The sequence below is a fragment of the Pelagibacterium sp. 26DY04 genome (genome assembly GCF_031202305.1).
Taxonomy (GTDB): Bacteria; Pseudomonadota; Alphaproteobacteria; order Rhizobiales; family Devosiaceae; genus Pelagibacterium.
This window is the reverse complement of sequence record NZ_CP101731.1, coordinates 801,438-856,703: the sequence shown is the minus strand read 5'-3', so window position 1 is coordinate 856,703 and position 55,266 is coordinate 801,438. Positions and strand designations below refer to the sequence as shown.

The window sequence follows — 55,266 nt, the reverse complement described above, 5'->3', positions numbered from 1 at the left end:
GGGCGCGCATCGCGTTGATGGCAGTGCCATGGGCGAAAAGCACATGGTGGGATGCGCGGGCGGCGGCGCGGATATCGCGGTAGCCCGGAGCGTGAGCGCCCAGCATATGCGAGAGGAAAGCGACGCACCAGGGTTCGTTGATGGTGGCGATGGTTTCGAGGCGGTCGCCGAAATGCTTGTGCACCAGGGTGGCGTAATCGGCGAACCAGTTGGCGATGTCGCGATTGAGCCAGCCGCCCTTGTCCTGCAGGGCGCTGGGCAGATCCCAATGGTAGAGGGTGGCGAAGGGCTTCAGCCCCCGCTCCAGCATGCCGTCGATCAGGCGATCATAGAAATCGAGACCCTTCTGGTTGACCGGCCCCACGCCCTCGGGAATGAGGCGCGGCCAGGCGAAAGAGAAGCGGTAGGCGTCGAAACCGCCATCGGCCAGCAGGTCCAGATCCTCCGGCCAGCGGTTGTAATGATCGCAGGCGATCTTGCCGGTTTCCCCATTGTGGACATTGCCGGGGGTGGCCGAAAAGCTGTCCCAAATGGACGGGCCACGCCCATCGGTTTGACCGCCCTCGATCTGATAGGAAGCGGTTGCGGTGCCGAAAAGGAAACCGTCGCCGAAATCGGCGCGCTTATGGCTGAACATGGGTGCTCTCCGCCCGAAGAAGTTTTTGTAATCGGTTACATTAGAGGTAGCAGGGTTTGGCGAATTTGTCACGCGGGAGGATATTTCCTATAGGAAATCTTCCGACAGGACCCGCCGGAGCTCCCCGTGACCTCGACCCTTACGTATTCAGAACTCGTCGCTCTCTTGCGGGCCATTTTTCTGCGGCATGGCACGCGCGAGGACGTCGCGGCGCTTCTGGCGGAGAACTGCGCGATGTGCGAGCGAGACGGCGCCTATAGCCATGGCATCTTCCGCATGAAGGGTTATGTCGATTCCCTCAGTTCAGGCTGGGTGAACGGGAAAGCCAACCCCGTGCTCGAGGATGTCGCTCCCGCCTTCTGCCGCGTGGACGCCGACAACGGTTTTGCCCAGACCGCCTTGGCGCTGGGGCGCGACATGGCCATCGAGAAGGCACGGGCGAACGGGGTTGCCATTCTCGCCATCCGCAATTCCCACCATCTGAGCGCCCTTTGGCCCGACGTGGAGCCGTTCGCGCAAGATGGAATCCTGGCGCTCAGCGCCGTCAACAGCTTTGCCTGTACCGTTCCCTTCGATGGCAAGAGCGCTCTGTTCGGGACCAACCCCATTGCCCTTGCCACGCCGGTCGCGGGAGCGGACGAGCCGCTGGTCTTTGATCTTGCCACCTCGGCCATGGCCAATGGCGACGTTCAGATTTCAGCCCGGACCGGCAAGAGCCTGCCGCCCAATTCGGGCGTGGACGCCCAGGGGCAGCCGACCACCGATCCGCGGGCGGTGCTCGATGGCGGCGCGCTCCTGACCTTCGGCGGGCACAAGGGCTCTTCGATTTCGATGATGGTCGAGTTGCTGAGCGCGGCGCTCACGGGCGGCCATTTTTCCTTCGAGTTCGACTGGTCGGGGCATAAGGGTGCGCAGACACCCCATACCGGGCAGTTCATCCTGCTGATCGATCCGGCCCGCGGTGGTGCCGAACGGTTCGGGCTGCGGGTCGAGACACTGATCGATCGGATGAAAGCGGCAGGGGTTTCGAGACTGCCGGGGGACCGGCGGCTCGAATATCGGCGAAGGGCCGCCTGGCACGGCATTCCCATTTCGCACGACAACCTTGCTGCGCTTGAGGCATTGGCCGCAGCGTAGAAGTCACACTTAGCTGCGCGGCGAGACCGTTTCTGTAAGCTGGCGCGCGACAGTGAGGAAAGCCTGGGCTTCCGGGCCGTCGGGGCTGGTTGCTACGGCGGGGCGGCCGGCGTCGGCGCCCTCGCGGATGGCCATCACCAGCGGGATTTCGCCAAGGAAGGGGATGCCGAGTTCGCCGGCTGCCGCCCTGGCGCCACCATGGCCGAAAATGTCGTAGCGGTTGCCGGTGTCCGGGGCGATGAAAAAGCTCATGTTTTCAACGATGCCCAGGACCGGCACATTGGTGCGCCGGAACATGTCGATGGCTTTTTGCGCATCGATCAGGGCGAGGTCCTGCGGGGTGGAGACAATCACCGCGCCGGTCAGCTCGACCTGTTGGACGAGCGAAATCTGGATGTCGCCGGTGCCCGGCGGCATGTCGACGACAAGTACGTCGAGTTCGCCCCAGGCGGTCTCCCGCAGGAGCTGGCGCAGGGCCGATGTGGCCATGGGGCCGCGCCAGACGACGGCCTGGCTGCCGGTCAGCATGGGGCCGATGGACATGGCCTTGAGGCCAAAGACCTCGAACGGCTTGAAGATGCCGTCATCGCGAACGGCAGGCTTGCCCTCAAGCCCCAGGAGCTTGGGAAGCGAAGGACCATAGAGGTCGGCATCGAGAATGCCGACTTTGAGCCCCTGCTGGGCCAGCCCGAGGGCAATGTTGACGGCGCAGGTGGATTTACCGACGCCGCCCTTGCCCGAGCCCACGGCAATGATGTGCCGGATGCCGGGAACCGGGGTCTTGGGCGGAGGCCCCGGGCGCTTGCCCGGCGTTTGCGGGGCGGCCTGGGCCGGGGCCTTGTCTCCGGTGAGCGACACCATGACCTTGCGGCCATCGGCAACGGCCTTGGCCGCTTCCTCGGCGGCGGTGCGGGCCGGGGCGAAGGCCTTTTCCATGCCCGGCGCCACCGAAATGGCAAAGGCAATGGCGCTCTTGGTGACGATGATGTCGGAAAGGCCAGGGAATTCGGCAAGCGAAGCGCCGCCGGGCACCTCAATGGTGCCCAGCGCCGCGCGGACTTTTTTCGCTACGTCTTGGTCCAACGCCGGTGTCAGATGATCGACTGACCGGTGGACTGCCAATCCTTGACGAAGGCGGCCAGACCCTTATCGGTCAGCGGGTGATCGGCCAGCTTCTTGAGGACTGCGGGCGGAATGGTCGCCACATCGGCGCCGGCCAGTGCGGCATCGGAAACGTGATTGGCCGAACGGATGGAAGCAGCCAGGATCTGGGTCGAGAAATCGTAATTGTCGTAGATCACCCGGATATCCTGGATGAGCTGCATGCCATCGAGATTGATGTCATCGAGGCGGCCCAGGAACGGCGAGATGTAGGTCGCGCCCACCTTGGCGGCGAGCAGCGCCTGGTTGGCCGAAAAGCACAGGGTGACGTTGGTCTTGATGCCGCGATCGGACAAGGTCTTGCAGGCCTTGAGGCCAGCCAGGGTCAGCGGAACCTTGATGACCACGTTGTCGGCGATTTTCGAGAGCACATCGGCCTCGGCCATCATGCCATCATAGTCGGTGGCAGCGACTTCGGCCGAGACCGGCAAGCCGGGCAGCAGGTCGCAGATTTCCTTGACCACTTCCTTGAAATCACGGCCCGACTTGGCGACCAGCGAAGGGTTGGTGGTGACGCCGTCGAGCAGGCCGGCATCGTGCAGCTCGCGGATCTCATTGATGTCGGCGGTATCGACGAAGAACTTCATTGTTTCCCCCTTCGGGATCATACTTTGGTCTAGGACCCAAGGTGTAGCACAGAGCGGCTTTGCCGCAACTGATTCAGGCCTGTCAGCGTGTCGCACCGACAATGGCATCGGCCAGGCGCTGGATGCGCTCATCGGCCAGGCCGGCGATGTTTATGCGGCTATCATCCAACATATAGACAGCATTTTCGGCTTTTAAATGGTTGACGGTTTCGACCGGCAAGCCAAGCAGCGAAAACATGCCCCGGTGCTCGGCCACGAAATCGAAATCGGTCGAATTGGACCGCGAACGGATGGCATCGGCCAGCGCCTGACGGTTGGAAATCATGCGGTTGCGCATGGCCTCCAACTCCGCCTTCCACTCGGCGCGCAGCGCATCGTCTTCCAAAATGATGCGCACGATTTCCGCACCATGGTCGGGCGGCTGGGAATAGGCGCCGCGCACGACATTGAGCATCTGCGAATTGGCGACGTCGGCCGATGAAGGATCCCTGGCGACGACGATGGAACAGCCGACACGCTCGCGGTAGATGCCGAAATTCTTCGAGCACGAGGTGGCGCAGACGAATTCATCGATCTCGCGGGCGACGGCGCGCAGGCCGTAGGCATCCTCCTCGAGCCCATCGCCGAAGCCCTGATAGGCCATGTCGACCAGCGGGAAGGCGCCGGTGCGCTTGAGGGATGCGACGACCTGATCCCATTGCTCATGGGTGAGGTTGGCGCCGGTGGGGTTGTGGCAGCAGCCGTGCAGGAGGACGATGTCGTTCTTGCCCAGCTTGTCCAGCGTCGCCAGCATCTCGTCAAAGCGGACGCCGCGAGTTTCGGGATCGAAATAGGGGTAAGACGCGACCTTGAAGCCGGCCTGTTCGGCCATGGGCTTGTGGTTGGGCCAGGAGGGGTCGGAGATCCAGACCGTCGCATCGGGGTTGGCGCGCTTCAAAAGCATCAGCAACACCCACAGCGCCCCAGTGCCGCCCGGAGCCTGGGCGGCCCGCACGCGGTCGGCGGAAACGGTATCGCCCAGCGCGAGCCTGACCATGGCGGCGGCGAAACCCTTGTTGCCGGCCACTCCGATATAGGTCTTGGTCTTGGCGGTCGCGAGAATGCGTTCCTCGGCTTTTTTCACGGCGGACATGATGGGGGTGTTGCCTTCGTCGTCCTTATAGACGCCGATGCCGAGGTCGATCTTGCCGGGCCGATCATCGGCGGCAATCTCGGCCATCAGCGCAAAAATCTTGTCCTGCGGGGCCTTGGAAAGGGTCTCGAACATTCTCGCTCTCGAAACTGGGAAGAAAGTGGCGCGCGGCCTTTATAGTTTCCCCCGGCGCTAATGCAATGGCCGGGGGAACACGGCAAGCGGAATGGTTTTGCGAAAAGCGGAGCCTATTAGAACTGGCGTCCGATCATGGCATCGACCGAGAAGCGATTGCCGCCGTGCATGACGAAATAGAACAGGATCGTCGACCACAGAATCGAGAGCTCCGCCCCCGCCCAGCCCTGATCCATGGCGATCCAGTGTGCGTAAACGGTGACGAGAAGAACGATCATGGTGGCGAAGGCGGCCGGGCGCGTGAGCAGGCCCAGGATGAGAAGAATGCCGCCGAAGAATTCGGTCATGGCCAGTAACGGCGACCAGAAGACGCCGGGAACGAACCCCAATCCCTCGACCATTCCGGCCATGCCCATAGGGTCGTTGATCTTGGGCCAGCCGTGGACGACGAGCGCCGCGCCGGCAAAGACGCGCATCAGCGTCTCGGAAATGGGCTTACCAGCCGCATAGATGCTGGCGAGCGCGGGAACGATGAAGCGGGGCTGGGGCTGGGAAATCGTTTCAGTCATGCTGGCGGTCCTTTTGCGAGGGGGTTGTCCTCCCACCGCACACGATCGCCAACCGGGAAACTAACTCAAGTTAAAAAACCGCAATCTGGCGCGCGGACCGGCTATGTTCCGGTCACGAACACGTCATAGCGCGTGGTCTTCCCCAGGATCTGGTGGCTGGGCTTGCGCAGGCCGTCGATGGGCGCGGCGCGCAGCGGCCATTTGAGCACCACGCGGCGGGTGGCGCTGGCCAAGGCCACCGCCATCAATTCCCGTGCATCGGGGTCGGCGCCTACGATATCGCGCAGATCGCGCATCTGCTTTTTGACCAGGGCCGATTTTGTGCGCTCGGGGTGCATTGGATCGACCAGAACCACTTCCGGTGCGAGTTCGGGCAGCAAGAGGCGGGAATCGCCATGGATGAGGGTCATGCGCCCGGTGATCACGGCGAGGTCTTCGCTATGGGCTGCGGCCCTAACCATAGCCTCGGCGAGTGCGGCATGGACCTCGGAGCTGCGCTCGATCAATGTCACCGAGGCGCCCAGCGAGGCGAGGAAGAACGCATCGCGCCCCATGCCGGCGGTTGCATCGACGATGCTGGGGACGACGCTGCCCTTGAAACCCACAGCGCGGGCGAGCGGCTGCCCCCTGCCTTCGCCGGCGCGGAAGCGAAAGCCCACGGCGCCGCCGATAAAGTCGATCACGAGTTTTTCGTTTTGACGTCCGGGGTCTGGCATTGCTCGATCCGAGGGGATATGTCCGGGGCATAGCCCCCGGCATCGCGACGCACAAGAGGCGTTGACGGACCTGGCCGGGGCGCAGACACTGGCCTTACCGTTTTCTCCTTTCTGGTTCCTTCATGCCCGTTCTCAACCGCGTTGCCGAATTCCACGCCGAAATCACCGCGTGGCGCCGGCAGCTCCATGCCAATCCCGAAATCCTCTACGACGTTCACGACACCGCAGCCTTCGTCGAAAGCAAGCTCCGGGAGTTCGGCGTCGACGAGGTGGTGACCGGGCTGGGGCGCACGGGCGTTGTGGGAATCATCAAGGGCAAGGGCAGTTCGGACAAGGTGATCGGACTGCGCGCGGACATGGACGCGCTGCCCATCACCGAGCAGACGGGCAAGCCCTATGCATCGGCCAATACCGGCAAGATGCATGCCTGTGGGCATGACGGACACACGGCAATGCTGTTGGGCGCGGCACGTCATCTGGCCGAAACGCGCAATTTCGACGGCACGGTGGTCGTCATCTTCCAGCCGGCCGAAGAAGGTGGCGGGGGCGGTCGCGCCATGGTCCAGGATGGGCTGATGGAACGTTTCGGAATTACCGAAGTGTTCGGCATGCACAACATGCCGGGCATCCCCTTGGGCGAATTCGCCATCCGCGAAGGCGGCATCATGGCGGGGACCGACCAGTTCGCCATCGACATCGAAGGCCATGGCGGGCACGCGGCCATGCCGCATCTGGCCACCGATCCTGTGATCGTTGCCGCCCACCTCATTACCGGGCTGCAGACGCTGGTGTCGCGCAATGTCGATCCGATCCGCTCGGCCGTGCTCTCGGTAACCACCGTCAACGCGGGAACGGCCTATAACGTCATTCCGCGCACCGCACGCCTCACCGGCACCGTGCGCACCCTGGACGAGGATGTGCGCCAACAGATGGAAGAGGGCATCAAGCGGCTCGCGCCCCAGCTTGCCCAAGCCTTCGGCGCCAAGGCGACAGTCAACTGGCTGCCGGGATATCCGGTGACCGTGAACGCGCCACGGCAGACCGACTTTGCCGCCGAAATCGCCCGCGAGGTGGCGGGCGAGGAGCGGGTCGTCGCCAATGTCGATCCCACCATGGGCGGCGAGGACTTTGCCTATATGCTCAATGCCCGGCCGGGGGCCTATATCTTCATCGGCAATGGCGACAGCTCGGACCTGCATACCGACACCTATGATTTCAACGACGAGGCCATCCCATTGGGGGTGAGCTATTGGGTGCGGCTGGCCGAGAGGGCGCTGCCGGCGCAATAGGAGCGGAGATGAAGATAGCGCTCCGCACCATTCTCACGCTGATCGTGTCCACGCTGGGCGCCTATGCCTTCGGGGCGTTGGGTATTCCGGGAGGAATGCTGATGGGCGGAGCGCTGGCGGTGATGATCGCTTCGCTTATCGGACTGCCCGCCCTCGTGCCCACGCGGCTGCGGGATGTGCTGTTCATCTGCGTCGGCCTTTCCATGGGTGCGAGCGTTGCGCCCGATACGCTGACCCTCATCGGTCAGTGGCCGATCACCCTTGGGGCGCTGGCGGCGGAATTGGTGGTTATCGTGGTTCTGTGCGGCGTAGTGCTGCGCCGGCTGTTCAAGTTCGATCCGGGAACCGCCTATCTGAGCTCGTTTCCAGGGCACCTTTCCTTCATCGTGGCCTTGGCGAGCACCGGGATCGGCAATTCGCGGCAGATCACCATCATTCAGGTGCAGCGCGTGGCGGTGCTGACGCTGTTTGCCCCGATAGGCGCGCTGTTCCTGCCGGTGGGTCAATATTCGGGCGCTTCGAGCGAACCCATGGTGCTCACCACGCTCGCCATGGTGGCGGCGGGGTGCGCGCTGGTTGGCTGGGCCTTCACCCGGTTCAAGGTGCCGGCCGCCTATGTGTTGGGGTCCATGCTGTTTGCGACGGTGATGAAGCTTACCGGCAATTTTCCCGGCGCGCTGCCACCCCTGTTCATCGACCTGACCTTTATCGGCATGGGTGCGCTGATCGGCTCGCGTTTTGCCGGCATCACGCGGTCCGAATTCATGCAGGCGGCCTGGGGCGGGACGGTGGCGACGACGATCACGGTGGCCGTGACCACCCTCTTTGCCATCGGCGTGAGCTTTTTCGTTTCCATGCCGATCGGCCAGCTTTGGCTGGGTCTTTCTCCTGGCGGGCTGGAATCGATGGGCTCGCTGGGGATCGCCCTGGGCTACGACACCGCCTTTATCGCCGCCCATCACGTGGCGCGGCTGTTGATGCTCACCTTCGCCATTCCGCTGGTAGTGATGCTCATCAAGGCCAACGAAGCCAAAGCGGCGACAGCCGCCGGGCAATAGAGGCTCACCCCTTGGCCAAGGTGAGCGAGAGAGTATCGGGATCGAACCCGGCGCCGCATTCGATAAAGGCAAACCCGTTGCCCTCGAGGGCCAGCGCATTCTCCTCGCGAACGGCGCCGCGCGAGATCGCTGCCGGCTCCAGCCCCTCGGGCAATCCCTTGATCGAGACGGCATGCGGGGTCGCCGAGAGGTTGAAGACGCACAGGATCACCCCGTCTTCCCCGATCCGGGCGTGGGCCAGGATCGGCTCGCTGATCTTGTAAAAGCTGATGTCGCCGTCGACCAGCGCCTGGTGGTCGCGACGGTAGCGGATGATGGCGCGGTAGTAATGCAGCAGCGAGCCGGGATCGGCTTCGAGCGCTTCGACATTGCGCTTGAGATGCGGGCCCTTGACCGGCAGCCAGGGTTTGACGTCGGAAAATCCACCGTACTGGGCGTCTGTCCAGGGCATGGGCGTGCGGCAGCCGTCGCGGCCCTTGTTCTCGGGCCAGAAGCGCAGGCCCGGCGGGTCGGTCAGTTCGGAATATTCGAGCTCGGCTTCGGGCAGGCCAAGTTCCTCGCCCTGATAGATGCAGATCGAGCCTTTGAGCGAGCTCAAAAGCGCAATCGCCAGGCGCCCCATGGTATCGGGATTGACCGCGTGAGATTCCCAGCGCGACATGTGGCGGTTGACGTCGTGGTTGGAAAAGCTCCAGCACGGCCAGCCATCGGGCGCACCCTTGAAGAATTTCTTGACCCGGGAGCGGAAATGCTCGGCGGAGAACGACGGCCCGAGCATCTCGAAGGAATAGCACATGTGCAAAAGATCGTCACCGGCGGTGTATTCGGCCATGATCTCGATGGCCCGGTGCGCCTCGCCGACTTCGCCTACGGTGGTGGTGCCGGGGTATTGATTGAGCAGGGCGCGGACGCGCTTGAGAAAGCCAATATTCTCCGGGCGGTTCTTGGAGAATTTATGCAATTGCATGCCATAAGGGTCGACTTCGAGCGGGGTTTCCTTTTCGCGTGGCGCCGGCGGATTGTTCCGTAGCCTGCTGTCGTGGAAATAATAGTTGACCGTATCGAAGCGGAAGCCGTCCACGCCGCGATCGAGCCAGAAGCGCATGGCCGCGAGCATGGCGTCCTGGACTTCGGGGTTGTGGAAGTTGAGATCGGGCTGGGAAATGAGGAAATTGTGCAGATAGTACTGCCGGCGGGCGCCATTCCATTCCCAGGCCGGGCCACCGAACACCGACGGCCAATTGTTGGGCGGGGTCCCGTCCTCGTTTGGATCGGCCCAGACATACCAATCGGCGCGGGGATTGTCGCGGGAGGACTTGGATTCGATGAACCAGGGGTGCTTGTCGGAGGTGTGGCTGAGGACCTGATCGATGATGACCTTGAGACCGAGGGCATGGGCCTTCTCGATCAGGGCATCGAAATCCTCGAGCGAGCCGAAAAGCGGATCGATATCGGTATAGTTGGATACGTCATACCCCATATCGTCCATGGGGGAGGGAAAGATGGGGGAGAGCCAGACGGCGTCCGCTCCGATACTGGCGACGTGTTCGAGCCGTCCCAGAATGCCGCGCAGATCGCCGACACCGTCGCCGTTACTGTCCTGGAAGGAGCGCGGATACACCTGATAGATCACTCCGCCGCGCCACCATTCAGTCATCAGCCGTTCCTCTCGTCGATGTCCAGTTGCCAAACCTTAACAGGCCCCCACACAAATGCGAGGGGGTTCGAACGGTTGCATGGCGGCATGCCAGTTCCCGAACTTGATTGGCGAACCCGGCTAGGGGCGCCGGCTCACCACGGGACGGCGCGGCAATGGACGAACAGGGCCATGCTCTCAATCCCCGGACCGTCGAAGGCGGTGATCTCCGTCTGATCGTGCTCTGGCTGTTGGGTTAGGCACGGGCGGAGCCATTGCGCGTTGACACCTGACGATGGTGCTATTTTGATCGCGTGACGACAATCAGGAGTCGGGAAACATCGATGCCTCACCACATGCTGCGCGCCGCCGACCGCCCCAAGGATGCGCCCAAGACCATCAAGTTCGAAGGCGCGCCCTATGGCGCGGCGATTTCCTTCTTCGCGGTCGTTTCCGATCCGGGCAAGCGAGTGGGACTGCACGTCCATCCCTATACGGAAACATGGATCGTGCAGGAGGGAACCGTGCGGTTCTTTGCCGGCGAGGACGTGGTCGAGGCGAGGCCTGGCGATATCATGATCGTCGAACCCGAGACGCCGCACGGGTTCGAAAATATTGGAGAAGACGTGCTCAAGATGATGTGCGTGCACGACTCCGAACGCATCATCCAGACCTTCCTCGATCCGGACGACGCTTGAACGGGCTTAGGCCGTGGTGGTCTGATCCTCGAGCCCAGCCTCAGGCACGTTCTTGCGAATCGATTCGATGGCGCTGATCGCTGAAGCCTTGGCCTTGTAGCCTTCCGACGAGAACATCGCTTCGCCATTGGACGCCCGGAAACGGAAGCGGAACTCACCGGCCTTATCTTTATAGACTTCGAATTTGTACATTGGGAAAGCCCTCGTAGGTGATCAAAACAAGGGAACAATTGCGCAAATCGCGCCGCTGGGCAACAGGGAGCGGGCCGCCTTCGTTTCGAACCTCAGGCCCCTAGAAGCAGAAGCCAACCGGTGATGGTAAAGAGCGAAAGCAATGTCGAAAGCAGGATCGTGTTGGCGGCGACGTCGGTGGCGCGGTTGTAATAGGTGGCAAAGATATAGACGTTGATGCCTGCAGGCATGGCGGCCAGCAACACGCCATAGCGCGCAATGTGCGGATCGACGCCAAGGACCGGCACCATAAGCAGCCAGGCAATCGCGGGATGGACGATCAACTGCATGCCGCTGGTCATCAAGGCCTGCGTCCAGGTCTCGCCCAACCGGTATTCATTGAGCGCCCCGCCCAGGCCGAACAGCGCCACCGGCATCACCGTCCCGGCCAGAAGCAGCGTCACTTCATCGGCGAGCCCGCCAAGCTCCAGACCCGCCGCATTGGCAGCAAGGCCCAAGGCGATGCCGATTAGGATCGGGTTGGAGAACGCCTTCCGCAAGCCCTGCCAAAGCGCGGTGGTCACCTTGCCGCCATCGCGCCGGACCAGTTCCATGACAAACATGCCCAGCGTCATCAGGATCGGCGCGTGCAGGCCGATGATGGAATAGACGATGGGCATGGCCTCGTCGCCATAAGCGCGCTGCATGACGGGGATGCCCACCAGAACAGTATTGGTGAACATGGCCGAAAAGCCCACCGCGACCGCTTCGCCCGGCCGGCGCTTGAAGAGGCGAGCAGCAAAGATCGCCCCGAGCGCGAGCACCGATACGGCGCCGGCATAATAAGGACCGATGATCGCCAGATTGAACGCCGCTCCGAAGTCCACATCGATCATGGCGCGGAACAACAGGCACGGCGTGGCGAAATTGTTCACATAGGCGATCAGCCCAGCCACGCCCGACTGTGGATAGAGCTTTAGCCGGACGGCGAAAAAGCCAAGCCCGATCAGGATGAAGACGGGGGCGATGACGTTGAGAACGGAAAGCATGCGGGCGGGGCTTTGACGCAAGGCGGGCGGGTTGGGCTAACAGATACCGATTGCGTCCCGCGCGTCAATCTTTACGGGCGGACGGCTTTCCGGCAGGTTCTGGCGGAACGGGAAAGAGGAAGGGATGGCCATGCGCAGCCACATTCTGGCGATCGACCAAGGCACGACATCAAGCCGGGCCATGGTGTTCGACAAGAACATGAGCGTGGTGGGTCAGGGTCAGAAGGAATTCAGGCAGCATTTCCCCAAAAGTGGTTGGGTGGAACACGACCCCGAAGACATCTGGGAAACGGTCGTGTGGTCGATGCGGCGGGCGCTCAGGGGTGCAGGACTTGGCGCCGATGACATCGCGGCGATCGGTATCACCAATCAGCGCGAGACCACCCTGGTCTGGGACCGGCAGACCGGCAAGCCGATCCACAACGCCATCGTCTGGCAGGATCGGCGCACGGCCGATATCTGCAACCAGCTCAAGGCCCAAGGCGCCGAGGATCTCGTCGCCCGCAAGACGGGGCTGCTGCTCGACCCCTATTTCGCGGGAACAAAGGTCAAATGGCTGCTCGACACCATGGAGGGCGCGCGCCAGCGGGCCGAGGCGGGAGAACTCGCCTTCGGAACGGTTGACACCTATCTCGTCTGGCGGCTGACTGGCGGCAAGGTGCACGCGACCGATGCCACCAATGCCAGCCGCACGCTGTTGTTCGATATCGAAAAGGGTGCGTGGGACCCCGAGTTGCTGGATCTGCTGGGCGTTCCCGAGGCGATCTTGCCTGAGGTGATCGATTGTGACGGCGATTTCGGTGAGACTGACGCAGCCGTTCTGGGCGCGGCCATCCCCATTCGCGGCGTGGCCGGCGACCAGCATGCGGCGGTGATCGGACAGGCCTGCTTTTCGCCGGGCATGATCAAATCGACCTATGGCACCGGCTGCTTTGCCGTGCTCAACACCGGGGAAACGCTGGTGCGCTCGCAGAACCGGCTGCTCTCGACCATCGCCTATTGCATCGGCGGCAAGACGGTCTACGCGCTGGAAGGCTCGATCTTTGTTGCCGGCGCCGCCGTGCAATGGCTGCGCGATGGACTCAAGATCATCGGCAAGGCCTCGGATTCCGGGCGGTTGGCCATCGATGCCGATCCCAACCAGAACGTCTATCTCGTACCCGCTTTCGTAGGCCTCGGGGCGCCCTATTGGGACGCGGAGGCGCGCGGGGCGATGTTCGGGCTGACGCGCAATACGGGGCCAGAAGAATTCGCCCGCGCTGCACTGGAAGCGGTTTGCTACCAGACGGCAGATCTGCTCGAAGCGATGTACAAGGATTGGGACGGACGCGGCACGCAAACGGTTTTGCGGGTCGATGGCGGCATGGTCGCCTCGGATTACACAATGCAGTTCCTCTCCGACATCCTCGATGCGCCGGTCGATCGGCCGCAGATGCTGGAAACAACCGTGCTCGGAGCGGCCTGGCTCGCCGGACAGGCCGTGGGCTTGTGGCCGGGGCAGGAAGAATTCGCGCGGCGCTGGGCGCTGGAGCGCCAATTTGTGCCCGAAATGGACGAATCGATCCGCGCCGCGAAGCTGGCCGGCTGGCGCGATGCGGTGAGCCGAACGCTTACAAGATAACGCTAGGCCAGGTCGTAAACCGCCAGAAGGTTAGGCAGCACGGCCAGATGCCAATTGATCGAACCGCCGACCGCCAGCGCCTTGCAGGCCGAGTTGGCGGCGTAGATCGCGGCGAAAGCGAGAATGCGCTTGCGCTTGTAGCCGAGCTTGGCGGCAAAGGCGTCGGCCATGGCATTGATGCGGACCGGATCGGCCGCCAATTCCACCTTGCCCCAGGGATGCAGGAAGCTCGCCGCAAGATCATAGGCAGGGTCGCCCAACAGCCCGAGTGGGGTGCGCGCGATCCAGCCGCGTTCGGCCAGGACGACGCGGTCGTGATGCACTTCCCCGTGCAGAGGGATTTCGGCGGCGGGCTTATCCAGGGTTGCATAAGCGATACCCACCGAGCGGGCGTAAAGATCGCGGGCCGTATCTGGCCAGACGCGCACATCGGCGGCAAAGAAGTCGGAGAGGTATTCGCGCAGCGGCACCAGGTTCTCCGGCAAGTCCGGCCGATTGACGTGCAGCATGCCGATCAGATTGGCCAGCGCGCTGGTCGCCTGGGCATCCTTGCCATCGAGCGCGGGTTCCGAGAGCATCTTGCCTTCGGCCCATTCGGTGAGGATGGCGTTCTCCGACGTGCCCAGATGCCTTATCGCACCGTCGCCGCGATACCATTCGAGCAGATCGCCCGCCCGGACGGGATCGCCGGTTTCGCCCTTGTAAATACGCAGGGCGGCGGGAGAGTTGTCGTCACGCTGAACCTTATAGGTCCATGCTTCGGCGGACTCCCCCACAAGGGTGAGTTTGGAAAGGCTCCAGCGAATGGCGGCCTTGTTGAGGACGGTGTCGTGCGGTGCGGTACCGATCGGAACCCCCTGTCGAAAGCGTGTCGGCGCGCGCCGAAAGAGAATCAGTATCTGTTCGATACCTTTGCTTTCTAGCAAATTTCGGGCGTGTCGTCTGGTTCCCTGCTTTCACGGATCAAGCCAAGGCATCATGCGAGCGCGCCGGCGGGGCCCCCGCCGCCGCGGAAGGGGCGTGACGTTGTCGTCATAGATCTTGGCATCGAGCGCATTGAGCCGGGCAAGGGCGACATCAAAGAGGTGGTCCATTTCCGGGTCGAACCACACCTCGTTGGCCAACATGGCGCGCGCCTGCTCGATGTGATCCTTGGCCAGTAAATATGCGGATGGCATCGGGCTTCTCCGTTTCGTTTCGGCGTGCCCCCATGAGTTAGAAAGCGCAGCCGAGTCGGACCAGCGCCGTTCCCTCATTGCGCACAATAGTAACGAAGCGTGGTGAAGTTCCTGCCAAGAACATGCCTGGCATTTGAATAAATTTATCTCAAGCGCTTCTTAACCCTCACGCAAGGTGGCCGCGCCATAATCGCCCCTGCTTTACGACGGCTTGGGGGAGCCGAGGTGACCGACCGCCTTCTCGAGGGCAAGAGGATACTCCTTGTCGAGGATGAATTCCTTATTGCCCTGGACATCGCCGACACGTTGACGAACGCCGGCGCCGAGGTGATCGGCCCGTGCACGTCGCTGCGGCAGGCGCTCGACCATGCGGGAATGCCCGGTCTCGACCTGGCGATGCTCGACATCGATCTCAATGGAGAGGAAGTATTTCCCGCCGCAAGCCTGCTGCGCAAGCGCGGCGTGCCGTTCCTCTTCTATACCGGCCAGCCCGAACGCGAAGTGCTGCGCACGGAATTTGCCGAAATACCGGTTTGCGTCAAACCGGTGACGCCGCAGCGGCTGATCGACACGCTCGCGCGGATGATGGCGCTCGCCGCCTGATCAATCTTCCCTGCGGTCATCGAGGAAACGCTTCTCGAACTGGCCGAGCAAAATGGTGATGACCAGGACGAGCACGGTGGCCAGCGCGGCGACCGAGAAGAAGCCGGCACCCGCCGCCACCCCGATGGCACCGGCCATCCACATCGCGGCCCCGGTGGTGAGCCCCTTGATATCGCCCCTGCCCGATCGGATGATCGCGCCGGCGGCCAGAAACGCAACGCCGGCCGTCACCGCCTCGATGACGCGGATGGGATCGAGTCGGGCGATGGCATCGGCGCTCAGATCGACCATTTCGTGGTAGATCTCGAAGGTCATGACCGTAAAGGCAGCCGCCGCGGTCGAAACAAGCATGTGGGTTCGAAGGCCCGCGGGGTGGTTCTTGATTTCGCGTTCCAGGCCAATCAGCGCCCCCAATATGGCGGCGACCAATAGCCTGACTGCAATGACGCCGAAAGACTCATGGGTGGGATTGCCGCCAAGCGCTAGAAAGTCTTCCATCCAACTGCCCTTTGTCGATTGCGTCTAAACGCCGAGCGAGCGCGCGCGGTTCCTTTCTAGAGCGGCCAGAAGACGGGGATGAGCACCATGGCAATCGCAAAGCTCACGAGGTTCAGCACGCCGCCGATGCGAAGGAAATCGAAGAATTTGTAGCCGCCCGCGCCATAGACCAGCGTGTTGGTCTGATAGCCGATGGGGGTGAGAAAACTGGCGCTGGCCGCAAACATCACGGCAACCACGAAGGGGCGCGGATCGACACCCAGGCCACTGGCGAGACCAATGGCCACCGGCGTCACGATGACGGCGACGGCGTTGTTGGTCACGACTTCTGTGAGCGCCGAGGACAGCAGATAGATGACGCCCAGAGCAAAGAGAGGAGAAAAGATCGCCAGATAGGGCGCGATGGCACGAACGATCTCTCCAACCAGGTCGACATTCTCCATGGCCACGCCGATCCCCAGCATGGCGACGATCAGGCCCAGCGTGCGCCAATCGACGGCTTGCACAGCTTCCTCGGCCTCCACGCATCGGGTGACGAGCACGGTTGCCGCGCCGATGATGGCGAGCCCTGCGATCGGCATCAACCCCAGCGCCGCGCCCACGACGACCGCAATGAGCACGCCGATGGCAATCGGAGCCTTGGAGCGGCGGAACCCGCGCTCGCTGGGCTCGGCGACATTGACCAGATCATAGTCTTCCACCAGCCGCCGCAGGTCTTCAGGCGCGCCTTCGATCAGAAGTGTGTCGCCCACTTCTATGGGCGACGTTTCGAACCGTTCGGCAAGATTGGCACCGCGCCTGTGAAGCGCCAGGGGATAGATGCCATAGCGTCGGCGCAGCCGAAGATGGCGCAGCGTCTTGTTCAAAATACCGGCGGTCGGCCCCACAAGCACTTCAACGATGGCAGAAGAGCGCGTGCCCAGCGATTGCATGTGCTCGGTCTCGGGCACCGTCAGATTGCCTTCTTCCTTCATGGAGAGAAGTTCGGCGATCGAGGTGCGCAGCACGACGACGTCGCCGGGTTGGAGCACCACATCATGCATGTGGCGGCGCAGCGAGAAATTGGCGCGCAGAACGTCGATAAGCTGGCGGTCGGGACGGTTGAAGGCAGCGACATCGCGGGCCTTCCTGCCGACATGGGGCGAGTTGTCCTCGATCACGGCTTCAAGAACGAATTTCTTGCTCGATTCCGAATGGGAGACTGCCGAGACGGTAGTCCGTTCGGGCAACAGATTGCGCAAGAGCAGCATGGTCACGATGCCGGCGGCGGCAAGCGCCGCGCCCAGCGGGGCGATTTCGAAGATGTGGAACGGCGCCATGCCGTTTTCCTGGGCCACGCTGTCGACCAGAATGTTGGTGGAGGTTCCGATCAGCGAGCAGGTGCCTCCGAGTATGGCCGAGAACGACACGGGGATCAGCAGGCGCGAGGGCGATGTTTCCATTTCCCGCGACAGGGTAAAGGCCACCGGGATCATGAGCATCACCAATGGGGTGTTGTTCATGAAGGCCGACATGGCCGCGATGGCAACCAGAAACATTGCCATGGTGCGGAGCGGATGGCTTCTCGCGCCGCTCCTGAACAGCAGGGCGAACGCCTCCAAAGCTCCGGTACGCACCAGTGCCGCCGAAATCACGAACATGCTGGCGATCGTGGCCGGCGCGGAATTGGAGAGAACGCCGAGCACGTCCTCAACCGAAACAAGCCGAAGCAGCAAAAGAACGGATAGGGCGATGCCCGCGCTGACTTCCGGCGTCCGCCACTCACGGGCAAACGCGACAAAGAGGGCCACGATGACGACGCTAACGATCAGCGCGCCATAAGGCTCGACCAGGGTTGCGATCAAGTTCGCCCTCCGCTCAGTGCGCCGGTATATTATTGATGCGGGACGGCAATGAAAATGGGCACGCGGCGCCGCAGCAAACTTTTTGCACCGAAAGGAAGAGCCGCTAGGCGTTCATTGGAAGGATGGACCGCGCCAATTCGGCTATGGCGTCGCGCATGGCCCGTTCCACGCCGGGCTCTGTCTGACCGTGGCCGGCCGAGGGCACGGGGATGATTTTGGCTTCCGTCCAGCGCTCGGCGAGGGCGTAGGCCGTCGCCGGCGGGCAGAGCAGATCGTAGCGCCCCTGGATAATGCGGCCAGGAATGCCCGCCAGTCGGCCGGCATTGGTCATCAATTGATCGGGGGCCAAGAAGCAATCGTTGGAAAAATAATGCGCTTCCATGAAGGGGGAGGCGGGCAACGGATCATTGCCCTGCAGCCGCTTTTCAAGATCGAGACGATCGGCGGGCGGGTTGACCTGGGAAAGCGTGCGCTCGACATCGTACCAACCCCAGACAGCCGGCAGGTGGATTGCCGGATCGGGATCGAGAATGCGACGCCAGTACGCTTCGAGCGGGGCGGTGCGTTCGGCCGGGTCGAGCAGGTCGAGGAAATCCTGGTAGAGCCGCGGATAGAACGTGGAGAGGGTCGTGCCGAACGCGGTTTCCAGTTCGCGGCGGGTGCCCAGGAACGTGGCGCGCAGCACGATGCCGCTCACCCGCTCGGGATGCGCCTGGGCGTAAGCCAGCGCCAGTGTCGCGCCCCACGAACCGCCAACCACAAGCCAACGCTCGATGCCGAGCGCAGCGCGGATCGTCTCCATATCGGCGACAAGGTGAGCGGTGGTGTTATCCTTGCGCGAACGGCGCGGCGTACTGCGCCCTGCCCCGCGCTGATCGAACAGCACCGCCCGGAACCACCGCGGATCGAAGAGCTGTCGATGACCGGGCTGGCAGCCGCTGCCTGGTCCGCCGTGGAGATAGACCGCCGGTAGCCCATCGTCGCGCCCGACGGTTTCGACATAGAGCCTATGCCCCTCCCCCACCGGCAGCATCTGCGTGGTCAAAGGGGAAAAGAGATCGCCCGAGGCCGCGCCCTCAGGAGGCATCGCCCGGCTCCGCCTCCAGAGTGCCGCCCGAGAAGTTGCGGTAGATGAACCGCGTCGAGCCGGTTTCGGATTCGGTCTGTGCTGTCTTGAAGATCTTTTCGTGCAGCGGAGAAAAGCCGCAGGCCGGATCGGTGTTGCTGGCGCTGCCCGTCAGCGCGAAGGCCTGGCAGCGGCAACCGCCGAAATCGATCTCCTTGAAGGCGCAGCTCTGGCAGGGTTCAGGCATCCAGCCCGTGCCGCGATAGCGGTTGAAGGCTTCGGAATTGTGCCAGATCCAGGCGATGGAATGGTTCGAGCGCACCGACATGAAATCAAGATCGGTGATCGATTCCGCCGCGTGGCAGGGCAGCACCTTGCCCGAAGGCGTGATGTTGAAGAACTGCCGCCCCCAGCCCCCCATGCACTTCTTGGGCCGCTCGGCGTAGTAGTCGGGAATGACGAAATCGATATCGAGAATGCCCTTGAGCCGCACGCGGGCGTCCTCGACGATTTCGGTCGCCCGGTCGAGCTGTTCGATGGTCGGCATCAGCGCCGCGCGATTTTTCAGCGCCCAGCCGTAATACTGGACGTTGGCGACCTCGATGCGGTCGGCGTCCATTTCGACGGCCATGGCGATGATGTCTTCGAGCTGGTCGAGATTTTGCCGGTGCATGACGGCGTTGACCGTCAGCGGCAGGTCGAGCTCGCGCGCCCATTGGGCCACCTCACGCTTTTTCACATGCCCGTTCTTGAACCCTCCGACCCTGTCGGCCTTGGCGGCATCGCTGCCCTGGAAACTGATCTGGATGTGGGACAGCCCCGCATCGGCGATTTCGGTGAGCTTTTCCTTGGAAAGCAGCACCGCCGAGGTGATGAGGTTGGAATAGAGATTGAGGTCCGTCGCGTGCTGGATGAGTTCGACGATGTCCTTGCGCGCGGTCGGCTCGCCGCCGGAAAAATGCACTTGCAGCACGCCGATTTCGGCCAGCTCGTCCAGTACGCGCTTCCACTCCTCGGTCGTCAACTCGTTGCGCGCCCGCTCCATTTCCACCGGATTGGAGCAATAGGGGCACTGGAGCGGACATCTGTGGGTGAGTTCGAGCAGCACGGCGAGCGGTATGCCATATTGCTGGGCGACCGATCTACCATCGCCTTCGAGGAGTGCCACGCCATCGAGACGTTCTTCTTCCAGCACGGGGCTGTTGCGATCCAGGGTCGGGCTCATCTCTTATCTCCTTGCTTCGATCAGGAACCCGGAATCGGCCAGGTCCTGAAGCATGTCGATCACGTCGCTGCCGATCTCTTCGGCAGGCGCCGCATATTTGGCGGCGAGCACGTCCACCATGTCCGAAACGCTGCGGTCACCATCGCAAAGCTGGAGCACTTCGACGGCGATCTCGTCGGGGGCCAGCACCCGTTCGGGCACCAGCAGCACCCAGCGTCCGCGCGTTTCGTCGAACCGCAATTTGACGCCCCGCGCCAGCTTGGGGACGCTTTCGAGCGAAACCGCCATGCGGCGGCGTGCTGCGGGCGCGCCTTCCATCACGGCTTTTCCGGAACGAACGCGCCGGGCGGGACGTGCCCGTCGACATAGGCATGATAAAGCGCGTCGAGCTGCACCCAGAGCACGTTGGTCTTGAAGATCAACGCATTGCAGACCAGCCGTCGCTCCTCGGGCGTCCTGGCGTGCTCCTTGACATAATCGAGCGCGAAGCCGGCATCGCGCGGTGCCTGTTCGAGCCGGCGGGTGAAATAGGTCATCACCGTCGGATCGATGAAGTCATAATGCTCGAGCATCCCGGCGATGCGCTCCTGATGCAGATTGGGCGCAAAGAGTTCGGTCAATGAGGAAGCAATCGCTTCGAGCGGGGAACGGTCACGCACGAAATGCACATAGGCTTCCACAGCAAAGCGGGTAGCGGGCAGGATGCCTTCGGTCGATTCCACATAGTCGGGATCGAACCCGAGACCGGTGGTCAGCTGGAGCCAGCGTTCGATGCCGCCCTCGCTGCCGATGTCGCCGTCATGGTCGGAAATGCGGTGCCGCCACTCGATGCGCGTAGCGCGATCGCGGAAGCGCGAGATCACCACCGCATCCTTAATGGGGATGGTGCTCTGGTAATAATAGCGGTTGAGCGCCCAGGCTTGCACCTGCCCCTTGTCGAGCTTGCCCCCATGCAGCAGGCGATGGAAGGGATGAAGGCTGTGGTAGCGCGTAGCGCCGATATGGCGGAGCTGGGCTTCGAGCTCTTCGGCCGTATTCAAGGGAGTGTCGGGGGCAATTGTGAGGGCCGACATGGCGTTCATAGGGTAATCTCCATCCCTTCGGCGGGAATGGTCCATCCCGCCGCCTCGATCTTTTTCCGCTCTTCCGAATCGGTTCGCCAGGCGGGGTTCGAGTTGTTGATGTGAAAGAAGAATTTCTGGCCGATCCGCATGTCGGCAAGCGTTGGGATGACGTCCTGCATGGACATATGCCCCATGCGCTGCCCGGTCTTCTTGCCCAGTCCCTGCGCTAGCAATTCGTCGTCGCGCCAGAGCGTGCCGTCGAAGAACACGGCGTCCGTGCCGTCAGTGAGGTCAAGCACATCATCGGTAAGCTGAGCGCAGGCCGGCAGGAACACCACGCTCCGTCCAGTCGAGAGATCGGTGATCTTGAGTCCGATCGTATCGCCCGGATCGCTTTCTTCCTCGTCCTCGAGAAAGAGCGCGGTCTTGCCGGGCGCGGCGAAGGGCAGGATGTCGAGACCCGCGGCCGGGCTGAAGCTTTCGCCCAAGGTCAGCGTCTCCCGCGTCACGATGCCGGGCTTGAGGGCGTTGAAAATCGAATTGGCGGCAAGGATCGAATGCACCCGAGAGTGTGCGTAAAGCGTAAAGGGCGAACCTTCGCGCAGGGTCAGCAATCCGGTGATCGCATCGATCTCGCCATTGGTGAGAATGACCCCAGCGATCGGGGAGTGCCGCAGCTCGCCGGCGCGCGGATGCAACGCGGGCGTGTTGGCGATCTGCTGGCGCAAATCGGGAGAAGCGTTGACGAGGAACCAGTGCTCGCCATCGGCGCTGATCGCAGCCGAAGCCTGATTCGCCTTCAGTTCCGGACGCCCTTCGCGGGCGTCACGGCAATTGGCGCAGCCGCAATTCCATTGCGGGACTCCGCCGCCTGCCGCGGCTCCGAGTATGATGATCTTGATCATAGGAAGATACCGCGGCAGGCGAATGGATTACTTGCGCTTGGCGCAAGCGTACATGTTGATTTCCATCGAAACCGGGATTTCGGTGAGCTTGGGCTTGTTCCAGGCCATAGCTTTTCTCCTCATAGAACACGGCGATATTGCCGTGCCGGCCATGCTGCGAAGAGAAGGGCCCGCCCGCAATCTATGGAGCCCATAGGTCCAAAGCTATGGAACCGCCTCGTCTAGAACTGGGCCTGGGGGCCGATATCGAGGAAGGGCGGAACGCCAAGGGTTTCCGGCAATGCAACCTCGCGCGCCGTCTTCTCAAGCGCCTCGATGAAACTCTTGTAGGGTTCGACCCGCTGATATTGCGAAGGGATCAGGGCGACGATCCGGCGCGCCGTGGCATTGACTCGATAAAGGCGCACACCCTTAAGCGTCTGGGTGCCATGGAGCACGGCAAGGGTGGGCACCAGGCACACCCCTGCCCCGGCGCGCACCAATTCGGTGGCCACCTCGAAGCTGCGGCATTGGGCGACCACCGCATGATCGGGAAACAGCCGCTCATACCAGTTTCGCACCCGCTTGGTATGCTGGGTGCCAAACGAGAATTGGATCGACTGGTTGAGCGTAGCGTATTGATCGGCGCTGAGCTGGCGCCGGGGATCGATAACGCCGGAGAGATCGAGCGTATCGGGAACGGCAAGCACATGCGCATCTGTCAAAAGCGGAACCTGGGAAAACCCGGCACCCGAAGCGACCATGGAATTTTCCGCCAGCAATCCCAGCGCGATGCGCCGCTCATAGAGCAGTTCGAGGATATCGGCGGGCGCCCTGTCCTGGATGTCGAAATCGATCTCGGGAAAAATCTCGCGCACCCGTTTCAGCGCGCCGGGCAACAGGATGCGCAGCACCGAGGTGATGCCGGCAAGCCGGATCGTCATGCGACGGCCCGTCGTATACTGCATCAGCCCATCCTCGAGGTCGCGCATGCCGCGCAATACATGCTCGGCCTTGGGCAGCAGGTATAGCCCCGCTTCGGTCAGCTCCATCTCACCCGGACGGCGATTGAAAAGCCGGGTGCCGACCAAGGTTTCCAGGCGCGAAAGCTGTTGCGAGAGCGATGGTTGGGCAATCCCGAGCTGCTTTGCCGCCTCGGTCAGCGTCGCCGCATGCGCGACGGCGGTGAAGATCCGGAGCTGATGCAGTGAGATTTCGGTATGCAGGCTTGTGGAGAGCTTGTTCATTGTGAGGACGCGAAGCAAGGGCAATCCCCATGTGTTGCCGATCGGGCAGGCACATTCAAGATTAAATGGTCGGCATGGGAAGGAGTGGTGGTGCCCGGGGGCGGAATCGAACCACCGACACGCGGATTTTCAATCCGCTGCTCTACCAACTGAGCTACCCGGGCTTGCCTGTTCCAGGGGCGCTGCGGCCCCGTCGTTGGTGGCCGGGTTATAGGCAGTCCCGTCGGGGCTGTCCAGCACCTCGCGACGAATTTTCCACCTTCGCGACGATTTTGTCGTCAATGCAATGCCAGGTCAGGAAAACAGCCGCTCTGACAGGCGCTTACTCCTCGTCCTCACTGTCGATCCGCGCGCTTTTGTCGGCGTCGTCGTCGCTCCGGCCGCCGGGAATGACATAGTTGCCCTTGAGCCAGCGGTTGAGATCGACATCGGCGCAGCGCGCCGAGCAGAAGGGATGGAATTGCTGGACCGAGGGTTTTCCGCAGATCGGGCACGGCTTAGGCGTCCGCAGGCGGGTGACGTTGGTGTTGGCCATCTCAGACCCCCGGAAGCGACGCCGGATTGAGCCAGTTGAACTGGACCGGGTATCCCTCGCCGGTCAGAAGCGCGGCGGTTTCGAACAGCGGAAGGCCGACGACGGCGGAGTACGAACCGCTCATCTTGACGGCAAAAGCTCCGGCAATGCCCTGGATGGCATAACCGCCCGCCTTGCCGCTCCATTCGCCGCTCGCCAGGTAGGCTTCGATTTCCTTGTTGGAAAGCCGCTTGAAGCGGATGCGCGTATCGACAAGCCGCTCGCGTGCCTGGCCGGCGGCCGAAATCACGCAAAGACCGGTGAATACGCGATGCGCACGGCCCGAAAGCAGCCGCAGGCAGCCTGCCGCCTCGTCCATGGTTTCGGCCTTTGGCAGGATGCGTCGTCCAACGGCGACCACCGTATCGGCGGCAAGGATCAGCGCATCGGACGCCAACCCGGCCTGGCGCGCTTTCTTGCGGACTTCCACGGCCTTGGCGTGAGCCAGCCGCTGAGCCAGACGGCGCGGCAGCTCACCCTTTTCGGGCGTTTCATCCACATGGGCGGGAATCAGGTGATCGGGTTCGATGCCGATCTGGTTCAAGAGCGCGAGCCGACGCGGCGAGGCCGAAGCAAGGATCAGTTCGGGGCGTCTGCTGGACAAGGCGCTGCTCTATTTGAAACGATAGGTGATGCGGCCCTTGGTGAGGTCATAGGGCGTCATTTCGACGAGCACCTTGTCCCCCGCCAGAACGCGGATGCGGTTCTTGCGCATGCGGCCCGCGGTGTGGGCGATGATCTCGTGATCGTTCTCGAGCTTGACGCGAAAGGTCGCGTTGGGGAGCAATTCAGTGACCACGCCCGGGAATTCGAGCACTTCTTCCTTTGCCATTCTTTCTCCTGATGATGCCCCGGGGCATTCTTGCGGTGCCGGCCCGTTCCTTTGCGAGGAACCGGCTCCAGCCGCTTCGGGGCGCGATTTGGCGCGCAAACTAAACGCAAACGCCGATAATTGAAAGTCCCCGCTTCAGCCAGACCTGTCTGCTCTTTCCAGCAGCGGTTCGAGGGCGGAGCGCAGCCGCTTGTCGAGGTCATCGCGCAAATCGCGGTAAGCGGCAAGCGCCACCTCGCGCGTGCCTTCGACTTCGGACGGATCGGCAACTTGCCAATGTTCGGTGACCTCGGCCTCCAGCCCGCGTTCGGCCACGGCCTTTCGGGCGTCCTCGGCCAGGGTGACGACGACATCGAAATGCGATGCCATCAATTCGTCCATGGTGTGAGGCGTATGGACCGACATATCCACCCCGATCTCCTCCATCACCTGATGGACGAAATGATCGGCCTTACCCGAACGCACGCCCGCCGAACGCGCGATAAGCCGGCCGGGGAAATGCTTGCGGGCCAAAGCTGCGGCGATGGGCGAGCGCACCGAATTCATCGAGCAGACGAAAAGGACTGTGGGCAGTTGGCTGTCCTGCTCGGGAATACGCGCAGCATAGGGCTGAACGGCGCAGATGAGGGTGAACAGCCGCCGAGCGGTTTCCAGATCCATCACCAGCTTGTTGTCGAGCCGCTCGATCAGCAGTTCGGCCGCCTGGTTGTGCAGCCCGCGCCGGCCCATGTCCACGGCCTCGATCTGGAAGGTCGAGGCCGAGCGGATGGCCTCGTAATAGCTTTCGCGAATGCGAAAATAATCCCGGATGAGGCTGCGGAACGGGGTCAGCGATAGGTAGTGCGCGGCAATCGGCGAGAAGGTTTCAGGGTGCCGCACGTCGAGCACGATGTGGTTGCCCACGATCGACAGGTGCAGCGCGTATGGCCCCTGCGCGGTAACGCGCGCCGGATAGAACCGGTTGGAATCCACCAGATCGTAGCTCGCGACGCGCCATTCATGGACCTCGTCCGGATCAACCGAAGTGATGGTGTTGGGGTCGAGCGTGACCGTGACGATCCTGTCCTTTTGCGGATCGAAGGGCCGCTTGTCCATCAGGTATTGAGCCTTATCGAAACCGACCGGCCATGGGCTTGTAACCCCTCGGTTTCCGCCAGGGTGACCGTGGCATCGGCAAGTTCGGCGAGCGCAGCGGGCGTGCAACCCAGTATCGAGGTGCGCTTCATGAAGTCGAGCACGCCGAGCCCGGACGCGAACCGCGCCGAGCGGGCCGTTGGCAAAACGTGATTGGAGCCGCCGACATAATCGCCAACGGCCTCGGGCGTGTGGTGGCCGACAAAGATCGCACCCGCATTGCGGATTTTCCCGATCAGCGGCTCGGGATCGTCGAGCGCCAGTTCCACATGTTCCGACGCTATGCGATTGGCGAGCGGAATGGCGTCCTCGAGGCTCGAAACGGTGATGATGGCGCCGAACTCGTCCCAACCGGCGCGGGCATTGTCGGGAGCGCGCAGGGTATCGAGCTGGCGTTCCACCTCGGCAGCGACGGCCTCTCCCAGGCCGGGATCGGTGGTCAAAAGGATCGACTGGGCTCCTGCCCCGTGCTCGGCCTGCGCCAAAAGGTCGGCCGCGACCCATGCGGGATTGGCCGAAGCGTCGGCGATGATCAGCACTTCGGACGGACCGGCGATCATGTCGATGCCCACGGTGCCGAACACCTGCCGCTTGGCGGCAGCGACATAGGCATTGCCCGGCCCGGTGATCTTGGCGACCGGCGCGATCGTTTCGGTGCCGAACGCCAGCGCCGCAATGGCCTGGGCGCCGCCCACCCGATAGATCTCATCGACCCCAGCGATCTTGGCCGCCGCCAGAATGGCGGGATTGACCTCGCCTCGAGGCGTGGGCACCACGATCGCCAGCCGCTCGACCCCGGCCACCTTGGCGGGGATGGCGTTCATCAGGACCGAGGATGGATAGGAGGCCAAGCCGCCGGGCACATATAGCCCCGCCGCCTCGACAGCCGTCCAGCGGCTGCCCAACGTCACCCCGATATCGTCTGTATAGGTGTGATCGGCCGGCTTTTGCTTTTCATGATGCGCAGTGATGCGCCGATGAGCCAGAACCAGCGCATCGCGGATTTCCGGCGCGACGGCCTGGTAGGCAGCGTCGATTTCAGCCTGAGAGAACCGCATGGTTTCCGGCGTCAATTCGAGCGCGTCGAACTTGCGGGTCAATTCGATCAGCGCGGCATCACCGCGCTGGCGCACATCGGAGATGATCGCAGCCACCGTGTCGCCGACCTCGACCGAGGCTTCGCGCTTGGAGGCGAGTAGAGTCTCAAAAGCCTCGGTAAAGCCGGCTTCGGCGCTCGAAAGAATGGTAGGCATGTAACCGATCGCGTCCCGGTCAGTCGACGTCGTGCTTGGGCTGGGCCTTGGCCGCCCATACCCCGCCGAGATCGCGAAGACGCGCTTCGAGACACTCGACTTCGAGCCGCACCCTGCCACCGCCGGCAAAGGTAAGCAAGACCTCGCCGCTGGGCGCATCCTTGGGCTCGAACGTCACCGCGAGCAGTTCGAGCACGCCCTCCTTGGACTTGAGGTCGAACCCCTCCGCATGGGCCACCGTGACATGATCGAAATGCAGCCCCGCCCGCTTGCGCTGGCCCCTGCCGCGAGCGTCGCCCGCTTCCCAGGCATAACGGTTCATGAGCAGAACGAAGCGCTTGTCGGACTTGGAATACCCCATGTCGCCCACCCGGACGACGGCATCCTGAAGGTGAGCCGAAACGATCTCGAGATCTTCGCTGTCGAGCGCCAGGAGCTTGAGATCGGTCATGGGAGCCTTGTGTGCGATTGCGTCAGTCATGCTTGCACATCTGGGCACTATGGCTCCAAAGTGCAAGCATATTCTGACACATGGCCAGGGCCTGCACTCATAATATTCGCACTCACGATGGAGACGAAAATGGCCAAATGGCAGGAAGAGAGCGCAGCGCGTATCGAATACGTGCAAGCTCTCTGACGCACCAGTTGGCCATTTTCGTCCCACCCCGAAGGAGCGCGCCGGATTTGCCCATCCGGTGCGTCAAGCCGCTTGCCCGTGTCCAGACACGGCCGGCACGTCTTTCCTGCCGGGCTGACCAAATCCGGCAGCGTCGTGAGCGCGAATATTATGAGTGCAGGCCCTAACCCGCGATCCGCTCGATCTGCGCTCCGCAGCGGGACAGCTTGTCCTCGAGCCGCTCGAATCCGCGATCGAGATGATAGATGCGGTTGACCACCGTCTCCCCCCGTGCCGCCAGCCCTGCAATGACCAGCGACACGGAAGCCCGCAGATCGGTCGCCATAACCTGGGCGCCCTTGAGTTCGGGCACGCCGGTGACGGTAGCCACCTGCCCGTCGACGGCGATCTTTGCTCCGAAACGGGCCAGTTCGGCCACATGCATGAAGCGGTTTTCGAAGATGGTTTCCTTGATGGCCGAAGTGCCCTCGGATCGGGTCATCAGCGCCATGAACTGGGCCTGCAGGTCGGTGGGAAAGCCGGGGAAGGGTTCGGTTTCGACGTCCACCGGCAGAATGCCGTTGCCATTGCGATAGACGCGCAGCCCGCCCTCTTCACGCGTCACTTTCGTTCCGGCCTGGGCCAGCGTATCGAGCGCTGCCTGAAGCAGTTCCGGACGTGCATTGCGCAGGAACACCTCGCCACCGGTCATCGCGGTCGCCATGGCGTAGGTGCCTGTCTCGATCCGGTCGGGCAGCACTTCATGGATCGCACCGCCGAGCTTTTCGACGCCCTCGATCACCAGCCGCTCGGTGCCGATGCCGGAAATCTTCGCGCCCATGGCAACCAGGCATTCGGCGAGATTGCCCACTTCGGGCTCACGCGCCGCATTCTCGATGATCGTCGTGCCTTCGGCCAGGGTCGCGGCCATCATCACCACATGGGTGGCGCCGACCGAAACCTTGGGGAAACGAACCGAGGCGCCCTTGAGCCGTCCGCCGGGCGCGCGGGCCACGACATAACCGCCGTCGATATCGATCTCGGCGCCAAGCTGGCGCAAGCCGTCGAGGTAGAAATCAACCGGCCGGGTGCCGATGGCGCAGCCGCCCGGCAGCGAAACGCGGGCATTGCCCTCACGCGCCAGAAGCGGACCGATGACCCAGAAGCTGGCGCGCATTGTCGAAACCAGCTCGTAAGGCGCGGTGGTATCGACGATGTCGGACGCGGTGAAGGTGATCCGCTGCCCGCCCATATCCGTGTCGCCGCGCCGGCGGCCGTGAACGGCGATATCGACGCCGTGGTTTTCCAAAATCCGCTCGAGCTGCTTGACGTCGGCCAGGCGCGGCACGTTGACGAGGACCAGCGGTTCGTCGGTGAGGAGCGAGGCGATCATCAGCGGCAGCGCCGCGTTCTTGGCGCCGGAAATCGGAATCTCGCCGTTGAGCTGGTTGCCACCCACGATGCGGATGCGGTCCATAAGGCTACTCCTTGGACAGGGTCGGTCGCGAATCGCCACGCATGGGGCGACGCGTTACAGTTGATGTGTGGTAGCGCAGCCGGCAATAGGCTGCAAGAAAGGCGCGAAAGCGCGGAAGGAACGGATCAGGCCGAGGATTTGCCGCCCGACGGTTCGCCCTTGCTGTCCCCTTCTCCTTGCGATGTCGACTCCGGTTTGGGCGCCGTGCGCGCCTTGGCCTGGGCTTTGCGGCGACGGAGATTTTCCCGCAGCTTTGCGGCCAATCTTTGATCACGATCCTGACTGGGCATGGGCTCGACCTGGAACGCCTCGAATTTCAGTGTTGTACTGACAGTTTTTTGCCCTTGCGTCCACAGATGGCCTGTGGCAGTAACGGCCCGCATTCAGCCGGCGGGTCGATCCCCGGCGTCTCAAACGCTGCTGTAGCTCAGTGGTAGAGCACTCCCTTGGTAAGGGAGAGGCCGACAGTTCAATCCTGTCCAGCAGCACCATTCTCCTTCTCCTCGTTGCTCGTGGCCGTTCAGTTCGCAGGAAACAAGCGGGCTGCCGGATCGTTAGGGGGAAAAGGAGATTTTCATGCACGTTTTCCCCGCATCGCTTTTCACCGCTTTCCTCGTCGTCCTTCCGCTTGCAGCGCAGGAGCCTGACCTGCCGGAAGCGCCCGAGGTGGTGACCCAGGATCCGCTCGTCCCTGAAAGCACGCTTGATGAAGGCGAGGCGCTGCCGGAAAATCCCTATTACGACGACCGCTCGACCGCGGCGGCGGTCGTTGAATCGCTCTATAACGCCATCAACCGGTCCGAATATCTCCGCGCCTGGTCCTATTTCGACCACGACGCTGCACTCGATGAGGAGGCCCTGGCCCAGGATTTCGAAGCCTTCGCAGAGGGCTACCGGAACACCGACAACGTCCAGCTTCTCGTCGGGCCGGAGATCACCGAGGGCGCCGCCGGAACCGTTTATTACTCCATCCCCGTCGCCATCGAAGCGACCGACCGGAATGGCGCAAGCGAGACGTTTGCGGGCTGCTATACGCTCAAGCTGGCCCAGCCGGTGCTCCAGGCCACCCCGCCGTTTCGGCCGCTGGCGATCATGGAAGGGAACCTCGAGCCGTCCGAAGGCGCGCTCGAGACCATTCTGCCCAGCCAGTGCACGCCAGCATAGTCCCCGATCACCGATCGGGCTCGTGATCCGGGAACGGGGTTTGTCCTGGCGCACGCTCCGGGCCGGGATCGGGGTTGCCGGTCGGATCGTCGGGATCGGGCACCGGCGAGTCGGGAGGCGTAGGACGCGGAGGATCGGCGGGGTTGCGCATGGGCGGAACCGGTCCCTTGCGCGAGGGATCGGCAATATCGGGCTGCGGCTCCATGGGCGGGCGCGTCATGGCATGCTCCTATCGTTCCAGAGGGGGATCGGGAAACTGAACGTCCGGATCGGGCGCGGGCGGGGTGGGCGGCACGTCGTTTTCGGGCTCGACCGGCGGTGGCTGCTTTTCGGGCTGGGGCGGCCGGGGATGAGGCGCGGGAGGCGGAGGCTCGCCCAGGGGCGGCTTAGGCTGTTCGGGCTGTATGACCATGGTCAGATCCTTTCGATTGTCCCTGGCCAATGCGCTGGCGGCGCGCCCTGTTCCCCGAGTCAAAATCGTCAACCTGCGTTGGTTGACGCAACCTGCTGTCCTCAGGGATGTTTGCAGGCCACGGGACACCCGCCACTCAAGGTTAGCGAAATTGCACGGCAGCTCCGCCACCAGCATTCGATACGCATTCGGCCCTGTTCTCGACGGTCGCGGCACGGTGTTTCGCCTGTGGGCTTCGCTCGTCGAAACCGTCACGCTGAAGCTGTATGAGCCCGAACGCCTCATTGCCATGGAGCGCCATGCCGAGGGCTGGTTCGAGATTCGTGTCGAGGGCGTTGGTGCCGGCACGCGCTATCTCTTCGTGCTCCCCGACGGCACCGAAGTTTCCGATCCTGCTTCACGCTTCCAGCCACACGGGGTATTGAGCCCGAGCGTGATATGCGCTCCCGAGTTCGGTTGGACCGACGGCGAATGGACCGGCCGGCGCTGGGAGGAAGCCGTCATTTATGAACTCCATGTCGGCACCTTCACGGCCGAAGGCACCTTCCGCGCCGCCATCGACAGGCTCGATGCCCTGGCTGCGCTGGGGGTCACTGCCGTCGAAATCATGCCCCTTCATGCCTTTCCCGGAAATCGAGGATGGGGATATGACGGCGTCTGCCTCTATGCGCCCCATTCGGCCTATGGCACGCCCGACGACTTCAAGGCACTCGTCGATGCCGCCCACGCCCGCGCCCTGATGGTCTATCTCGACGTGGTCTACAATCACTTCGGGCCGGAGGGGAACCTGATGCCCAGGTTCATGCCGCTATTGTCCCGCCGCCATGAGGGCGAATACGGCACGCCGCTCAATTTCGATGACGACAACAGCGGCCCGGTGCGCCGGTTCATCATCGAAAACGCCTTGTATTGGCTGGAAACCTTTCATTGCGACGGGCTTCGCCTCGATGCCGTCCATGAGATTCCCGATGAGAGCGAAACCCATCTGCTGGCCGAGCTGAGCGCCACGGTCAAGGAACGTCTGGGAGACGGTCGCCAGGTCCACCTGATCCTCGAAAACAGCCATAACGAGGCACGCTGGCTCGATAAGGCGCAGACCGAAGCCCCCTATGACGCCCAATGGGACGACGATATCCACCATTCGCTCCATGTCGCGGTCAGCGGCGAAAAGGGCGGCTTTTACGAAAAGATCACCGAGCCGTTCGACATGCTGACCAAGGCTCTGAGCGAAGGTTTTGCCTTTCAGCAGGACGAGGCGAGCGGAGGCAAGAAGCCGGGGGAGCCGAGCGGACATCTCCCGCCCACAGCATTTATCGCCTTCGTGCAGAATCACGACCAGATCGGCAACCGGCCCGACGGCACGCGCATCACCCACTTCCTGCCCCCCGAGCAGGTGCGCGCCATGGCCACGCTGGTGTTTCTAAGCCCCACCATCCCCATGCTGTTCATGGGTGAGGAATGGGCGGCGAGCACGCGGTTCTTCTATTTCTCCGATCTTGGCGAGGATCTGCGCGATCCCGTGCGCCGTTCGCGCGAGGAGTTCCTGGCCACCTGGAACATGGACGCTCAGGCGCCCGATCCGTTTGCCGTATCGACGTTCGAGCGTTCCTGCCTCGACTGGTCGGAGATTGCGCGAGAACCGCACGCCGAATGGCTGGATTTTTATCGCGGCCTGATCGAAACCCGCCGCCGCGAAATCGTCCCAAGGCTCGTTGGCATCGGTGGACATGCCGGCAAGGCCGAGCGGATCGGCGACACGACGATCGACGCCCGCTGGCGCCTGGCCGATGGGAGCGAGCTTCGGCTACTGGCCAATCTGGGGCCCGACCCGCACGAGGGGAATGGCTTCGACGCGGGCCGCCGCATCTGGGCGACAGGAAATGTCCAAGCGCAGATCCTCGGTCCGTGGAGCGTTGCCGTTTCCCTCGACGATTAACGTTCGGCGCCCACCCCGAGCGCTCCGATCGCCTGATCGATCATGGCGCGCAGCATCTGGTCCTGCTCGCGCATCAGCACGGCGACCGCTCGCGTGTCCTGACGCAATGGCGCGACACTTCCCTGCCCTTTGAAAAAATCAAGCGGCTGCAGCGAAGGTTGCTCCAGATGTGGCGCCCAAACGATCGCCGCATCAAGCTCGCCATCACGCATCAGCGAGGCCATGAGTCCGGGCCGGTCATAGGGGAGCCGGCGCACGCCACCCAAGGCGCCGGACTCGATAGTCATCATCACTTCGGCATCGATCGGGGTAAACAGCGGCACGCCAAGTCGCGCCCCTTCTGGCAGATCAGCCAGCGACTCGACGTCCGGATCGGTGGAGATGAGAACGTAAGGCGCTTCGAAATAGGGGCGCGATAGCGTCATCCAGTCGGGCGTCACCTCCCCCGGAATGATCTGGACGCCCATGACCCCGAGACAGGACTGGGCAAGCTCTTCGAATATGACGGGCCAGATGCCCAGCTCGTCGAGCATGCCCATGTCGGCGTCGATCTCGACGATCTCGGGCTCGAGCAGCAGCATCTGCGCGATCTCGTGGGCCGCCTCACGATCCTGCGGCGCCGTCGCGCTTTCGGGCAATATGCAAAGCGGCAGCCGATTGCCGAAATCGGGGCGAATGGAATTGTAGAATTCCGGCGGCACGAACGGCACTTGCGCGACCGCATGACCGCCGGCCGGAATGCAGAACCCGATGGCCAAAAGACCGCGAAGCACCATCGACTGAAAACTGGTCATCGCGCCGCCTCGTTTATTGAGTGAGGGGCCGGATGACGTATCCGGCCCCTGTCGATCAGACGTCTTCGGGGAGAGCAAAGACCATCATCATGTTGCCGCCTGAGGGGCGACGGACCTCGGGCGCCAGCGCCTCGGGCACGCTGGTGGACCAGGTGGCGCCACCCACACCGATGGGGATCGCCACATATTGGCGGCCGTCGACCGCATAGGTGATCGGGTAGCCCTGGGCAGCCTGGGGCAGCGTCACTTCCCACAGCACTTCGCCGTCTTCGGCGTCGAAGGCGTAGAAATTGCGCGCCCAGTCGCCGCCGAACACCACGCCGCCAGCCGTTGCCAGCGTGGCCGAATTGGCGGTGGTCCGCATCGGGAATTCCCACATGATGTCGCCGGTATCGACATTCATGGCCAGAATGCGGCCAGAATTGTCCGGATCGTCGGGATGGTTGACGCGGTTGGTGCCGCCACGGCCATTACCCCCACCGCCTTCGACCATTTCCACTTCGGTATAGACGATGCCGTCATCGCAATTGATGGCCATGGGCACGTAGACCGCGCGGGTCTCGGGGCTGAAGGCCATGGCGCGCCAGCTCCTGAACCCCGTCGCACTCGGGCAGCTCGACAGAGGCACGTTGAGCTCGCCGATCGCCCCCTCGCGATAGGCCGCGAACGTCCCATCCTCATTGAGGTCGATCTGATCCTGCAGCCCGATGTCGAAGGCGGGCAAGGGTTCGCCGGTTTCCCGGTTACCGCGCCACAAAATGCCGAGCTTGCCCATATTGACGTAGGCAGGCTCGCCCGCGATATCGATCAGGATGTGCTCGAAGGACTCGTCCATGTCATTGGTTTCGCCGGGAATGTATTGGCGATGCCAGACGATCTCGCCGCTGTCGGGATTCAGCGCAAGGGTGGAGGTGGTGTAAAGCGCGTCACCGTCATGGCCACGGCTGAGACGCGACCAGGGCTTGGCCTGTGAGACACCGATATAGATCAAATCCGCGTCCGGGTCGTAACTCGCCGTGGTCCAGATGTCTCCGCCCCCACGCAGGGCAAAGGGGATGCCTTCCCAGGTGTCTTCGCTTTCGCCGGGACGTTCGATGGTGATGGTGCGCCAGAGTTCCTCGCCCGTCTCGGCGTCGAAGGCGACCATGGCGCATTTTTCTTCACTGAAGACGTTGCAACCCTGGAAGCCGACGAACACCTTGCCATCGGCAACCAGCGGAGCGGCAGTCAGTGTCTTGCGGTTCTGGTAGTCCGCAACCTGGGCCTCCCATTCGACCTGGCCGGTTTCGGCGTTGAGTGCAACCAGCGCGGCGTCGGGCGTGGGCACGTAGATCTTGTCGCCATAAATGGCGAGACCACGGTTGAGCCCACCGGGGCGCGAGCCCTCGGGCATCTCGCGGCGATATTCCCACAGCATCTGCCCCGACGTGGCATCGAGCGCCTGAACGATGGCACCGGGGTTGGCCAGATACATGACGCCGTCATGCACGATGGGAGTGGTTTCCTGGCTGCCCGGCTCCATGACCCAGCCCCAGGCGTAGTCGAGATTTGCGACATTTTCCGTGGTGATCTGGTCGAGCTCGGAATAGCCCCAGCCATCGAGCGTGTTGCGCCAGTGGATCCAGTCCTCGGGGGCTGGATCCAGGATATCCTCGTCGGTTACCGGCTGGAAACCGGTCACCTGCGCCGTTGCCGGAACCGAGACGGCCAGCGCGCCAAGCACGAACAGGCTCGCGCCCAAAAGGTTGATCTTCATACTCATCCTCCTCGTTAAGCGGTGCAATTCCAAACCGGAACTGCGGGAGATCGGGGAAATTCAGGGATAACGGAGCGACGGCCCAGCGACCGCCGGGCTGCCTGCGCTATTGAAGGCAGAAGTCGCCCTTGCCCATCGCGCCATCGACGCCGGCCAGGACATGCTGGAGGAAATTGTCGTCCTCGAGGATATCGTGGCTGTGCCCCAGCACGGTCATCCAGGCGCGCCCGCCATCATAATAGTGGCACCAGGAGACAGGGTGCCCCTCGCCCATGCCCGGATGGGTATCGGACTGCCCCTGTGTCATGGTCGCTTCATCGACGGTGAGAAGAATGTTGATGTCGGAGAGTTTCCGCGGATCGGGGTAGATGTTGTACCACTCTTCCTCGATGAAGAAGGTGCCCTCCTCGATATGGGCCACCGAGGGGTCGTTCTCCGATTGCACGATCACCGTGCCCTGCTGGCGCGGGCCGTGGTTGAAAAGCTGCCCGCCGAGCAGGCCTTCGTACCAGTTCCAGCTATAGCTGGTGCCGAAGGCATTGTGGATGCCCACGAACCCGCCGCCGCCCCGCATATAGAGCATGAGCTGATGCTTGCCGAGATCGGTCAGCGCCTCGCGGCCGGTCGAAAAGAAGACGATCGTATCCATCGAGCGGATATTGCGAGCGCTTTCGAAGGTCGCCGGATCGTTGGACGCGGTCACCTCATAGCCCTCGCCCTCGAACAGCGCCGTCAGCGCCGCGACACCGGCTTCGAGATTGTCGTGCGGGTTAACGCCGGGGGCGACGTGATAGTAGATCAGCACCTTCCAGGGCTCTTCCTCGCCCTCGGTGCGGTTGTTCCACGGATTGTAGCAACTCTCGTCGATCGAGCCGCAAACCCCGTAGCGCTCGAACGTCGTATACTGCTCGGGCTCCTGCGCCTGGGCGGGCAACCCCGCCAGCGCCATGCAAAGAGCCGAAGCGCCGGCAAGGCGCGCAATCATCCTGATCATCGATGTCTCCTCCAAAACCTCAATTCGGGTTCGGCGCCTCGCAACCGGCCGGCTCTCGCCATCCGAGCGGCCTCCAGACCCGCATGGAAGTGATTACATGGCACGATCTGTCATGCAAGATTTAATATGAGATTTTTGATTTTATATGCTGATTTAAATTTACCTTGAGATCGCGCCAGGCATAGGTTTCCGGCGCACTGAGTTCAACTCAGCCCGCAACGTCCAATTCACCACTCAGCAATCAAGTACGGCTGGCCGCGAAGAGGTTCAGCGGCCGATCAGCCCCTGCGCGAAGCCGACAGCGATCTCTTCGGCAAGTTCGGTTTCAGTATCCTCTCGGGCCCCACTGACGCCCAAGGCGCCGAACAACACCCCATCTCGCTCCAGCAGCACGCCACCGCCCAGCGGCACGACATGAGGCAGATGGGCGAGAGGCATGCCTTCCTTGACCCGGCGCGAGAAATCCGAACTTGGCCGCCGAAACAGCGCCGCCGTCCGCGCCTTGGCAAGCGCAGCGTCAATAGCGGCGGGAAAGGCCCCGTCCATGCGGATCTGCAAATGGGACCAGCCACCGGTATCGACGACGGCAAGGGCGAGCTGGAAGTCCTTCCCGCGTGCCGCCGAAATCACCGCTTCGGCTATGGCTTGAGCCCGGGCAAGGGTGAGCGTTTCGATAGCCATCGCTATTGCAGCAGGTCCTTGCGGGCGCACATGGCGCCCATCGCCACGCCATATCCATCCGCCCCGAACCCCGCCATCACAGCGGTGGCCACGCGCGAGACGTGCGAATGGTGATAGACCTGCTCGCGCTTGTGCACATTGGTGATGTGCAACTCGAAAATCGGCCCGGGGAACATCTTGAGCGCATCGAACAGGGCGAGCGAGGTGAAGGTGAAGGCGGCGGGATTGATGATGATCCCAGCCGCGGCGTCAATCGCCTCGTGCACCCATTCGATCAGGCGCTCTTCGCTGTTGGTCTGCCGGAACTCCACCGGCCGATGGCCCGCCGCCGTGCGGCAGAGCTCTTCGACCTGCGCCAGGGTGGTCGAGCCGTAGATTTCAGGCTCGCGCAGGCCCAGGCGGTTGAGGTTGGGTCCGTTGAGGACGAAGATCGGTTTGGTCATTTACTCTATCCGGCAACTACCCCTGATATCCGAGCAGCCGCGGAAGCCACAGCACGGTTTCAGGAACGAAGGTGAACAACAAAAGTGAGAAGATCAGCGCGGCAAGGAACGGCAGCGTGTCGGCGATGATGTCGCGCAGCTTGGCGCCCGATATCGAACTCATGACGAACAACAGCATGCCATATGGCGGCGTGATCAGCCCGATCATCACGTTGACGACGACCACGACTCCGAAGTGAACGAGATCGATACCCAACGCCTGGGCCGAAGGCACCAGCACCGGCACGATGATCAGGATGATGGCGGTGCCCTCGAGCACGCAGCCAAGCAGGATCAGAAGGATATTGACGAAGATCAGGAAGGTGATCGGGTCGAGATCCCACTCGGTCAGCAGCACGCTCAGGCTTGCCGGAATGTTCTCGACGGTGACCACATAATTGAGCACCAGTGCCCCGCCGATCAGCATGCCGATCGAAACCGTGGTCTTGGAGCTTACAACAAGGGAGTCGTAGAGGCCGCGCCAGGTGATGCCGCGATAGAGCACGATGGACACCACCAAGGCATAGGCGGCAGCCACGGCGGCGGCTTCGGTGGGCGTCGTGATGCCTGAATAGATACAGTACATCAGCACCACCGGCATCATGAGGGCCGGCAGGGAGCGCCAGGTGATGCCGGGCAATTTGCGCAGCGGCACGGGATCTTCGACAGGGAAGTTCTGCCGGCGCGCCTGAATATAGACGACGACCGCCTGGGTCAGCCCCATGATCAGGCCCGGGATCACGCCGCCCAGAAACAGGTAGCCGATCGAGGCATCGGACACGAGCGCATAAAACACCATGGGGATCGAAGGCGGAATAATCGGCCCGATCACCGCCGAAGCCGCCGTCAGCGCCGCGGCGAACGATGAGGTGTATTTCCCGTCCCGCGTCATCAGCGAGTGGATCATCTTGCCGGTGCCGGCCGCATCGGCCAGGGCCGAACCCGACATGCCGGCAAAGACGATCGACTGGAGCACGTTGACCTGGGCCAGCCCGCCCCGGAAGCGCCCCACGACCGCGTTGCACCAGGCCAGCAGACGGTCCGACAGCGAGCCGGTGTTCATGAGTTCCGCCGCCAGGATGAACAGGGGCACGGCCAGGATGATGTAGTTCGAATACATCCGGTTCATGAACTGCTCGGCGGCAATGCCCATGTCGAGCCCGGACAGGAACAGGTAGAGGATCGACCCCACGATCATCGAGAGCCCGATCGGCAGCCCGATAACGGCCAGCACCAGGATCGAGGCGATGCACAGGAAGAACGGATCGAGAAAAATCATTGGGCCGGGCTTTCTTCGTCTTCGTCCTTGCCCCATACGGCCACGCCCGCCAGCCAGATGTAGCGGATGATGGTCACCACCGCGAAGACGATGAAGATTGAATAGACATAGTCGTAGCGGAGCTTGAGATAAGCGGTTCGCTCGACCCGCATGAAGAGCACGTAGTCGACGATGGCCGGCAGGCCGATCCCCAGAAGCACGATCACGGCGAGCGAAAACACGACGGTCATTGCCCGCCTCACCTTGGAGGGAACCGAACTGTAGATGATGTCGAGCCGAACCTCGTCGCGCTTGCGCAACACGAACGTGGCACCGAACAGCACGATCCAGACCCAGAGAATGGCGCTCAGCTCATAGGCCCAACCGCTGGAGAGGTTGAGAACATAGCGGAACACGATCTGCAGGATGAACAGGAGGAACATCAGGCCCAGCGCTGCGGCCAGTATGTTCTCGGCCCGCGCCGCCAGCCAGCGCCCGACGCGCAATAGTCCTGACATGGAAATCTCCCTCCCTGAATCGAACCGGCTTCAAGGAAATACAGAAAGGGCGCCGCGACAATCGCCGCGGCGCCCGATTGGGCCGTTAAAGGGCGTTGATGGCCTCGAGGGCACCTTCGGGCCAGCTATCGGAAATGGGGTTGTCCAGATACATCTGCTGGGCATAGGCGCGGAACGCGTCCTGATCGGGCTCGTAGATATCCAGGCCGGCTTCCTCGAACTGGGCGATCAGCTCGGCTTCCATTTCCAGGTGCATGTTCTGGCTCCAGTCGATCGCCTCGTTGGCGGCCGTCTGGAAAGCTTGCTGATCTTCGGGCGAGAGCGCGTTCCAGGCTTCGCTGGAAACCACGAGCAGGTCGAAGCCGACGAGGTGCGAGGTGAGGACGATCTGGTCCATCACTTCGTAGAACTTCATGTTCTGCACGTTGGGCAGCGGATTGTCCTGCCCGTCGATGGCGCCGGTCTGAAGGCCCGTATAGACCTCCGCGTAATCCATCGGAGTGGGGCTGGCGCCGATTGCGGTGCCCAGGAACTGCCAGGCGTCGCCGCCGGGCATGCGCAGGCGGATGCCGTTCATGTCCTCGGGCGTATTGATCTGGCGATCACCGCGCAGGCCGACCTGACGCGCGCCGAAATAGGTGGGGCCAAGCACGTGGATGCCGAGCTGATCTTCGGCCATCTGCTTGAACTGATCACCGACTTCGCTATCGAAGAAGGCGCGCAGATGCTCGGCATCGCGGAAGAGATAGGCCGAGGTCAGCAGCGACCATTCGGGAATCTGGTTGGAAATGTCCTGAGGGGCGACATTGCTCATTTCCAGATTGCCGCGCTGCAGGGCCACCAGTTCGGTGCCCTGGCGGAACAGCGTGCCGCCATAATAGGGTTCGATGGTCGCGACATCGCGAACGCTGTCGGCAAGCTGCTCCATCATGGACGCGCGGATGTCCTGTTCGGAGAACACTGCCGAAAAGCGGAAGGTGGGCACGTCCTGCGCCAGCGCGGGAACGGATGCGGCCACTGCGAGCAGGGCCGAGCCGAGCAAAGCCGCACGGCGGGTAAGATTGAAATTCATAGGTTCCTCCTTGTTTGGTCCGGCTTCGATTGGCGCGCCGCAGCCAATTGCGCGACAAACTCCCCCATCTCGCCGACGACCAAATGTACGAACTAGTTCGTTTAAGTGTCAAGCTACTTTGCCGACCCTTGCCGACATCTATCTTTGCCGCTACCGTATGTCAAACTGGAAAATCTCATATGAAAGAGATTTCTTCTGTGGTAGCGGCGTGGTGACAGCAGCGTCAATTCATGCAAGAGAAAACGCAAAGGGAAAGCCGGAAATGGCGGGGACGAGGCCTTTGAGCGACTCCATGGACGAGATCAACGATACCGTAGGTGAACAGGCGTTCCGCCGCATCCGGGGCGACATCATCTCGGGCACGCTCAAGCCGGGCCAAAAACTCAAGCTCGAAAGGCTCAAGAGCCAGTACGGGGTGAGCGTGTCCACGCTGCGCGAAATCCTCAACCGCCTCACCACCGAGGATCTGGTCCTCGCCGAAGGTCAGCGCGGTTTCGAGGTGGCCCCCGCCTCGGTCGACAATCTGCGTGAAGTGGGCGATCTGCGCCTGGTGCTCGAGAATCACGCACTGGCGCTTTCATTTGCCGCCGGCGATCTCGATTGGGAGGCCGAGGTGGTCGCCGCTCACCACAAGCTTTCTTCGATCGAAAAGGCGCTCCTGGGTGGCGACGCCGACCGTACCGAGCAATGGATCAAATACGATTTCGCCTTCCACCACGCGATGATTTCGGCCTGCGGCTCGAAATCGCTGCTGGCCATCCATCAATCTATCTTCGACAGGTTCATGCGTTACCACATGTTGGCCCAAAGCTTTCGCGGCGGCGGGGTGGCGGAAGATCATGGCGAGCTTTTCAGGCTCGCGCTTGCCCGCGATGTGGAGGGAGCCCAAGCCAAGCTCGCCTCTCACATTCATCTGGGCATCGACCATATATTGAGCACGGGCAAGCTCTAGCAGAGCGGCAAGGGGCTTACGCAGCCGCCTCGAATGTTTCCGTCATACCGTCGCGCGAGGGTTTTTGGCCGGTAAACAACTCGAACGCCTTGACTGCCTGAAAGATGGCCATTCCCGATCCCGGCAATGTCAGGCAACCTTTTTCGCGCGCCGTTTCGATGAGGGCGGTGATGCGCGGGAAATAGATGATGTCGGCCACCCATTGGCGGGCGTCGAGCCGATCGGCATCGACCGGAAGCCCCGGATATTTCTCCATGCCGATCGGCGTTGTGTTGACGACACCATCCACGCCCGTCAGTACCGTCTCGGTATCGCTCACCACATGCACCGACCGGCCCGAGCGGGCAAGCTGAGCGGCGAGAGCTTGGGCCTTTTCGGCGGCGAGATCGAAAATCGCCAGATCCTCCACCCCCAGTTCGAGCAGGGCATGGGCAACCGCCGCACCCGCGCCCCCTGCCCCGACCTGGAGCACGCGCCCGCGCGGCACCTGAGGCATGCCGATCCTGAAGCTCTCGGCAAAGCCCCAGCAATCGGTGTTGTGACCGATACGCCCTTCGGGCCGGAACAGCACCGTATTGACCGCTCCAATAGCGGCTGCATCCTCGGAGAGCGAGGCAAGATGAGCGATCACCGCCTGCTTGAAGGGATGGGTGACGTTGAGCCCGGTGAATCCGATCTGTTCCAATATGCCGATCACCTCGGGCAGATCGTCATTGCCCAGGCCCAGCGCATCGAAATCGATGAGGTGATAATGATAGTCCAGTCCAAGCCGTTCGCCTTCGCGCCGATGCATGACCGGAGAAAGCGAAGCGCCGATACCGCGGCCGAGCAGCCCGATATGAATCGCGCCCCGTGCACCCAGATTGATCAGATCGGCCAGCCCGCGCGTCAGTTTTTCCATTCCGTCTTCACTCATTTATTCCGGCCGCGCCCCATCTGCCTTGAGCACCCCCACGCCGCTGGCGCCGGGTGCCCCTGGGAGCCGTTCAGGATTTGGTTTGAACCAAATCCTCGGCCCTAATCCTTCGTTCTGTCGCGTGTCCGAACCGCAAAATCGTTCCCATCCCCGGTCACGCCAGGGACATGCTTTTGCTGGACACGCTCTAATCGTTGTCTTGTCGCCTGGTGCTCACGTAGCGATGGCGTACCCCCACAAGCTCCGCCCCATCCTTCCAATCCTGCCCGATGTCCGGTACAGAAGCGGCGCCCAACCCTGTGGTCGCCGATACCGTGCGCTGGCAGCCATCCCCGACGCCCTATGCCCTCAGGGTCGCCCTTGTCTTTTGACGCCTGCTCGACCTAAATGCAGCATCGCTTCGTGACATTAATGTACGAACTAGTTAGTTTAGTCAATCTGTCCGACAGGCAAGAAGGCGTATTGTGACCGACTCCGAAGCTCACCCGAAAACAGCCAGGCGGCAGCAGGATCCCGAAGGCACGCGCCGTGACATAATCGCCGTCGCGTCGACCGAATTCGCGCTCAACGGACTGGCCGGCGCACGGATCGACGAGATCGCGGAAAAGACCCGCGCGTCCAAGCGCATGATTTATTATTATTTCGGCGACAAGGAGGGGTTGTACGTCAGCGCTCTCGAGAACGCCTATCGCGTTGTCCGCGAGGGCGAAGCCAAGCTCGACATCGAGAGCCTTTCGCCCATCGAGGGCTTGAAGCGCCTCGTCGGCTTCACCTTCGACCACCATCACCAGCACGAGGATTTCATCCGCATGGTGATGATCGAAAACATTCATTCCGGCCGCTATCTCGAACGCTCGGACCTGCACACCGTCAACCAGTCCGCCATCCGCCGCATCGAGGCGCTTTACGGCAAGGGTGTTGAGGCCGGCCAGTTCCGCTCAGATCTCGATCCTCTGGAGATACACTGGCAGATCAGCGCCCTGTGCTTTTTCAACGTCTCCAACCGCGCCACGTTTTCCCATCTCTTCCAGCGCGATATCGGATCGGCCGACTCCCAGGCGTCTCTGCGCCAGAACGTCATCGACATGGTGGTGCGTTACGTGGTGAAGCCGGAATTCTTCGATGCGAAATAGTCCGCCCTTGGGCTGGGGCCGTTCAGGGTCGCGTGCCCGAACCGCAAAACCGGGTCCATCCCGCCCGAGCCGAGGACATGCTTTTGCTGGACGCGCGCCAAGCGCATCCGCCCCGCATTGACCGCACCGTCCACCGCCATCTAAAATGTACGAAACAGTTCGTTTAATCGGAGCCGCCGCATGAAGACCTCGATCGCCACGGTATCGATCAGCGGTGATTTGCGCGAAAAGCTCGCGGCGATTGCCGCTGCCGGGTTCGACGGCATCGAAATCTTCGAGAACGACTTTCTGGCCTTTGACGGCGGTCCGCGCGAAGTCGGGCGCATGGTGCGCGATCATGGGCTGGAGATTTCACTCTTCCAGCCCTTCCGCGATTTCGAAGGCCTGCCCGAGCCGCACCGCTCCCGCGCCTTCGACCGGGCCGAGCGCAAGTTCGACGTGATGGAGGAGCTGGGGACCGATCTGGTGCTGGTCTGCTCCAACGTCTCCCCCGCAGCCCTCGGCGGCATCGACCGTGCAGCCGCCGACCTGCGCGAACTCGGCGAACGCGCCGCAAGGCGCAATCTGCGCATCGGCTACGAGGCGCTGGCCTGGGGCCGGCACGTCAACGATCACCGCGACGCCTGGGAGATCGTGCGCCGCGCCGATCACGCCAATGTCGGGCTGATCGTCGACAGCTTCCACACTTTCGCCCGCAAGATCGACCCCGAGACCATCCGCTCCATCCCCGGCGACAAGATCTTCTTCGTCCAGCTCGCCGATGCGCCGCTGATCGACATGGATCTGCTCTATTGGAGCCGCCATTTCCGCACCATGCCGGGCCAGGGTGATCTCGACGTCCCCGCCTTCGCCCGCGCCGTCGCCGCCACCGGTTACAAGGGCGTCTGGTCGCTGGAGATCTTCAACGATCAGTTCCGCGGCGGCTCGCCCGGGACGATCGCCGCCGACGGCCACCGCTCGCTCGTTGCGCTGCTCGACACCGTGCGCCGCACCGAACCCGAGATCGCCGTAGACCTCGACCCCATGCCCGCCCCGATTGCCGTCGAGGGCGTCGAATTCATCGAGTTCGCCGCCAACGAGGCCGAGGCCGCCGACCTCACATCCATGCTCGCCTCCATGGGCTTTGCCCATGCCGGTCAACACATCGCCAAGGATGTGCAACTCTACCGCAATGGTGGCGTCAACATCGTCGTCAACACCGAGCGCGAGGGCTTCGCCCATTCGGCCTATCTCATGCACGGCACCTGCGTTTGCGACATCGGGCTCAAGGTCGAGGATGCCCGCGCCACAGTCGAACGCGCCCGCGCGCTCGGCGCCGAACCGTTCGAGCAGCCTGTCGGCCCGGGCGAGCTCAAGATCCCCGCCATCCGCGGCGTCGGCGGCGGGCTGATGCACTTCATCGACACCAAGACCGAACTGGGCCGCGTCTGGGAAACAGAGTTCACGCCCGTCCAGACAGACGCCCCCGACATGGGCATCACCCATATCGACCATATCGGCCAGACCATGAATTACGAGGAGCTGCTCACCTGGCTGCTCTTTTATACCACCCTGTTCGACACCCAGAAGACGCCCATGCTCGACGTGGTCGACCCGGCGGGCCTGGTGCGCTCCCAGGTGATCGAGAACAAGGCCGGCTCCATCCGCTTCACCCTCAACGGCGCCGATCGCAGCTCGACCCTGGCCGGCCATTTCATCTCCGAAAGCTTCGGCTCCTCGGTCCAGCACGTCGCCTTCGCCTCGTCCGACATTTTAAGGACCGCCGAAGCGCTCAAATCCGCCGGGTTCACCCCGCTCGTCATCTCGCCCAACTATTTCGCCGATATCCAGGCCCGCTTCGGGCTCGAAGATGCCTTCGTCGCGCAACTCCAGTCCGCCAACATCCTCTATGATCGCGACGAGGCCGGCGGAGAATATTTCCAGCTCTATTCCACCCTCTATGGCGACGGCTTCTTCTTCGAGATCGTCGAGCGCCGCGGCGGCTATAATGGCTATGGCGCTCCCAACGCCCAGTTCAGGATCGCAGCGCAGAAGCGCGCGCTACGGGGCAAATCCATCCCCGCCCGGTAAATTGCGGCTCTGGCGAGTCCGGCCCTATCGTGGCAGAGATGAACGTCACCCCGATTCCCGGTGAGTTCTGCCAGTCATGCCGTTTTTCGATCTTCTCATCCCGCCGGGCCTCGATGCGGGAATAACCCTCACACTGCTTCTGACCAGCGTCATCGCCTCGTTCATCACCATTGCCTTCGGCATTGGCGGCGGCGTGCTGCTCCTGGCGGTACTGGCCAGCCTGCTGCCGCCGACGGCGCTCATTCCCGTGCATGGCGTCGTGCAGATGGGCTCCAATTTCGGCCGGTTCGCCCTGATGTTCGCCCATGTCAACTGGCAGCCTATGCTGGCCTTTGCAGCGGGCTCTCTGGTCGGCGTCCTCGCCGGCGGCGCCATCTCTTTCAATCTGTCGCCGGCTTTGGTTCAGGTGGGCGTGGGATCGTTCGTCCTATGGTCGATCTTCCGCAAGCCGCCGCGCTGGATGAGTGGCATGCCGATCGTTTCGGGCGCGATTTCGAGCTTCCTCACCATGTTCTTCGGCGCCACCGGCCCGTTCGTTGCCACCTTGACCAAATCGTTCGCGCTCGACCGCCACGGGCACGTGGCCACCCATGCGGCATTCATGACGGTCCAGCATCTGTTCAAGACACTGACTTTCGGCTTGCTCGGCTTTGCCTTCGTGCCCTGGGTGGGCTTTATGGCCGCGATGATCGTTGCGGGTGCGGTGGGCACGCTGCTGGGGCGGCTGGTGCTCAACAGGATGACCGACCACCGCTTCCGCATCGCTCTCGATATCGTTCTCGGGCTCCTGGCTCTTAGGCTGATCTGGTCCGGTCTATTCGCCTTGTGGACCGCCTGATGCGGCAGTTGGGCAACAGCCCGCGATCGGCGTGCATGCAATCGCCGTCTTGGAGTTGAGGCCCGCCCGATTTTCCAGTTGAGTGCAAAGTGATGGTACAGGGGTTCGGGCGATGCGCGTTCTGGTTGCCTTGACGATAGGGCTTTCTGGTGGATTGAGTGTCGGCTCGGCAATGGCGCAGGGTTTGGCCCCGGTTGACGCGATCAACCGCTGCGAAAGCTTTGTCGAAAGCGCCATGCGCCCCGAATTTTCCGCCAGCTTCAAGCATCCCTACAAGGTGGTCTGCTATTTCGGCCTGATCGACGATGATGTCGCAGAGGACCATCACGGCGTTTGCGCGCGCCTTTCGGCACAGTTTGCGCCATCACATCGGGTGATCGCGGAGTATATGTGCACCGGCGCCTATGAAGCCCATCTGAGCGCCACCGGCCGGTAGCGCGGGGAACCGCGCGGGGGCAAACTCGTTCCCCTCCCGTTCAATGACAGGAGTAACGCCATGGCCGAGCTTGGCTTTCCTAAGAGGCTCAATTCATCACTTCACAGCCAGGTTCGCGATTTGCGGCGCCAGCTTGCACATGTCTCCAAGGCGCTGGCCGACCACGGCATCGACTTCGAGGACCTGGCCGACGAAGCCGAAGACTTCATGCATGGAGCGCGCAAGAATGCCCGTCGCGCCGCGCGTCAGGTCCGCCGCGATGCGGACGTCATCGCCCACGCCGCCCAGAAGGCACCCGCGGCCACCGGCACGGTGCTGGTCGTTGCCGCCGCCGTTGGGTTCGGGTTGGGCTTTCTTTATCACCTCGCCCAGCGGGATTGATCAGGCGAGCCGCCCCCAGCGCTCGTCCCATTCTGCCTCAGGCCCGAGATCGATGACGATCTCGGCGCCGCCTTCGATATTGGCGGCCTTGTTGCGCGCCAGCGCCAGAGCCTCCTCGACGGCAAGCTGCTCGCTCTGCTCGATAGACTCTTCGGCCTCGTCGGAAGGGTCGGACACTTGGCGGATGAAGGCACGCGGCCCGTCCTCACCCGAAACCAGCCTCACAATGATGGTGCCAGCCGGTTCGTCCCCCGTGAAGGTGCGAAAGTGCGACATGCCTCCTCCTTGAAAGAGGAGGAAGAACGGCGCAGCCTCGCCCCCGGTTCCGGGGCTTAACGCTTGTGTCGCATGGCCTCCGCAAGCGCCGCGCCCAGAGCCCCCTGGCTCGGAGTGGCGGGTTTTGCGGTTTTGGTTTTCCGATCGGGGCCGCGATCGGGCCGGCTCGCCCCGGCGCTCCGTTCGGGTGCAGCATCGCGCCGCATCGAAAGACTGATGCGCTTGCGCTTGACGTCCACCTCGAGCACCTTGACCTTGACCACGTCGCCGGCCTTGACGACCTCATGGGCATCCTTGATGAACCGATCGGCGAGTTGGGAGACGTGCACCAGCCCGTCCTGATGCACGCCGATATCGACAAAGGCGCCGAAGGCGGCGACGTTGGTCACCGTGCCCTCCAGCATCATGCCGGGCTTGAGATCGGAAATCTCCTCGATCCCGTCGGCAAAGGTCGCCGTCTTGAATTCGGGCCGCGGGTCCCGTCCGGGCTTTTCGAGTTCGGCCAGGATGTCACGCACCGTCGGCAGGCCGAACGTCTCGTCGACGAAGGATTTCGGATCGAGGCGTTTGAGCGCCGCGCTGTCACCCATCAGCGCGCGGATATCCCGCCCGCAGGCCGCGACGATCTTGCGCGCCACGCCATAGGCTTCCGGGTGCACCGATGATGCGTCGAGCGGTTCGGCACCATCGCGGATGCGCAGGAAACCCGCTGCCTGTTCGAAAGCTTTCGGCCCCAGCCGCGCCACCTTGAGCAAATCCTTGCGCGCGGCAAAGGCTCCATTAGCGTCGCGATGAGCAACGATCGCCTCGGCCAGCGAGGCACCCAATCCGGAAACTCGCGCCAGCAGCGGCGCGGAGGCCGTGTTGAGATCGACCCCCACCGCGTTCACCGCATCCTCGACGACTGCGTCGAGCGCCTTGGCAAGGCGATACTGATCCACGTCGTGCTGATATTGTCCCACCCCGATCGATTTGGGCTCGATCTTGACCAGTTCGGCCAGCGGGTCCTGCAGCCGCCGTGCGATCGAGACCGCCCCGCGCAGCGAAACATCGAGCCCCGGCAATTCGTTCGATGCCGTCTCGGAAGCCGAATAGACCGAAGCCCCGGCCTCGCTCACCACCACCTTGAGCGGCTTGGGCGCCGGAATCATCGAGAGCATGTCGGCGACCAGCCGCTCGGTCTCCCGGCTCGCCGTGCCGTTGCCGATGGCGATCAGTTCCACCTTGTGCCGGGCGATCAGCGCCATCAGCACCGATCGGCTTCCCTGCACATCGTTGCGCGGCGCAAAGGGGTAGATCGTCGCCGTATCGAGCACCTTGCCCGTGGCATCGACCACCGCGACCTTGACGCCGGTGCGGATGCCGGGATCGAGCCCCATGGTCGCCCGGTTCCCCGCCGGCGCCGCCAGCAGCAGGTCCTTGAGATTGCGCGCGAAAACGGTGATCGCCTCGTCTTCGGCACGCTCGCGCAGCCGGCCCATGAGGTCGACCGAAAGATGCAGCCAGAGTTTGACCCGCCAGCTCCAGCGCGCCACCTCCATCAGCCACCGATCGGCGTCCGATCCGTCGGCCTTGATGCCGAAATGAGCGGCCACCATCGCCTCGGCCGGCTTGTACTTGCCCTCCGCCTCCGCATCGAGTTCGAGATCGACGGTCAGAACCTCCTCATTGCGCCCGCGCAGCATGGCCAGCGCCCTGTGGCTGGGCACCTTGGCCCAGGGCTCGGCATGATCGAAATAGTCCGAGAACTTGGCGCCCTGCTCCTCCTTGCCTTCGACCACCCTGGCGCGCAGCAGGGCGTTGCGCTCCATATAGTCGCGCAGCTTGCCGATCAGATCGGCATCTTCCGCGAACCGTTCGGCCAGGATGTCGCGCGCACCCTCCAGCGCCGCCTTGGCATCGGGCACATCGTCCGAAAGAAACTTTTGGGCCTCGGTCGGCGGGATGAGGCTGCGGTCGGCAAACAGCGCATCGGCCAATGGTTCCAGCCCGCGCTCGCGGGCAATCTCGGCCTTGGTGCGCCGCTTGGGTTTATAGGGAAGGTAGATATCCTCGAGTTCGGCCTTGGTCGTCACTCGCGCGATCTGGGCGGCAAGGTCGTCGGTGAGCTTTCCCTGGGCTTCGATCGACTGCACGATCGCCGCGCGGCGCGCCTCGAGTTCACGGAGATAGGCAAGCCGGGTTTCCAGCGTGCGCAGTTGCGCATCATCGAGCCCACCCGTCACTTCCTTGCGGTAGCGGGCGATGAAGGGAACAGTCGCGCCGCCGTCGAGCAATTCCACCGCGGCGGCAACCTGTTCGGGGCGGGCGGAAATCTCGCTGGCGATGAGGCGGGCAATGGCTTGGGCGGTGTCGGTCATGGGCTTCCGGTTCAGTTGTGTGGTCGGACATTAGGCGGCGATTGTGGCGCAGGCAAAGTCTTCGACTGCTCCTTCCACAGCCGGGGACACCGCAATCTGTGGTCGGTCGGCAACACCGGAGACCGTGCGGCGCCTGCTCACTGCTCCGTGACCGCCATGCGCCTTTTTCGCGCCACGATTGTTGCGGTAACCGATAGGCCATGATCCGCTTCTTGCCCATAGTGATGGTGGCGCTGGGCCTTCTCCTGGTGTCGACCTCGTTCGCCGCCGCACAGACCGGCGCGGCGTACGAGGCGAACGCGCAGGAAATCTGCTTCGAGCCAGCCTCGGCGTTCCAACTGGAGGACGAAAAACTCGGGCGCTGCTGGAAGCAGGTAGGTCTGGGCATATTGGTCCATGGCTGCAAGCTCCAGGTGGCCTTGCCCGCCGAACCGTGCCCCATGAGGCAGCCGCCCGCGCCAGGCTGGGCGCCGCTTATCGATCCCGTCCTCTATGAGGGGCCTTCCCCGCCACTCGACATCCCGCCTCCCCGGGCCTGATCGCCCGCGACTTTCCTCTGTTTTTCCGTACCGGGCGCGCATCTGCGCCGCCCCAACACCGAGACGTTGACATGACTGATCTATTGATGAGCAGGCGCGGCTTTCTTGCCGGCGCGTCTACGCTTCTGGCCATGACGGCCGCAGGCTGTACCACGACCACCCAGACCACGCGTGAGCAAGCCAATCTGCCGCCCCCCATCCCGGCCGATGTGGTGATGATGTATGCCGCCCTACCCCAGGAGCGGTTCCCCGTCCCGGCGGTCGACCTGCGCTATCTCGATGCCAAATATTACCGCAAGCGCGTCCCCTATCAGACCACTGAGAAGCCGGGAACGGTCGTGGTCGATACACCCAATTTCTACCTCTACCATGTCGAGGAAGGCGGCATGGCCATGCGCTATGGCTGTGGCCTGGGTCGTGCGGGCTTCGAATGGGCGGGACGCGGCCACATCGCCTACGCCCGCGAATGGCCGGTCTGGACCCCGCCTTCGGAAATGATCGATCGCCAGCCGGAACTCGAACAGTGGCGCAACGGCCAGCCACCGGGCCTCGATAATCCGCTCGGAGCCCGCGCGCTCTACATCCACGAGGGCAATCGCGACACCATCTACCGCATCCACGGAACCGGCGAGACCTGGACCATCGGGCAGGCGGTTTCCTCGGGCTGCGTGCGCCTGCTCCATCACGACGTGATCCACTTGGCCGAGAACGTCAAGTTTGGTTCGCCGCTGGTCGTGCTCGAAAGCACTCCCGCTTTCACCCCGACGCCTCAACTGGTCTGAGATGGAACAACAAAAAGGGCGCCCCACCGGAGCGCCCTTTTTTCTTTCGCTGTGATCGCGGCTTAGTTCGCGCGGATCGGAACGATGCGGATTTCGACGCGGCGGTTCTGCGACCGGCCCGCTTCGGTCGAGTTGTCGGCGATCGGATTGGCCATGCCGCGGCCCTCGACAAAGAAGCGGCGCGGATCGACGCCGAACTGGGCCAGCGTCCGCGAAACCGAAGTGGCGCGCTGCTGGGAGAGGGTGAGATTGTAGCTCGCCGAACCGGTCGAGTCGGTATAGCCGATGATGTCGACCAGCGTCTGGTCGAATTCCTGCAGCACCAGCGCCACCGAGCGCAACGTGTTCTGGAACGCCGGCTGGATATTGGATTGATCCACGCCGAAGGTGATGTTGGAGGGCATGTTGAGCACGATATTGTCGCCCACGCGCGTCACCGAAACGCCAGTGCCCTGGAGCTGAGCGCGAAGCTGGGCTTCCTGCTGGTCCATGTAGTTGCCGACCGCACCGCCGGCCAGGGCGCCAACGCCCGCGCCGATCAGCGCGCCCACGCGCGCATCGCCCATCGCCGAACCGATCAGCGCGCCACCCAGGGCCCCGCCGCCCGCGCCGAGCAGCGCGCCGCCCGCGGTGTTGGAAAGCTGGGATTCGCCAGTGTAGGGATTGGTGGAACAGCCGGCGAGCAGCATTGCCGCGACAGCCGTGAGGGCGATTGCCTGTTTCTTCATATTGAGCTCACCGATTCGTGAAAAACCGCCGCGATCATAGGTGGCCAATTGCGGCAGGAACGTGAATGGAGGCGCCACCTCGCTCTAAATTTAGCCTGATTTGCGTTTGGTGTCAGGTTCTTGCCGAACCGTGGTCCGGAATGCCGATAGCCGCTGGTAAAGATCCTCCACTTCCGTTTCGAGATCGCGGCCTGCTTCTCCGGCCCGCTCGACAAAGACGGCATTCTCCCGCGTCAGCCCGTCCAATTGCACGATCGCCGCGTTGATCTCGTTGAGCGCGGCGGCCTGATGCCCGGAAGCTGCCGAGAAATTGTCCATGTGATCGGAGATATGTCCCACCTGCTCCACAATGCCCGACAGCGCTTCCCCCGTCCGTCGAACCAGTCCCACGCCGTTCTCCACCTCTTTGCCCGAAGTCGAGATCAGCGCTGCGACATCGCGAGCCGCCTGGGCGCTGCGCTGGGCCAGCGAACGCACTTCGGTCGCCACAACGGCAAAGCCGCGTCCCGCTTCGCCGGCGCGCGCCGCCTCGACCGCCGCATTGAGCGCCAGGAGGTTGGTTTGCAACGCAATCTCGTCGATCACCGAGATGATCGATGAGATCTTGGCCGAGGACTGTTCGATCCGCTGCATGGCTTCGACTGCATTTTCGACCACCGCCCCTCCATCCTGGGCGGCCTTGTTGGCCCCGCCGGCCAGTTCCGCCGCCGCGCTGGTTCCAATTGCGGTCTCGTTGACATTGGCCGCCACCTCATCGAGCGCCGCCGAGGATTGCTCGATGGCGGCAGCCTGGCGCGACAGGCGGTCGGCCAGGTCCTGCGCCGAACCGGCCACCGCCCCGGCATCTGACGCTATGGCATCGACCGAAGCCCTGATCCCTACAATGGTTTCCTCGAGGCTGGCGGCGGCAGCGTTGAAATCGGCGCCGAGCTGAGCAAATCCCTCCGGCAATTCGCCTTCGATCCGCGTATCGAGGTGCCCGGCAGCGAGCGCCCCGAGCGCTTCGCCCGTCCGCCCCAATACGTCCTGCTGCACCCGCGCCCGCTCCTCGGCGGCGTGCCGGCCTTCTTCGATCTTCTCCTCGAGCGCGGCGAAATAGGTCGAGACGGCAAGATCGACATCGACCAGCACGGCCTTGATCATATCGGCCAGGGTCTGCGCCATGCCCTCGGCAGCGGCAGCCGCTTCGGCTGGCTTGCGCTTGCGCAGGCGCGGCGCTTCCTCGGCCATCCAGTCGGCCATCATGCCCCTGATCAGCGTTTCGAGCACCAGCGCATACCCGCCGATATACCATTGCGGCTCGAGCCCGATCCGCGCGTGCCGGTTACCGATCCTCAGGCTCGATTCATAATAGTCGGCGTCCAGGCGCCCCCGCGCGATGGCCGACCAGTGCCGCTCCTGCTTGTCCTGGGCCACATCCATCTGGCCGCGCCCGGAAAAGAAGCGCGCAACTTGCGGGGTTTCCTCCACGCTGTCGTAAAACCGGGTCAGCGCCGGCCCGATATGGCGCATGATCGAGGGACTGATCCGGGCGAGCCGTTCGGCGGCGGCCGCATCGAAGCCGATGAAGTCGAGTCGTTCGGCCATGGGGCTTGCGGACGGGGTCGAGGAGGAAATGGTCATGAACATCCTGCAACAGCAGAAAACTGGAAACGCGCCGACCCTATCGGCGTCCGGGTTAATGTTTGCTGTTGCGTTTCGTCCCTCCCTCGCGGCATTGGGTCGCGCAACCGCATTCTGACAGGCGCGGCGTTTGGGACTATATCTGTTGCATCCAATACGAGCCCGGTGCGACATCGCGAGTGCGATTTTGCAATGACATCAGGCTCCGTGATTGGTACAGATCATGTCGCGCCTCAGGGAGAGAGGCGTTAAGATAAGGCGTGCCGAAAAGCGAAGCGCGCCGATAAACCGAGTAAGCGCCGCTGGCAGACGGCCGGTGTCGCCACTGGAGTAGGCCTCATGGATTATCGCGGCATATTTGAAGACGCGATCGACGCCCTTCGCGTCGAAAAACGCTATCGCGTCTTTGCCGATCTCGAACGTATCGCCGGACATTTCCCCCGCGCCGTCTTCCGCGACAGCGCCGACAATGCCCGGGAAATCACCATCTGGTGTTCCAACGACTATCTGGGCATGGGCCAGCACCCCAAGGTGATCGGCGCCATGCAGGAAACCGCCGGCAAGCTGGGCGCGGGCGCCGGCGGCACCCGCAACATTTCGGGCACCAACCGGCCGCTGGTCGAACTCGAGCGTTCGCTCGCCGACCTGCACCGCAAGGAAGCAGCCCTGGTCTTTACCTCGGGCTTTGTTTCCAACGAGGCGGCGATTTCCACCATCGCGCGGCTGATCCCCGATTGCCTCATCCTTTCCGACCAGCTCAACCACGCCTCGATGATCCAGGGCGTGCGCCAGTCGGGCATGGAAAAGAAGATTTTCCGCCACAACGATCTGGCCCATCTGCGCGAACTTCTGGCCGCAGCCGGCAAACAGCGCCCCAAGCTGATCGTCTTTGAATCCGTCTATTCGATGGATGGCGACGTCGCCCCCATCGAAGCCATCGCCGACCTTGCCGACGAATTCGGCGCCATGACCTATATCGACGAGGTCCATGCCGTGGGCATGTACGGCCCGCGCGGCGGCGGCATTTGCGAACGCGAAGGGTTGATGGACCGTATCGACATCATCGAGGGCACGCTGGCCAAGGGGTTCGGCGTCATGGGCGGCTACATCACCGCCAACAAGGCGATCGTGGATGCCGTGCGCTCCTATGCGCCCGAATTCATCTTCACCACCGCCCTGCCCCCCGCGCTTTGCGCGGCGGCCCGCGCCTCGATCGAGCATTTGAAGACCTCCAGCGTCGAGCGCGAGGGCCATCAGCGCCAGGCCGGCCGCGTCAAGCGCGTCCTGGCCGAGGCCGGCCTGCCGGTGATGCCGACCGACACCCATATCGTTCCGCTGATCGTTGGCGATGCGCGCTTGTGCAAGGCGGCCAGCGACATGCTGATGGATCGGCACAACATCTATATCCAGCCCATCAACTACCCCACGGTTCCCAAAGGCACCGAGCGGCTGCGCATCACGCCGACGCCCTATCACAGCGACGATATGATCGCCGAACTCTGCGACGCCCTGATCGCCGTCTGGCAGGCCCTCGACCTGCCGCGCGATTTCGACATGTCGCGGCTGATGGAAACCAAGCTGGTGGCCGGCGATCTGACGCTGCCGACCGTGGGCGGCTGACAGGCACCTTAAAAACGCCTTAGAAAAGCCAACGGATGGCCAGATTTCCTGATCACGGTCGTGTGATCGAGGAGGATGGTCATGTTCTTATCGCTTGCGCGCGGGGCCCTGCCGGGCCTCGTTCTGCTGTCCTGGGCTGGTGCCGCCGGCGCGGTTGACGAAATCGACGTGGTCGAGAGCCACTCCGACATCGAGATCCTCCTGGAGGAAGCCGACTTCACGGCGGCCGCCGATAGCTCGACGATAGTTATGGGCACCACGCGACAGTTCCTCGACGGCCGCCCCGTCCTGGCGGAGCTGGAATTGATTGAAGCCATCACTGCTGACCGGCTCGCCGCGCTCAAGGAAGCGAGCGATACCGGCGTGCGATTCCAGTGCGAGAATGCCGTGGTCTACCTCGCCGAGGAATGGCACATCGTGGGTGCGCTGGATTGCGCCGTGCATGAGGATAATG

60 protein-coding genes and 2 tRNA genes (2 of these 62 running past the window's edge) are annotated in these 55,266 nt (G+C 62.9%); 19 read left to right on the top strand and 43 right to left on the bottom strand.

All coding sequences use genetic code 11. The features are described from left to right. Window positions 1-637 carry the 5' end (the start) of a GH1 family beta-glucosidase gene (locus NO932_RS04015; protein ID WP_309209794.1) on the bottom strand. It extends 695 nt beyond the left edge of the window, so the window shows 637 of its 1,332 coding nt (coding positions 1-637); it begins with the start codon at window positions 635-637; the stop codon falls past the left edge of the window. Window positions 638-763: 126 nt separating this feature from the next. On the opposite strand from NO932_RS04015, the gene NO932_RS04010 reads away from it, so the two are divergent. After that, window positions 764-1,774 (top strand): Ldh family oxidoreductase, encoded by a 1,011-nt coding sequence (locus NO932_RS04010; protein ID WP_309209792.1) that lies wholly within the window; start codon window positions 764-766, stop codon window positions 1,772-1,774. Between the two features lie 9 nt (window positions 1,775-1,783). Here the strand turns inward: NO932_RS04010 and NO932_RS04005 are convergent, their stop codons facing one another. The 5 genes from NO932_RS04005 to NO932_RS03985 all read right to left on the bottom strand — a co-directional run bounded on the left by NO932_RS04005 (window position 1,784) and on the right by NO932_RS03985 (window position 6,074). Continuing rightward, on the bottom strand, window positions 1,784-2,857 hold the full coding sequence (locus NO932_RS04005) for an Mrp/NBP35 family ATP-binding protein (RefSeq protein ID WP_309209790.1): 1,074 nt from the start codon (window positions 2,855-2,857) through the stop codon (window positions 1,784-1,786). Between the two features lie 8 nt (window positions 2,858-2,865). Continuing rightward, a complete protein-coding gene (fsa, locus tag NO932_RS04000; protein ID WP_309162436.1) occupies window positions 2,866-3,522 on the bottom strand; it encodes a fructose-6-phosphate aldolase in 657 nt (218 codons plus the stop codon). A gap of 82 nt (window positions 3,523-3,604) precedes the next feature. Next, on the bottom strand, window positions 3,605-4,789 hold the full coding sequence (locus NO932_RS03995) for an amino acid aminotransferase (protein ID WP_309209789.1): 1,185 nt from the start codon (window positions 4,787-4,789) through the stop codon (window positions 3,605-3,607). A 116-nt stretch (window positions 4,790-4,905) separates the two neighbouring features. Beyond that, entirely contained in the window at window positions 4,906-5,358 is a 453-nt protein-coding gene (locus tag NO932_RS03990) for a DoxX family protein (RefSeq protein ID WP_309209787.1), read from the bottom strand. A gap of 101 nt (window positions 5,359-5,459) precedes the next feature. Then, on the bottom strand, window positions 5,460-6,074 hold the full coding sequence (locus NO932_RS03985) for a class I SAM-dependent methyltransferase (protein ID WP_309209785.1): 615 nt from the start codon (window positions 6,072-6,074) through the stop codon (window positions 5,460-5,462). A gap of 122 nt (window positions 6,075-6,196) precedes the next feature. Between NO932_RS03985 and NO932_RS03980 the strand changes: the two genes are divergently transcribed. Both NO932_RS03980 and NO932_RS03975 read left to right on the top strand, forming a co-directional pair. Further along, entirely contained in the window at window positions 6,197-7,363 is a 1,167-nt protein-coding gene (locus NO932_RS03980) for a M20 aminoacylase family protein (RefSeq protein WP_309209784.1), read from the top strand. A gap of 8 nt (window positions 7,364-7,371) precedes the next feature. After that, entirely contained in the window at window positions 7,372-8,421 is a 1,050-nt protein-coding gene (locus tag NO932_RS03975; RefSeq protein ID WP_309209782.1) for an AbrB family transcriptional regulator, read from the top strand. 4 nt (window positions 8,422-8,425) lie between these two features. Here NO932_RS03975 and NO932_RS03970 read toward each other — a convergent pair whose 3' ends face one another. Next, window positions 8,426-10,078, bottom strand: a complete 1,653-nt coding sequence (locus NO932_RS03970; RefSeq protein WP_309209780.1) for an alpha glucosidase — start codon at window positions 10,076-10,078, stop codon at window positions 8,426-8,428. Between the two features lie 323 nt (window positions 10,079-10,401). Between NO932_RS03970 and NO932_RS03965 the strand changes: the two genes are divergently transcribed. Continuing rightward, window positions 10,402-10,755 carry a cupin domain-containing protein gene (locus tag NO932_RS03965; protein WP_309209778.1) on the top strand — a complete coding sequence of 118 codons (354 nt, stop codon included), beginning with the start codon at window positions 10,402-10,404 and terminating at the stop codon, window positions 10,753-10,755. 6 nt (window positions 10,756-10,761) lie between these two features. Here the strand turns inward: NO932_RS03965 and NO932_RS03960 are convergent, their stop codons facing one another. Both NO932_RS03960 and NO932_RS03955 read right to left on the bottom strand, forming a co-directional pair. Beyond that, window positions 10,762-10,947, bottom strand: a complete 186-nt coding sequence (locus tag NO932_RS03960) for a YegP family protein (protein ID WP_309162448.1) — start codon at window positions 10,945-10,947, stop codon at window positions 10,762-10,764. Between the two features lie 92 nt (window positions 10,948-11,039). After that, window positions 11,040-11,975: an AEC family transporter gene (locus NO932_RS03955; protein WP_309209776.1), complete on the bottom strand. Its 936-nt coding sequence runs from the start codon at window positions 11,973-11,975 to the stop codon at window positions 11,040-11,042. A 130-nt stretch (window positions 11,976-12,105) separates the two neighbouring features. Between NO932_RS03955 and glpK the strand changes: the two genes are divergently transcribed. Further along, complete coding sequence (gene glpK / locus NO932_RS03950; RefSeq protein WP_309210978.1) at window positions 12,106-13,596, top strand: glycerol kinase GlpK; 1,491 nt, start codon at window positions 12,106-12,108, stop codon at window positions 13,594-13,596. Window positions 13,597-13,598: 2 nt separating this feature from the next. On the opposite strand, the gene NO932_RS03945 is transcribed toward glpK, so the two are convergent. Further along, a complete protein-coding gene (locus tag NO932_RS03945) occupies window positions 13,599-14,522 on the bottom strand; it encodes an aminoglycoside phosphotransferase family protein (RefSeq protein ID WP_309209774.1) in 924 nt (307 codons plus the stop codon). Between the two features lie 30 nt (window positions 14,523-14,552). Further along, window positions 14,553-14,774: a hypothetical protein gene (locus tag NO932_RS03940; protein ID WP_309209772.1), complete on the bottom strand. Its 222-nt coding sequence runs from the start codon at window positions 14,772-14,774 to the stop codon at window positions 14,553-14,555. A gap of 225 nt (window positions 14,775-14,999) precedes the next feature. Here NO932_RS03940 and NO932_RS03935 point away from each other — a divergent pair, with 225 nt between their 5' ends. Beyond that, entirely contained in the window at window positions 15,000-15,377 is a 378-nt protein-coding gene (locus NO932_RS03935) for a response regulator (RefSeq protein WP_309209770.1), read from the top strand. On the opposite strand, the gene NO932_RS03930 is transcribed toward NO932_RS03935, so the two are convergent. The 17 genes from NO932_RS03930 to murA form a co-directional block, all read right to left on the bottom strand. Further along, complete coding sequence (locus NO932_RS03930; protein WP_309162453.1) at window positions 15,378-15,875, bottom strand: MgtC/SapB family protein; 498 nt, start codon at window positions 15,873-15,875, stop codon at window positions 15,378-15,380. It abuts the gene before it with no gap. Between the two features lie 56 nt (window positions 15,876-15,931). Next, window positions 15,932-17,719 carry an SLC13 family permease gene (locus NO932_RS03925; protein ID WP_309209769.1) on the bottom strand — a complete coding sequence of 596 codons (1,788 nt, stop codon included), beginning with the start codon at window positions 17,717-17,719 and terminating at the stop codon, window positions 15,932-15,934. A gap of 103 nt (window positions 17,720-17,822) precedes the next feature. Continuing rightward, window positions 17,823-18,806, bottom strand: a complete 984-nt coding sequence (gene pip, locus NO932_RS03920; RefSeq protein WP_309209768.1) for a prolyl aminopeptidase — start codon at window positions 18,804-18,806, stop codon at window positions 17,823-17,825. After that, window positions 18,796-20,010: a pyrroloquinoline quinone biosynthesis protein PqqE gene (gene pqqE / locus NO932_RS03915; RefSeq protein WP_309209766.1), complete on the bottom strand. Its 1,215-nt coding sequence runs from the start codon at window positions 20,008-20,010 to the stop codon at window positions 18,796-18,798. The genes pip and pqqE overlap by 11 nt, the downstream gene beginning before the upstream one ends. Before the next feature lie 3 nt (window positions 20,011-20,013). Beyond that, complete coding sequence (gene pqqD, locus NO932_RS03910; protein ID WP_309209764.1) at window positions 20,014-20,328, bottom strand: pyrroloquinoline quinone biosynthesis peptide chaperone PqqD; 315 nt, start codon at window positions 20,326-20,328, stop codon at window positions 20,014-20,016. Beyond that, entirely contained in the window at window positions 20,328-21,092 is a 765-nt protein-coding gene (gene pqqC, locus NO932_RS03905; RefSeq protein ID WP_309209762.1) for a pyrroloquinoline-quinone synthase PqqC, read from the bottom strand. Before pqqC ends, pqqD begins: the two co-directional genes overlap by 1 nt. Continuing rightward, on the bottom strand, window positions 21,089-21,979 hold the full coding sequence (gene pqqB / locus NO932_RS03900; RefSeq protein WP_309209760.1) for a pyrroloquinoline quinone biosynthesis protein PqqB: 891 nt from the start codon (window positions 21,977-21,979) through the stop codon (window positions 21,089-21,091). Before pqqB ends, pqqC begins: the two co-directional genes overlap by 4 nt. 27 nt (window positions 21,980-22,006) lie before the next feature. Then, complete coding sequence (gene pqqA, locus NO932_RS03895) at window positions 22,007-22,087, bottom strand: pyrroloquinoline quinone precursor peptide PqqA (RefSeq protein WP_041528725.1); 81 nt, start codon at window positions 22,085-22,087, stop codon at window positions 22,007-22,009. A 113-nt stretch (window positions 22,088-22,200) separates the two neighbouring features. Next, a complete protein-coding gene (locus NO932_RS03890; protein WP_309209758.1) occupies window positions 22,201-23,205 on the bottom strand; it encodes a LysR family transcriptional regulator in 1,005 nt (334 codons plus the stop codon). An 88-nt stretch (window positions 23,206-23,293) separates the two neighbouring features. Continuing rightward, window positions 23,294-23,369, bottom strand: a tRNA-Phe gene (locus NO932_RS03885). Between the two features lie 158 nt (window positions 23,370-23,527). Further along, on the bottom strand, window positions 23,528-23,740 hold the full coding sequence (gene yacG, locus NO932_RS03880; protein WP_309209756.1) for a DNA gyrase inhibitor YacG: 213 nt from the start codon (window positions 23,738-23,740) through the stop codon (window positions 23,528-23,530). A 1-nt stretch (window position 23,741) separates the two neighbouring features. Continuing rightward, window positions 23,742-24,383, bottom strand: a complete 642-nt coding sequence (locus tag NO932_RS03875; RefSeq protein WP_309209754.1) for a Maf family nucleotide pyrophosphatase — start codon at window positions 24,381-24,383, stop codon at window positions 23,742-23,744. A 9-nt stretch (window positions 24,384-24,392) separates the two neighbouring features. Further along, window positions 24,393-24,611 (bottom strand): translation initiation factor IF-1, encoded by a 219-nt coding sequence (gene infA, locus NO932_RS03870; RefSeq protein ID WP_014327290.1) that lies wholly within the window; start codon window positions 24,609-24,611, stop codon window positions 24,393-24,395. Window positions 24,612-24,746: 135 nt separating this feature from the next. After that, on the bottom strand, window positions 24,747-25,706 hold the full coding sequence (locus NO932_RS03865; RefSeq protein ID WP_309209753.1) for a UPF0262 family protein: 960 nt from the start codon (window positions 25,704-25,706) through the stop codon (window positions 24,747-24,749). Then, a complete protein-coding gene (hisD, locus tag NO932_RS03860; protein WP_309209752.1) occupies window positions 25,706-26,998 on the bottom strand; it encodes a histidinol dehydrogenase in 1,293 nt (430 codons plus the stop codon). Before hisD ends, NO932_RS03865 begins: the two co-directional genes overlap by 1 nt. A 19-nt stretch (window positions 26,999-27,017) precedes the next feature. Next, window positions 27,018-27,479 (bottom strand): DUF2948 family protein, encoded by a 462-nt coding sequence (locus NO932_RS03855; protein ID WP_309209750.1) that lies wholly within the window; start codon window positions 27,477-27,479, stop codon window positions 27,018-27,020. Between the two features lie 319 nt (window positions 27,480-27,798). Beyond that, window positions 27,799-29,091: a UDP-N-acetylglucosamine 1-carboxyvinyltransferase gene (gene murA, locus NO932_RS03850; RefSeq protein ID WP_309209749.1), complete on the bottom strand. Its 1,293-nt coding sequence runs from the start codon at window positions 29,089-29,091 to the stop codon at window positions 27,799-27,801. A gap of 416 nt (window positions 29,092-29,507) precedes the next feature. Here murA and NO932_RS03845 point away from each other — a divergent pair. Together NO932_RS03845 and NO932_RS03840 are read left to right on the top strand one after the other, a co-directional pair. Further along, window positions 29,508-29,582, top strand: a tRNA-Thr gene (locus tag NO932_RS03845). Between the two features lie 85 nt (window positions 29,583-29,667). Further along, a complete protein-coding gene (locus NO932_RS03840; RefSeq protein WP_309209748.1) occupies window positions 29,668-30,255 on the top strand; it encodes a hypothetical protein in 588 nt (195 codons plus the stop codon). Window positions 30,256-30,262: 7 nt separating this feature from the next. Here the strand turns inward: NO932_RS03840 and NO932_RS03835 are convergent, their stop codons facing one another. Then, the gene (locus NO932_RS03835) at window positions 30,263-30,475 is read right to left on the bottom strand and encodes a hypothetical protein (protein ID WP_309209746.1); all 213 of its coding nucleotides are present in this window, start codon (window positions 30,473-30,475) and stop codon (window positions 30,263-30,265) included. 9 nt (window positions 30,476-30,484) lie between these two features. Beyond that, complete coding sequence (locus tag NO932_RS03830) at window positions 30,485-30,667, bottom strand: hypothetical protein (RefSeq protein ID WP_309209745.1); 183 nt, start codon at window positions 30,665-30,667, stop codon at window positions 30,485-30,487. A gap of 151 nt (window positions 30,668-30,818) precedes the next feature. Here NO932_RS03830 and treZ point away from each other — a divergent pair, with 151 nt between their 5' ends. Further along, the gene (gene treZ, locus NO932_RS03825; protein WP_309209744.1) at window positions 30,819-32,603 is read left to right on the top strand and encodes a malto-oligosyltrehalose trehalohydrolase; all 1,785 of its coding nucleotides are present in this window, start codon (window positions 30,819-30,821) and stop codon (window positions 32,601-32,603) included. Here treZ and NO932_RS03820 read toward each other — a convergent pair. The 8 genes from NO932_RS03820 to dctP form a co-directional block, all read right to left on the bottom strand. After that, window positions 32,600-33,397 (bottom strand): hypothetical protein, encoded by a 798-nt coding sequence (locus tag NO932_RS03820; RefSeq protein WP_309209743.1) that lies wholly within the window; start codon window positions 33,395-33,397, stop codon window positions 32,600-32,602. The two genes, treZ and NO932_RS03820, sit on opposite strands and share 4 nt — an antisense overlap. Window positions 33,398-33,452: 55 nt before the next feature. Then, the gene (locus NO932_RS03815) at window positions 33,453-35,153 is read right to left on the bottom strand and encodes a PQQ-binding-like beta-propeller repeat protein (protein WP_309209742.1); all 1,701 of its coding nucleotides are present in this window, start codon (window positions 35,151-35,153) and stop codon (window positions 33,453-33,455) included. Between the two features lie 106 nt (window positions 35,154-35,259). After that, on the bottom strand, window positions 35,260-36,147 hold the full coding sequence (locus NO932_RS03810; protein WP_309209741.1) for a ThuA domain-containing protein: 888 nt from the start codon (window positions 36,145-36,147) through the stop codon (window positions 35,260-35,262). Between the two features lie 267 nt (window positions 36,148-36,414). Continuing rightward, window positions 36,415-36,828 carry a heme-binding protein gene (locus tag NO932_RS03805; RefSeq protein WP_309209739.1) on the bottom strand — a complete coding sequence of 138 codons (414 nt, stop codon included), beginning with the start codon at window positions 36,826-36,828 and terminating at the stop codon, window positions 36,415-36,417. Between the two features lie 2 nt (window positions 36,829-36,830). Further along, the gene (locus NO932_RS03800; RefSeq protein ID WP_309209737.1) at window positions 36,831-37,271 is read right to left on the bottom strand and encodes a type II 3-dehydroquinate dehydratase; all 441 of its coding nucleotides are present in this window, start codon (window positions 37,269-37,271) and stop codon (window positions 36,831-36,833) included. 16 nt (window positions 37,272-37,287) lie between these two features. Then, window positions 37,288-38,589, bottom strand: a complete 1,302-nt coding sequence (locus tag NO932_RS03795; RefSeq protein ID WP_309162488.1) for a TRAP transporter large permease — start codon at window positions 38,587-38,589, stop codon at window positions 37,288-37,290. Then, on the bottom strand, window positions 38,586-39,086 hold the full coding sequence (locus NO932_RS03790; RefSeq protein WP_309162489.1) for a TRAP transporter small permease subunit: 501 nt from the start codon (window positions 39,084-39,086) through the stop codon (window positions 38,586-38,588). The genes NO932_RS03795 and NO932_RS03790 overlap by 4 nt, the downstream gene beginning before the upstream one ends. A gap of 85 nt (window positions 39,087-39,171) precedes the next feature. Continuing rightward, window positions 39,172-40,158 carry a TRAP transporter substrate-binding protein DctP gene (gene dctP, locus NO932_RS03785; protein ID WP_309209735.1) on the bottom strand — a complete coding sequence of 329 codons (987 nt, stop codon included), beginning with the start codon at window positions 40,156-40,158 and terminating at the stop codon, window positions 39,172-39,174. Window positions 40,159-40,420: 262 nt separating this feature from the next. Here dctP and NO932_RS03780 point away from each other — a divergent pair, with 262 nt between their 5' ends. Next, complete coding sequence (locus tag NO932_RS03780; protein WP_309209733.1) at window positions 40,421-41,110, top strand: GntR family transcriptional regulator; 690 nt, start codon at window positions 40,421-40,423, stop codon at window positions 41,108-41,110. 16 nt (window positions 41,111-41,126) lie between these two features. Here the strand turns inward: NO932_RS03780 and NO932_RS03775 are convergent, their stop codons facing one another. Beyond that, a complete protein-coding gene (locus tag NO932_RS03775; RefSeq protein ID WP_309209732.1) occupies window positions 41,127-42,026 on the bottom strand; it encodes a shikimate dehydrogenase in 900 nt (299 codons plus the stop codon). 464 nt (window positions 42,027-42,490) lie between these two features. On the opposite strand from NO932_RS03775, the gene NO932_RS03770 reads away from it, so the two are divergent. The 5 genes from NO932_RS03770 to NO932_RS03750 all read left to right on the top strand — a co-directional run bounded on the left by NO932_RS03770 (window position 42,491) and on the right by NO932_RS03750 (window position 46,884). Beyond that, window positions 42,491-43,159 carry a TetR family transcriptional regulator gene (locus tag NO932_RS03770; protein WP_309209731.1) on the top strand — a complete coding sequence of 223 codons (669 nt, stop codon included), beginning with the start codon at window positions 42,491-42,493 and terminating at the stop codon, window positions 43,157-43,159. 180 nt (window positions 43,160-43,339) lie between these two features. Then, a complete protein-coding gene (locus tag NO932_RS03765; protein ID WP_309209730.1) occupies window positions 43,340-45,229 on the top strand; it encodes a TIM barrel protein in 1,890 nt (629 codons plus the stop codon). 76 nt (window positions 45,230-45,305) lie between these two features. Further along, a complete protein-coding gene (locus NO932_RS03760) occupies window positions 45,306-46,067 on the top strand; it encodes a sulfite exporter TauE/SafE family protein (RefSeq protein ID WP_309209729.1) in 762 nt (253 codons plus the stop codon). Between the two features lie 112 nt (window positions 46,068-46,179). Further along, window positions 46,180-46,503, top strand: coding sequence for a hypothetical protein (locus tag NO932_RS03755; protein WP_309209728.1), 324 nt, complete (start codon window positions 46,180-46,182; stop codon window positions 46,501-46,503). Window positions 46,504-46,563: 60 nt separating this feature from the next. Then, window positions 46,564-46,884, top strand: a complete 321-nt coding sequence (locus NO932_RS03750; protein WP_309209727.1) for a hypothetical protein — start codon at window positions 46,564-46,566, stop codon at window positions 46,882-46,884. On the opposite strand, the gene NO932_RS03745 is transcribed toward NO932_RS03750, so the two are convergent. Both NO932_RS03745 and NO932_RS03740 read right to left on the bottom strand, forming a co-directional pair. Next, complete coding sequence (locus tag NO932_RS03745; RefSeq protein WP_309162505.1) at window positions 46,885-47,160, bottom strand: hypothetical protein; 276 nt, start codon at window positions 47,158-47,160, stop codon at window positions 46,885-46,887. Between the two features lie 56 nt (window positions 47,161-47,216). After that, entirely contained in the window at window positions 47,217-49,520 is a 2,304-nt protein-coding gene (locus tag NO932_RS03740; RefSeq protein ID WP_309209725.1) for a Tex family protein, read from the bottom strand. Window positions 49,521-49,720: 200 nt separating this feature from the next. Here NO932_RS03740 and NO932_RS03735 point away from each other — a divergent pair, with 200 nt between their 5' ends. Both NO932_RS03735 and NO932_RS03730 read left to right on the top strand, forming a co-directional pair. Then, window positions 49,721-50,059, top strand: a complete 339-nt coding sequence (locus NO932_RS03735) for a hypothetical protein (protein ID WP_309209724.1) — start codon at window positions 49,721-49,723, stop codon at window positions 50,057-50,059. A gap of 71 nt (window positions 50,060-50,130) precedes the next feature. Further along, a complete protein-coding gene (locus NO932_RS03730) occupies window positions 50,131-50,841 on the top strand; it encodes a L,D-transpeptidase (protein WP_309209723.1) in 711 nt (236 codons plus the stop codon). Window positions 50,842-50,903: 62 nt separating this feature from the next. Here NO932_RS03730 and NO932_RS03725 read toward each other — a convergent pair whose 3' ends face one another. Both NO932_RS03725 and NO932_RS03720 read right to left on the bottom strand, forming a co-directional pair. Further along, complete coding sequence (locus NO932_RS03725; RefSeq protein WP_309162510.1) at window positions 50,904-51,569, bottom strand: OmpA family protein; 666 nt, start codon at window positions 51,567-51,569, stop codon at window positions 50,904-50,906. A gap of 90 nt (window positions 51,570-51,659) precedes the next feature. Then, on the bottom strand, window positions 51,660-53,192 hold the full coding sequence (locus NO932_RS03720; protein WP_309209722.1) for a methyl-accepting chemotaxis protein: 1,533 nt from the start codon (window positions 53,190-53,192) through the stop codon (window positions 51,660-51,662). 339 nt (window positions 53,193-53,531) lie between these two features. On the opposite strand from NO932_RS03720, the gene hemA reads away from it, so the two are divergent. Further along, on the top strand, window positions 53,532-54,812 hold the full coding sequence (hemA, locus tag NO932_RS03715; protein WP_309162514.1) for a 5-aminolevulinate synthase: 1,281 nt from the start codon (window positions 53,532-53,534) through the stop codon (window positions 54,810-54,812). Between the two features lie 81 nt (window positions 54,813-54,893). Continuing rightward, window positions 54,894-55,266 carry the 5' portion of a hypothetical protein gene (locus NO932_RS03710; RefSeq protein ID WP_309209721.1) on the top strand. 14 nt of this gene lie beyond the right edge of the window, so only the first 373 of its 387 coding nucleotides appear in the window; it begins with the start codon at window positions 54,894-54,896; its stop codon lies beyond the right edge, outside the window.

Bases quoted from the DNA above. Each gene is read 5' to 3' on its own strand.
- NO932_RS03765 (WP_309209730.1), top strand. From the start codon at position 43,340: ATGAAGACCTCGATCGCCACGGTATCGATCAGCGGTGATTTGCGCGAA.
- NO932_RS03940 (WP_309209772.1), bottom strand. From the start codon at position 14,774: ATGCCATCCGCATATTTACTGGCCAAGGATCACATCGAGCAGGCGCGC.
- glpK (WP_309210978.1), top strand. From the start codon at position 12,106: ATGCGCAGCCACATTCTGGCGATCGACCAAGGCACGACATCAAGCCGG.
- NO932_RS03890 (WP_309209758.1), bottom strand. From the start codon at position 23,205: ATGAACAAGCTCTCCACAAGCCTGCATACCGAAATCTCACTGCATCAG.
- pqqB (WP_309209760.1), bottom strand. From the start codon at position 21,979: ATGATCAAGATCATCATACTCGGAGCCGCGGCAGGCGGCGGAGTCCCG.
- hemA (WP_309162514.1), top strand. From the start codon at position 53,532: ATGGATTATCGCGGCATATTTGAAGACGCGATCGACGCCCTTCGCGTC.
- NO932_RS03955 (WP_309209776.1), bottom strand. From the start codon at position 11,975: ATGCTTTCCGTTCTCAACGTCATCGCCCCCGTCTTCATCCTGATCGGG.
- NO932_RS03820 (WP_309209743.1), bottom strand. From the start codon at position 33,397: ATGACCAGTTTTCAGTCGATGGTGCTTCGCGGTCTTTTGGCCATCGGG.
- NO932_RS03760 (WP_309209729.1), top strand. From the start codon at position 45,306: ATGCCGTTTTTCGATCTTCTCATCCCGCCGGGCCTCGATGCGGGAATA.
- NO932_RS03855 (WP_309209750.1), bottom strand. From the start codon at position 27,479: ATGACTGACGCAATCGCACACAAGGCTCCCATGACCGATCTCAAGCTC.
- pip (WP_309209768.1), bottom strand. From the start codon at position 18,806: ATGCCTCCTGAGGGCGCGGCCTCGGGCGATCTCTTTTCCCCTTTGACC.
- NO932_RS03840 (WP_309209748.1), top strand. From the start codon at position 29,668: ATGCACGTTTTCCCCGCATCGCTTTTCACCGCTTTCCTCGTCGTCCTT.
- NO932_RS03745 (WP_309162505.1), bottom strand. From the start codon at position 47,160: ATGTCGCACTTTCGCACCTTCACGGGGGACGAACCGGCTGGCACCATC.
- NO932_RS03805 (WP_309209739.1), bottom strand. From the start codon at position 36,828: ATGGCTATCGAAACGCTCACCCTTGCCCGGGCTCAAGCCATAGCCGAA.
- NO932_RS03750 (WP_309209727.1), top strand. From the start codon at position 46,564: ATGGCCGAGCTTGGCTTTCCTAAGAGGCTCAATTCATCACTTCACAGC.
- pqqE (WP_309209766.1), bottom strand. From the start codon at position 20,010: ATGAGCCCGACCCTGGATCGCAACAGCCCCGTGCTGGAAGAAGAACGT.
- NO932_RS03985 (WP_309209785.1), bottom strand. From the start codon at position 6,074: ATGCCAGACCCCGGACGTCAAAACGAAAAACTCGTGATCGACTTTATC.
- NO932_RS03720 (WP_309209722.1), bottom strand. From the start codon at position 53,192: ATGACCATTTCCTCCTCGACCCCGTCCGCAAGCCCCATGGCCGAACGA.
- NO932_RS03930 (WP_309162453.1), bottom strand. From the start codon at position 15,875: ATGGAAGACTTTCTAGCGCTTGGCGGCAATCCCACCCATGAGTCTTTC.
- pqqD (WP_309209764.1), bottom strand. From the start codon at position 20,328: ATGGAAGGCGCGCCCGCAGCACGCCGCCGCATGGCGGTTTCGCTCGAA.
- infA (WP_014327290.1), bottom strand. From the start codon at position 24,611: ATGGCAAAGGAAGAAGTGCTCGAATTCCCGGGCGTGGTCACTGAATTG.
- NO932_RS03980 (WP_309209784.1), top strand. From the start codon at position 6,197: ATGCCCGTTCTCAACCGCGTTGCCGAATTCCACGCCGAAATCACCGCG.
- NO932_RS03800 (WP_309209737.1), bottom strand. From the start codon at position 37,271: ATGACCAAACCGATCTTCGTCCTCAACGGACCCAACCTCAACCGCCTG.
- NO932_RS03995 (WP_309209789.1), bottom strand. From the start codon at position 4,789: ATGTTCGAGACCCTTTCCAAGGCCCCGCAGGACAAGATTTTTGCGCTG.
- NO932_RS03725 (WP_309162510.1), bottom strand. From the start codon at position 51,569: ATGAAGAAACAGGCAATCGCCCTCACGGCTGTCGCGGCAATGCTGCTC.
- fsa (WP_309162436.1), bottom strand. From the start codon at position 3,522: ATGAAGTTCTTCGTCGATACCGCCGACATCAATGAGATCCGCGAGCTG.
- NO932_RS03965 (WP_309209778.1), top strand. From the start codon at position 10,402: ATGCCTCACCACATGCTGCGCGCCGCCGACCGCCCCAAGGATGCGCCC.
- NO932_RS03740 (WP_309209725.1), bottom strand. From the start codon at position 49,520: ATGACCGACACCGCCCAAGCCATTGCCCGCCTCATCGCCAGCGAGATT.
- NO932_RS03975 (WP_309209782.1), top strand. From the start codon at position 7,372: ATGAAGATAGCGCTCCGCACCATTCTCACGCTGATCGTGTCCACGCTG.
- NO932_RS03990 (WP_309209787.1), bottom strand. From the start codon at position 5,358: ATGACTGAAACGATTTCCCAGCCCCAGCCCCGCTTCATCGTTCCCGCG.
- NO932_RS03970 (WP_309209780.1), bottom strand. From the start codon at position 10,078: ATGACTGAATGGTGGCGCGGCGGAGTGATCTATCAGGTGTATCCGCGC.
- NO932_RS03795 (WP_309162488.1), bottom strand. From the start codon at position 38,589: ATGATTTTTCTCGATCCGTTCTTCCTGTGCATCGCCTCGATCCTGGTG.
- NO932_RS03960 (WP_309162448.1), bottom strand. From the start codon at position 10,947: ATGTACAAATTCGAAGTCTATAAAGATAAGGCCGGTGAGTTCCGCTTC.
- NO932_RS03780 (WP_309209733.1), top strand. From the start codon at position 40,421: ATGGCGGGGACGAGGCCTTTGAGCGACTCCATGGACGAGATCAACGAT.
- dctP (WP_309209735.1), bottom strand. From the start codon at position 40,158: ATGAATTTCAATCTTACCCGCCGTGCGGCTTTGCTCGGCTCGGCCCTG.
- hisD (WP_309209752.1), bottom strand. From the start codon at position 26,998: ATGCCTACCATTCTTTCGAGCGCCGAAGCCGGCTTTACCGAGGCTTTT.
- yacG (WP_309209756.1), bottom strand. From the start codon at position 23,740: ATGGCCAACACCAACGTCACCCGCCTGCGGACGCCTAAGCCGTGCCCG.
- NO932_RS03815 (WP_309209742.1), bottom strand. From the start codon at position 35,153: ATGAAGATCAACCTTTTGGGCGCGAGCCTGTTCGTGCTTGGCGCGCTG.
- NO932_RS03755 (WP_309209728.1), top strand. From the start codon at position 46,180: ATGCGCGTTCTGGTTGCCTTGACGATAGGGCTTTCTGGTGGATTGAGT.
- pqqA (WP_041528725.1), bottom strand. From the start codon at position 22,087: ATGGCCTGGAACAAGCCCAAGCTCACCGAAATCCCGGTTTCGATGGAA.
- NO932_RS03835 (WP_309209746.1), bottom strand. From the start codon at position 30,475: ATGACGCGCCCGCCCATGGAGCCGCAGCCCGATATTGCCGATCCCTCG.
- NO932_RS03830 (WP_309209745.1), bottom strand. From the start codon at position 30,667: ATGGTCATACAGCCCGAACAGCCTAAGCCGCCCCTGGGCGAGCCTCCG.
- pqqC (WP_309209762.1), bottom strand. From the start codon at position 21,092: ATGAACGCCATGTCGGCCCTCACAATTGCCCCCGACACTCCCTTGAAT.
- NO932_RS03790 (WP_309162489.1), bottom strand. From the start codon at position 39,086: ATGTCAGGACTATTGCGCGTCGGGCGCTGGCTGGCGGCGCGGGCCGAG.
- NO932_RS03775 (WP_309209732.1), bottom strand. From the start codon at position 42,026: ATGAGTGAAGACGGAATGGAAAAACTGACGCGCGGGCTGGCCGATCTG.
- NO932_RS03865 (WP_309209753.1), bottom strand. From the start codon at position 25,706: ATGGACAAGCGGCCCTTCGATCCGCAAAAGGACAGGATCGTCACGGTC.
- murA (WP_309209749.1), bottom strand. From the start codon at position 29,091: ATGGACCGCATCCGCATCGTGGGTGGCAACCAGCTCAACGGCGAGATT.
- NO932_RS03730 (WP_309209723.1), top strand. From the start codon at position 50,131: ATGACTGATCTATTGATGAGCAGGCGCGGCTTTCTTGCCGGCGCGTCT.
- NO932_RS03810 (WP_309209741.1), bottom strand. From the start codon at position 36,147: ATGATCAGGATGATTGCGCGCCTTGCCGGCGCTTCGGCTCTTTGCATG.
- NO932_RS03735 (WP_309209724.1), top strand. From the start codon at position 49,721: ATGATCCGCTTCTTGCCCATAGTGATGGTGGCGCTGGGCCTTCTCCTG.